At 69.1% G+C, this 52,846-nt stretch carries 53 protein-coding genes; 41 read left to right on the top strand and 12 right to left on the bottom strand.

Annotation, left to right across the window (positions count from 1 at the left end; all coding sequences use genetic code 11):
• The 3 genes from ABSF49_RS02080 to ABSF49_RS02070 all read left to right on the top strand — a co-directional run.
• A partial coding sequence (locus tag ABSF49_RS02080; protein ID WP_424110970.1) for a glycosyltransferase occupies positions 1–1,356 on the top strand: 1,356 nt, incomplete at its 5' end.
• 148 nt (positions 1,357–1,504) lie between these two features.
• On the top strand, positions 1,505–2,284 hold the full coding sequence (locus ABSF49_RS02075) for a succinate dehydrogenase iron-sulfur subunit (RefSeq protein ID WP_424110969.1): 780 nt from the start codon (positions 1,505–1,507) through the stop codon (positions 2,282–2,284).
• Positions 2,285–2,376: 92 nt separating this feature from the next.
• Complete coding sequence (locus ABSF49_RS02070) at positions 2,377–2,919, top strand: hypothetical protein (RefSeq protein WP_424110968.1); 543 nt, start codon at positions 2,377–2,379, stop codon at positions 2,917–2,919.
• Positions 2,920–2,937: 18 nt separating this feature from the next.
• On the opposite strand, the gene ABSF49_RS02065 is transcribed toward ABSF49_RS02070, so the two are convergent.
• Positions 2,938–3,543, bottom strand: a complete 606-nt coding sequence (locus tag ABSF49_RS02065) for a GNAT family N-acetyltransferase (protein WP_424110967.1) — start codon at positions 3,541–3,543, stop codon at positions 2,938–2,940.
• A gap of 369 nt (positions 3,544–3,912) precedes the next feature.
• Here ABSF49_RS02065 and ABSF49_RS02060 point away from each other — a divergent pair, with 369 nt between their 5' ends.
• The 3 genes from ABSF49_RS02060 to ABSF49_RS02050 all read left to right on the top strand — a co-directional run bounded on the left by ABSF49_RS02060 (position 3,913) and on the right by ABSF49_RS02050 (position 5,424).
• Positions 3,913–4,557, top strand: a complete 645-nt coding sequence (locus ABSF49_RS02060) for an invasion associated locus B family protein (RefSeq protein ID WP_424110966.1) — start codon at positions 3,913–3,915, stop codon at positions 4,555–4,557.
• Between the two features lie 220 nt (positions 4,558–4,777).
• A complete protein-coding gene (locus ABSF49_RS02055) occupies positions 4,778–5,017 on the top strand; it encodes a type II toxin-antitoxin system VapB family antitoxin (RefSeq protein WP_424110965.1) in 240 nt (79 codons plus the stop codon).
• Positions 5,017–5,424, top strand: coding sequence for a type II toxin-antitoxin system VapC family toxin (locus tag ABSF49_RS02050; RefSeq protein ID WP_424110964.1), 408 nt, complete (start codon positions 5,017–5,019; stop codon positions 5,422–5,424). Before ABSF49_RS02055 ends, ABSF49_RS02050 begins: the two co-directional genes overlap by 1 nt.
• Before the next feature lie 31 nt (positions 5,425–5,455).
• Here the strand turns inward: ABSF49_RS02050 and ubiG are convergent, their stop codons facing one another.
• Positions 5,456–6,196 (bottom strand): bifunctional 2-polyprenyl-6-hydroxyphenol methylase/3-demethylubiquinol 3-O-methyltransferase UbiG, encoded by a 741-nt coding sequence (ubiG, locus tag ABSF49_RS02045; RefSeq protein ID WP_424110963.1) that lies wholly within the window; start codon positions 6,194–6,196, stop codon positions 5,456–5,458.
• A gap of 112 nt (positions 6,197–6,308) precedes the next feature.
• Between ubiG and ABSF49_RS02040 the strand changes: the two genes are divergently transcribed.
• From ABSF49_RS02040 to ABSF49_RS02030, 3 genes are all read left to right on the top strand, one after another.
• Complete coding sequence (locus ABSF49_RS02040; RefSeq protein WP_424110962.1) at positions 6,309–7,547, top strand: aspartate kinase; 1,239 nt, start codon at positions 6,309–6,311, stop codon at positions 7,545–7,547.
• An 81-nt stretch (positions 7,548–7,628) separates the two neighbouring features.
• Positions 7,629–7,994: a hypothetical protein gene (locus tag ABSF49_RS02035; RefSeq protein ID WP_424110961.1), complete on the top strand. Its 366-nt coding sequence runs from the start codon at positions 7,629–7,631 to the stop codon at positions 7,992–7,994.
• A 352-nt stretch (positions 7,995–8,346) separates the two neighbouring features.
• Positions 8,347–9,645, top strand: coding sequence for a glutamate-5-semialdehyde dehydrogenase (locus tag ABSF49_RS02030; RefSeq protein WP_424110960.1), 1,299 nt, complete (start codon positions 8,347–8,349; stop codon positions 9,643–9,645).
• Positions 9,646–9,658: 13 nt separating this feature from the next.
• On the opposite strand, the gene ABSF49_RS02025 is transcribed toward ABSF49_RS02030, so the two are convergent.
• The gene (locus ABSF49_RS02025) at positions 9,659–10,810 is read right to left on the bottom strand and encodes a glycosyltransferase family 2 protein (protein ID WP_424110959.1); all 1,152 of its coding nucleotides are present in this window, start codon (positions 10,808–10,810) and stop codon (positions 9,659–9,661) included.
• A 287-nt stretch (positions 10,811–11,097) separates the two neighbouring features.
• Here ABSF49_RS02025 and ABSF49_RS02020 point away from each other — a divergent pair, with 287 nt between their 5' ends.
• Positions 11,098–11,571, top strand: a complete 474-nt coding sequence (locus ABSF49_RS02020) for a VOC family protein (RefSeq protein ID WP_424110958.1) — start codon at positions 11,098–11,100, stop codon at positions 11,569–11,571.
• Between the two features lie 119 nt (positions 11,572–11,690).
• Positions 11,691–12,926 carry a flavin monoamine oxidase family protein gene (locus ABSF49_RS02015; RefSeq protein WP_424110957.1) on the top strand — a complete coding sequence of 412 codons (1,236 nt, stop codon included), beginning with the start codon at positions 11,691–11,693 and terminating at the stop codon, positions 12,924–12,926.
• Positions 12,927–13,118: 192 nt separating this feature from the next.
• Here ABSF49_RS02015 and ABSF49_RS02010 read toward each other — a convergent pair whose 3' ends face one another.
• Positions 13,119–14,954 (bottom strand): AMP-dependent synthetase/ligase, encoded by a 1,836-nt coding sequence (locus tag ABSF49_RS02010; RefSeq protein ID WP_424110956.1) that lies wholly within the window; start codon positions 14,952–14,954, stop codon positions 13,119–13,121.
• Between the two features lie 181 nt (positions 14,955–15,135).
• Between ABSF49_RS02010 and ABSF49_RS02005 the strand changes: the two genes are divergently transcribed.
• Positions 15,136–17,388, top strand: a complete 2,253-nt coding sequence (locus ABSF49_RS02005; RefSeq protein WP_424110955.1) for a methyl-accepting chemotaxis protein — start codon at positions 15,136–15,138, stop codon at positions 17,386–17,388.
• Between the two features lie 83 nt (positions 17,389–17,471).
• Here the strand turns inward: ABSF49_RS02005 and ABSF49_RS02000 are convergent, their stop codons facing one another.
• Both ABSF49_RS02000 and ABSF49_RS01995 read right to left on the bottom strand, forming a co-directional pair.
• Complete coding sequence (locus tag ABSF49_RS02000) at positions 17,472–18,227, bottom strand: DUF2019 domain-containing protein (RefSeq protein WP_424110954.1); 756 nt, start codon at positions 18,225–18,227, stop codon at positions 17,472–17,474.
• Positions 18,224–19,225, bottom strand: a complete 1,002-nt coding sequence (locus tag ABSF49_RS01995; RefSeq protein ID WP_424110953.1) for a hypothetical protein — start codon at positions 19,223–19,225, stop codon at positions 18,224–18,226. The genes ABSF49_RS02000 and ABSF49_RS01995 overlap by 4 nt, the downstream gene beginning before the upstream one ends.
• Positions 19,226–19,454: 229 nt before the next feature.
• On the opposite strand from ABSF49_RS01995, the gene purL reads away from it, so the two are divergent.
• From purL to ABSF49_RS01980, 3 genes are read left to right on the top strand one after another with little or no spacing between them, the layout of a single operon-like run.
• A complete protein-coding gene (gene purL, locus ABSF49_RS01990) occupies positions 19,455–21,677 on the top strand; it encodes a phosphoribosylformylglycinamidine synthase subunit PurL (protein WP_424110952.1) in 2,223 nt (740 codons plus the stop codon).
• Positions 21,674–21,880: a hypothetical protein gene (locus ABSF49_RS01985; protein ID WP_424110951.1), complete on the top strand. Its 207-nt coding sequence runs from the start codon at positions 21,674–21,676 to the stop codon at positions 21,878–21,880. The genes purL and ABSF49_RS01985 overlap by 4 nt, the downstream gene beginning before the upstream one ends.
• Complete coding sequence (locus ABSF49_RS01980; protein WP_424110950.1) at positions 21,880–22,110, top strand: BolA family protein; 231 nt, start codon at positions 21,880–21,882, stop codon at positions 22,108–22,110. Before ABSF49_RS01985 ends, ABSF49_RS01980 begins: the two co-directional genes overlap by 1 nt.
• Before the next feature lie 296 nt (positions 22,111–22,406).
• On the opposite strand, the gene aroB is transcribed toward ABSF49_RS01980, so the two are convergent.
• Entirely contained in the window at positions 22,407–24,098 is a 1,692-nt protein-coding gene (aroB, locus tag ABSF49_RS01975) for a 3-dehydroquinate synthase (RefSeq protein ID WP_424110949.1), read from the bottom strand.
• A gap of 182 nt (positions 24,099–24,280) precedes the next feature.
• On the opposite strand from aroB, the gene ABSF49_RS01970 reads away from it, so the two are divergent.
• The gene (locus ABSF49_RS01970) at positions 24,281–26,344 is read left to right on the top strand and encodes an elongation factor G (protein ID WP_424110948.1); all 2,064 of its coding nucleotides are present in this window, start codon (positions 24,281–24,283) and stop codon (positions 26,342–26,344) included.
• Positions 26,345–26,351: 7 nt separating this feature from the next.
• Here ABSF49_RS01970 and ABSF49_RS01965 read toward each other — a convergent pair whose 3' ends face one another.
• Complete coding sequence (locus tag ABSF49_RS01965) at positions 26,352–27,080, bottom strand: TraX family protein (RefSeq protein WP_424110947.1); 729 nt, start codon at positions 27,078–27,080, stop codon at positions 26,352–26,354.
• 465 nt (positions 27,081–27,545) lie between these two features.
• Here ABSF49_RS01965 and ABSF49_RS01960 point away from each other — a divergent pair, with 465 nt between their 5' ends.
• Entirely contained in the window at positions 27,546–27,677 is a 132-nt protein-coding gene (locus tag ABSF49_RS01960) for a hypothetical protein (RefSeq protein ID WP_424110946.1), read from the top strand.
• Between the two features lie 21 nt (positions 27,678–27,698).
• On the opposite strand, the gene ABSF49_RS01955 is transcribed toward ABSF49_RS01960, so the two are convergent.
• On the bottom strand, positions 27,699–31,277 hold the full coding sequence (locus ABSF49_RS01955; RefSeq protein ID WP_424110945.1) for an nSTAND1 domain-containing NTPase: 3,579 nt from the start codon (positions 31,275–31,277) through the stop codon (positions 27,699–27,701).
• 171 nt (positions 31,278–31,448) lie between these two features.
• Here ABSF49_RS01955 and ABSF49_RS01950 point away from each other — a divergent pair, with 171 nt between their 5' ends.
• From ABSF49_RS01950 to ABSF49_RS01900, 11 genes are all read left to right on the top strand, one after another.
• Positions 31,449–32,456, top strand: coding sequence for a complex I NDUFA9 subunit family protein (locus ABSF49_RS01950; protein ID WP_424110944.1), 1,008 nt, complete (start codon positions 31,449–31,451; stop codon positions 32,454–32,456).
• Between the two features lie 318 nt (positions 32,457–32,774).
• Complete coding sequence (locus ABSF49_RS01945; RefSeq protein ID WP_424110943.1) at positions 32,775–33,080, top strand: hypothetical protein; 306 nt, start codon at positions 32,775–32,777, stop codon at positions 33,078–33,080.
• 178 nt (positions 33,081–33,258) lie between these two features.
• A complete protein-coding gene (gene sppA, locus ABSF49_RS01940; RefSeq protein WP_424110942.1) occupies positions 33,259–34,218 on the top strand; it encodes a signal peptide peptidase SppA in 960 nt (319 codons plus the stop codon).
• A 42-nt stretch (positions 34,219–34,260) separates the two neighbouring features.
• Positions 34,261–34,548, top strand: coding sequence for an integration host factor subunit beta (locus ABSF49_RS01935; protein WP_424110941.1), 288 nt, complete (start codon positions 34,261–34,263; stop codon positions 34,546–34,548).
• A gap of 93 nt (positions 34,549–34,641) precedes the next feature.
• Positions 34,642–34,962, top strand: coding sequence for a lipopolysaccharide assembly protein LapA domain-containing protein (locus ABSF49_RS01930; RefSeq protein ID WP_424110940.1), 321 nt, complete (start codon positions 34,642–34,644; stop codon positions 34,960–34,962).
• A 17-nt stretch (positions 34,963–34,979) separates the two neighbouring features.
• Positions 34,980–35,930 carry a bifunctional Delta(1)-pyrroline-2-carboxylate/Delta(1)-piperideine-2-carboxylate reductase gene (gene lhpI, locus ABSF49_RS01925; RefSeq protein ID WP_424110939.1) on the top strand — a complete coding sequence of 317 codons (951 nt, stop codon included), beginning with the start codon at positions 34,980–34,982 and terminating at the stop codon, positions 35,928–35,930.
• Positions 35,931–36,026: 96 nt separating this feature from the next.
• Positions 36,027–36,593, top strand: a complete 567-nt coding sequence (locus ABSF49_RS01920) for a DUF1003 domain-containing protein (RefSeq protein WP_424110938.1) — start codon at positions 36,027–36,029, stop codon at positions 36,591–36,593.
• Between the two features lie 65 nt (positions 36,594–36,658).
• Positions 36,659–37,333: a phosphoribosylanthranilate isomerase gene (locus ABSF49_RS01915; protein WP_424110937.1), complete on the top strand. Its 675-nt coding sequence runs from the start codon at positions 36,659–36,661 to the stop codon at positions 37,331–37,333.
• The gene (gene trpB / locus ABSF49_RS01910; RefSeq protein WP_424110936.1) at positions 37,330–38,550 is read left to right on the top strand and encodes a tryptophan synthase subunit beta; all 1,221 of its coding nucleotides are present in this window, start codon (positions 37,330–37,332) and stop codon (positions 38,548–38,550) included. Before ABSF49_RS01915 ends, trpB begins: the two co-directional genes overlap by 4 nt.
• 40 nt (positions 38,551–38,590) lie before the next feature.
• Positions 38,591–38,911 carry a YbjQ family protein gene (locus ABSF49_RS01905; protein ID WP_424110935.1) on the top strand — a complete coding sequence of 107 codons (321 nt, stop codon included), beginning with the start codon at positions 38,591–38,593 and terminating at the stop codon, positions 38,909–38,911.
• Positions 38,908–39,120, top strand: coding sequence for a hypothetical protein (locus ABSF49_RS01900; RefSeq protein WP_424110934.1), 213 nt, complete (start codon positions 38,908–38,910; stop codon positions 39,118–39,120). The genes ABSF49_RS01905 and ABSF49_RS01900 overlap by 4 nt, the downstream gene beginning before the upstream one ends.
• 67 nt (positions 39,121–39,187) lie before the next feature.
• On the opposite strand, the gene cobT is transcribed toward ABSF49_RS01900, so the two are convergent.
• Positions 39,188–40,207, bottom strand: coding sequence for a nicotinate-nucleotide--dimethylbenzimidazole phosphoribosyltransferase (gene cobT, locus ABSF49_RS01895; RefSeq protein ID WP_424110933.1), 1,020 nt, complete (start codon positions 40,205–40,207; stop codon positions 39,188–39,190).
• Between the two features lie 2 nt (positions 40,208–40,209).
• Positions 40,210–41,139 (bottom strand): DMT family transporter, encoded by a 930-nt coding sequence (locus tag ABSF49_RS01890; RefSeq protein ID WP_424110932.1) that lies wholly within the window; start codon positions 41,137–41,139, stop codon positions 40,210–40,212.
• Between the two features lie 335 nt (positions 41,140–41,474).
• Between ABSF49_RS01890 and ABSF49_RS01885 the strand changes: the two genes are divergently transcribed.
• The 7 genes from ABSF49_RS01885 to ABSF49_RS01855 all read left to right on the top strand — a co-directional run bounded on the left by ABSF49_RS01885 (position 41,475) and on the right by ABSF49_RS01855 (position 49,316).
• Positions 41,475–42,284 (top strand): FadR/GntR family transcriptional regulator, encoded by an 810-nt coding sequence (locus tag ABSF49_RS01885; RefSeq protein ID WP_424110931.1) that lies wholly within the window; start codon positions 41,475–41,477, stop codon positions 42,282–42,284.
• A gap of 49 nt (positions 42,285–42,333) precedes the next feature.
• Positions 42,334–43,653, top strand: coding sequence for an HlyC/CorC family transporter (locus ABSF49_RS01880; RefSeq protein WP_424110930.1), 1,320 nt, complete (start codon positions 42,334–42,336; stop codon positions 43,651–43,653).
• Positions 43,654–43,750: 97 nt separating this feature from the next.
• Positions 43,751–44,854 carry an FtsH protease activity modulator HflK gene (hflK, locus tag ABSF49_RS01875; RefSeq protein ID WP_424110929.1) on the top strand — a complete coding sequence of 368 codons (1,104 nt, stop codon included), beginning with the start codon at positions 43,751–43,753 and terminating at the stop codon, positions 44,852–44,854.
• Positions 44,851–45,753 carry a protease modulator HflC gene (hflC, locus tag ABSF49_RS01870; protein WP_424110928.1) on the top strand — a complete coding sequence of 301 codons (903 nt, stop codon included), beginning with the start codon at positions 44,851–44,853 and terminating at the stop codon, positions 45,751–45,753. Before hflK ends, hflC begins: the two co-directional genes overlap by 4 nt.
• Before the next feature lie 108 nt (positions 45,754–45,861).
• The gene (locus tag ABSF49_RS01865; RefSeq protein ID WP_424110927.1) at positions 45,862–47,358 is read left to right on the top strand and encodes a Do family serine endopeptidase; all 1,497 of its coding nucleotides are present in this window, start codon (positions 45,862–45,864) and stop codon (positions 47,356–47,358) included.
• A 119-nt stretch (positions 47,359–47,477) separates the two neighbouring features.
• A complete protein-coding gene (locus ABSF49_RS01860) occupies positions 47,478–48,227 on the top strand; it encodes a hypothetical protein (protein WP_424110926.1) in 750 nt (249 codons plus the stop codon).
• A gap of 204 nt (positions 48,228–48,431) precedes the next feature.
• Positions 48,432–49,316: a lipase family protein gene (locus ABSF49_RS01855; protein WP_424110925.1), complete on the top strand. Its 885-nt coding sequence runs from the start codon at positions 48,432–48,434 to the stop codon at positions 49,314–49,316.
• Positions 49,317–49,496: 180 nt separating this feature from the next.
• On the opposite strand, the gene ABSF49_RS01850 is transcribed toward ABSF49_RS01855, so the two are convergent.
• Complete coding sequence (locus ABSF49_RS01850; RefSeq protein ID WP_424110924.1) at positions 49,497–49,751, bottom strand: DUF1344 domain-containing protein; 255 nt, start codon at positions 49,749–49,751, stop codon at positions 49,497–49,499.
• Between the two features lie 284 nt (positions 49,752–50,035).
• Here ABSF49_RS01850 and ABSF49_RS01845 point away from each other — a divergent pair, with 284 nt between their 5' ends.
• From ABSF49_RS01845 to ABSF49_RS01820, 6 genes are all read left to right on the top strand, one after another.
• Positions 50,036–50,335 carry a BrnT family toxin gene (locus ABSF49_RS01845; protein ID WP_424110923.1) on the top strand — a complete coding sequence of 100 codons (300 nt, stop codon included), beginning with the start codon at positions 50,036–50,038 and terminating at the stop codon, positions 50,333–50,335.
• Positions 50,316–50,726, top strand: a complete 411-nt coding sequence (locus ABSF49_RS01840; protein ID WP_490363314.1) for a BrnA antitoxin family protein — start codon at positions 50,316–50,318, stop codon at positions 50,724–50,726. The genes ABSF49_RS01845 and ABSF49_RS01840 overlap by 20 nt, the downstream gene beginning before the upstream one ends.
• A gap of 62 nt (positions 50,727–50,788) precedes the next feature.
• Complete coding sequence (locus ABSF49_RS01835; RefSeq protein ID WP_424110971.1) at positions 50,789–51,259, top strand: hypothetical protein; 471 nt, start codon at positions 50,789–50,791, stop codon at positions 51,257–51,259.
• Between the two features lie 50 nt (positions 51,260–51,309).
• Positions 51,310–51,540 (top strand): hypothetical protein, encoded by a 231-nt coding sequence (locus ABSF49_RS01830; protein WP_424110922.1) that lies wholly within the window; start codon positions 51,310–51,312, stop codon positions 51,538–51,540.
• Positions 51,541–51,654: 114 nt separating this feature from the next.
• Positions 51,655–51,945 carry a BrnT family toxin gene (locus ABSF49_RS01825; RefSeq protein ID WP_424110921.1) on the top strand — a complete coding sequence of 97 codons (291 nt, stop codon included), beginning with the start codon at positions 51,655–51,657 and terminating at the stop codon, positions 51,943–51,945.
• Positions 51,911–52,234 (top strand): CopG family antitoxin, encoded by a 324-nt coding sequence (locus tag ABSF49_RS01820; protein WP_424110920.1) that lies wholly within the window; start codon positions 51,911–51,913, stop codon positions 52,232–52,234. The genes ABSF49_RS01825 and ABSF49_RS01820 overlap by 35 nt, the downstream gene beginning before the upstream one ends.
• Positions 52,235–52,846 lie beyond the last annotated feature (612 nt).

Below are 52,846 nucleotides of genomic sequence, written 5' to 3'. Positions count from 1 at the left end.
TTTCCCGGCCCGCTGATCGTCGCCGATCCTGCCACGCCGACGCTCGCCAAGCTCGCCGCGTTCCGCGATCTCGCCAGCGCCGACGGCGACGATTCGCTGATCGTCGCGCCCGCCGCCGAATGGCGCGCGGCGGAGGAATGGGCGACCTGCGGTCTCGTCGTCGTCGTCGAGTTCGCGCCCGGCGCAGCGCTGTCGATCGAGGCGCTCGATTTCGCGCGCGATCAGGCGACGATCGCCGCGGCGCTGCAGACGACTTTCCCCGGCGCGACGCCGCTTCCGCCCTCGGCGCTCGCCTTTCTCGCGCGAACGCCGATCGTCCGGCTGCGTTTCGGCGACACCGACGCGTTCGACGGAATCCTCGACCATCTCGTCCGCTCGACGCTCGAAGCCGGGATCGACGCGCAGGCCTTCGCCCGTTTCGCCGGCGCTTTCGCCGGACAGGCGGCGGCCGAGCGCGCGGCGCCGGCGCAGCGGTTCGAAATTCCCAAGCCGACCGCGCGGCGGTTCGATCGGTTCCTCACCATCGGCATGGCGACCTACGACGACTACGACGGCGTCTATTTCAGCCTGCAGGCGCTGCGCCTGTATCACCCGGAGATCGTCGGAGAGGTCGAGTTCGTGCTGGTCGACAATCATCCCGACGGCCCCTGCGCCGAGCCGCTGAAGCAGCTCGAGCATCATATTCCCAACTATCGCTACGTCCCGGCCGGCGCCTTCGCCGGCACGGCGATCCGCGACGCGGTGTTCGCAGAAGCAGGCGGCGAGTTCGTCCTGTGCATGGACTCGCACGTGTTCTTCGTCCCCGGCGCGCTTCGCCGCCTGATCGCCTACATGCGCGCGCGACCGCAGACGCGCGATCTCCTGCAAGGGCCGCTCGTTTACGACGATCTCACGACCATCTCGACCCATTTCGATCCGGAATGGCGCGCCGGCATGTACGGGACCTGGGCGACCGATCCGCGCGGCCAGGACCCTGACGGCGAGCCGTTCGAGATCCCGATGCAGGGCCTCGGCGTCTTCGCCTGCCGCCGCGCCGCCTGGCCGGGCTTCAATCCGCGCTTCCGCGGCTTCGGCGGCGAAGAAGGCTACATTCACGAGAAAGTGCGTCAGCGCGGCGCCCGCGCGTTGTGCCTGCCGTTCCTGCGCTGGATGCACCGCTTCAACCGGCCGCTGGGCACGCCCTACCGCAACATCTGGGAGGATCGCTTCCGCAATTATATGATCGGCTTCAGCGAGCTCGGCCTGCCGCTCGACGGCGTGAAGCGTGAGATCGTCGCCGTGCTCGGGGAGGAGTCGGGCCGCCGGCTGATCGCGACGCTCGAGCGCGAAGGCGCCGAGGCGGATCGCGCCGGTTAGGCCGATCGCGCCGCCCGGCCCTCTCCCTTTTGCCGAGGCGGCGGCGGTTGACGGGGGCGGCGTCTATGCCGCAGAAAGCAGCGCCCCCGACGCCGCCCGAACGGCGTCGGCATGGGCGCGTCGACGACCGGCCCGGCAGGATGAATCGATGGTCGAGATCAGCCTTCCCAAGAATTCCCGCCCGCAGCCGGGCAAGCAATGGCCGAAGCCTGAGGGCGCCAAGCGCCTCAGCGAATTCCGCATCTATCGCTGGAACCCGGACGATTCCGCCAACCCGCGCATCGACGTCTATTGGGTCGACCGCGACGATTGCGGACCGATGGTGCTCGACGCGCTCATCTGGATCAAATCGAAGGTCGACTCGACGTTGACCTTCCGCCGCTCCTGCCGCGAGGGCGTGTGCGGCTCGTGCGCGATGAATATCGACGGCGTCAACACGCTCGCCTGCACCAAGGGCATGGACGACATCGCCGGCGCGGTGAAGATCTATCCGCTGCCGCACCAGCCGGTGGTCAAGGACCTGGTGCCCGACCTCACCCACTTCTACGCCCAGCACGCGCTGATCGAGCCGTGGCTGAAGACCTCGACGCCGACGCCGGAAAAGGAATGGCGGCAGACGCCGGAGGACCGCGCCAAGCTTGACGGCCTCTACGAGTGCATCCTGTGCGCCTCGTGCACGACCTCGTGCCCGAGCTACTGGTGGACCGGCGAGCGCTATCTCGGCCCCGCGGCGCTGCTGCAGGCCTATCGCTGGCTGATCGATTCGCGCGACGAGGCGACCGGCGAACGGCTCGACGAGCTCGAAGACCCGTTCCGCCTCTACCGCTGCCACACGATCATGAATTGCGCCAAGACCTGCCCGAAGGGCCTCAACCCGGCCAAGGCGATCGCCCACATCAAGGGCATGATGAACGACCGGCGGCTATAGCGCGAACTGTGATGCGATCGGCGCCCGGTGTCCCTTCTCCCCGCTTGCCGGGAGATGGGATCGGCGATTCTACAAAATGGGGGAGAGTTTTCATGCTCGAACTCGGCAGATGGGTCGCACCGCCCGTCGTTGCGGCGATTGCGCTGCTGGCCCCCGCCGTCGCTCACAGCCAGCAAGACAACAACGTGGTGGTCATCACCATGCACTACACCCTCGTCGAGAATCAGCTTTCGCCAAAGTCGGGCCTGGTGGTGACCGATTGGACGCGCGAGTACAGGCTTTCCGGCAATAACGTCGTCGACCACAAAATTTCGATGAACGGCACGGTGCTGGAGGCGGGAAAAACCAGTCTTGGCCGAACCGGCGCGGGCGTCAGCCCGATCAACGGCCTTGCCTACAGCACTCACGCGGGCGTGGTCGGCGGCGCCCTTACGATGACCGAGCAGACCGAAACGTTCCACGTCACGACCACGATCCGCACCGACGGCAAGTCAACTTGCTTCGCTTCGCGGGTGTACCAACTGAACCCAGGTCAGACCCAGTTTCACCCAGCGACCGTGCATGGACACGTGCCGGAGGTCGATACGGACATGCATGTCGAGAACATGACGTGTTCGATTTCGGTCGGGCCTTAGACGCCGTTGCCGGCGCGATCACGCCGCGCCGAGGTCGGCGTCGCGCGTGCGCGCGTCGAACACCGACGCGGTCATATCCATCACGTCGCGCGACGCCTCGCGCAGCAGCGAGAAGGCGGTCGGCAGGCGCGCGGTCAGGCGGCCAGTGATCTGGTTCTCTTCGAACGAGAACTTGGTCTTGAACTTGCCGGCCAGCCGCATCATCGGGACGTTGTCGGGCGCGCAGACGATCTCGATCGTCTCGACGCCGTGGTTGCTGGCGGCCTGCTCGACGCGGCGGAACAGCGTCTCGCCGACGCCGCGGCGGCGATAGGGCTCTTCGACGCTGAACGCGGCTTCGGCGTGGATATGGCTTTGGAACGGCGCCTGCTCGCTCCAGATCGCTTCGCTCGAACGCAGCTCGGCGGCGCCGCGCATGACGCCCTCGATGAAGGCGCCGAACACGAGGTCGCCCTCGCCGAAGCAGTTCTGGGCGTAGCGGACGAGAAAATCGTCGGACATGCCGCCGGAGAAGCGCTCGTGGCGGCTGCGCGAATCCAGGCGGAGGAGATGATCGCGAAACAGCGGCATGTCGGCCGGCCACAACCGCCGGACGTCCGTCGCCGAATGGGTCGAACTCGCCATGGTTCCTCGCGAATCTGTCCCTGACGTTTCGTCCCGATCGCGTTATGTTGCATTGCAACATGAAACGCAAGCGACAGCGATGCGCCAAACTGCCGCGGACTTTCGACGGCCGACCATCGCGCCGACCACGCCAGCGCGCCTTGATACGCCGCAAGCGTGTGAATGGCGTGACGGCCCCCGCGCGGGCGTCACGCGGGCGCCGGCGGCCGATCGCCGCGAATTTTACTCATTTTTCATTAACCACTGCCAAGGATAGAAATCCGGCGGAAGGAACGCCCACGGATCCGAATTTCGCCGGGATCGCGGCGCAATGAGCCCCGCCCGGCGAGGCGAATCGCCGTTGAGAGAGTGACGAAGGACTGCTTTTCCATGCCAATAGCCGCGCCCCTCGCCGCCCGTGCGATCGCCCTCGCGCTCAGCGCTTCGCTCACTCTCGCCGCCGGCGCCGCCCTCGCCGAGACCAAACCCGTCGACAAATCGAAGAGCGACGAGTCCGCCGCCAAGCCTGAGTTGGTCGGCTCCTACGGCGACTGGAGCGTCTTCCACAGCCAGTCGGGCAAGAACAAGGTCTGCTACACGCTCGCCCAGCCCAAGCAGCGCGACCCGGACGATCTCAAGCGCGACCCCGGCTATGCGTTCATTTCCGAGCGCCCGGGCGAAGGCGTTCGCAACGAGGTGTCGCTGATCATGGGCTTCGACGTCGGCGCGCCGGGCGCCGACAGCGACGCCAAGGACAGCGGCGACAGCAAGGACAAGAAGAAGGACAAGAAGCATGAGCTCGTCGCCCCGACCGTCGAGGTCGGCGACTCGAGCTTCGATCTCCTGCCCAAGGGCGCCAATCTGTGGGTGAAGAACGCCGCCCAGGAGAGCGCGCTGGTCGCCGAAATGCGCAAGGGCAAGACGCTCGTCGTCAAGGCGACCTCCAAGAAGGGCAATCTGACGACCGACACCTATTCGCTCAGCGGTTTCGCCCAGGCGATCGACCGCGCGCTGAAGGATTGCCCCGGCGGCTGAGCTATAGACGCGACCGCTGGTCGCCTCCGGCGCAAAGCGCCTCGTCTTGAGCTGGCCTTGGCCGCGGTAAGCGCGCGACCGGCGGTCGCGCCTACAAGGGCGCCGATTCCCTTGTCCCGTGCGTGAGTGTGAAGGCGGCGGCGCGGCGGCGTAACTTGCCATATATTCGTATTGACGATAACGTATGTACGTATAGATCACGTCCTCTGTGAGGTCGGCCATGGCTCTCAGCATCCGCGACGCGGCCACGGAGCGGCTGGTTCGCGCGCTCGCCAAGCGTAAGGGGGTCGGCCTGACCGAGGCGGTGCGCCTCGCCGTCGGGACGGAACTGCAGCGTCTCGACCGCGAACCGCCGCTGCGCGACCGCGTCGCCGCGATCCGGCAGTCGATCGTCGCGCGCGGGCCAACCGGCAAGCGCGCCGACAAGGCGTTCTTCGACGACCTCAACGGCGAACGCTGATGTTTCTCGACGCCTCGGCGATCATCGCCATGCTCGGCGACGAGGCCGAGGGCGACGCCTTCGCCGACGCGCTCTCCGCCGCCGCCGTCCGTCTGACGTCGCCGATCGCCGTTTGGGAGAGCGTCGCCGGGCTCGCCCACGAATACGCGCTGTCGATCCCCGAAGCGCGCCGCAAACTCGCCGAATTCCTCGCCGCGACCGAGACGCGCGTCGTCGCCCTCGGCGAGATCGAAATGGAGCTGGCGCTCGACGCCTACGACCAGTTCGGCAAGGGCCGCCACCCCGCCCGCCTCAACCTCGGCGACTGCTTCGCCTACGCCGCCGCCAAGGCGCATGACGCGCCGCTGCTGCACAAAGACGAAGGCTTCTGGCTGACGGACGCAAAGCAGGCGCGGACGAAAGAATAAGAGCGCAGCCGACGCGCCTACAAGGGCGCCGCTACGCTTTCCTCGCCGCCATGCAGTAGTTGACGCTGACGTCGGACGACAGCCGCCAGTCGCGGCGCAGAGGATCGTAGACCATCCCGCGGCGTTCGCTCTCGCGGCAGCCGGCGGCTTCGAGCGCGGCGGCGAGCTCTGCGGGGGTGACGAACTGCTCCCAGCGGTGGGTGCCCTGCTCGACCCAGCCGAGTACGTATTCGGCGCCGACGATCGCCAGGGCGAAGCTCTTCAGGGTGCGGTTGAGGGTCGACAGCACGATCAGCCCGCCGGGCTTGGCCGCCGCCGCCGCCGCCGCGACGAAAGCGCGCAGGTCGGCGACGTGCTCGACCACTTCCAGCGCCGTCACCACGTCGAAGCGCGCGCCCTCGGCGACGAGGTCCTCGACCAGCCCGGCGCGATAGGTCAGCCGCGCGCCGGTCGCCGCGGCGTGGGCGCGCGCGACCGCGATCGATTCCGGCGCCGGATCGAGCCCGACGACCTCGGCGCCCATTCGCGCCAGCGGTTCGGCGACGAGACCGCCGCCGCAGCCGACGTCGAGCAGCGTCAGGCCGGCGAGCGGCGGCGCGGCGCCCTTCAGGTCGCGGTCGAAATGACGGGCGATGACGTCGCGCAGCCACGCCATGCGGGTCGGGTTCAAGCCGTGCAGCGCCGCCATCGGCCCGGCCGGATTCCACCACTCGTCGCCGAGCGCGGCGAAGCGCCGAACCTCCTCGTCGATCAATCCGGCGACCGCGGCCATGCCTGAAACCCCAGGTTCGAGGCGTTGACCGCCCCCGGAAGCGCCTTTATACGCGCGCCTCGGCGGCCGCGCGAGCCGCTTTGGCGAGACTTTCTCGGGTTTTGGATTCGTCATGGCGCGTCTGGTGATGAAGTTCGGCGGCACCTCGGTCGCCAATGTCGAGCGCATTCGCAACGTCGCGCGCCACGTCATACGCGAGGTCGACGCCGGCGCCGAGGTCGCGGTGGTCGTCTCGGCGATGTCGGGCAAGACCAACGAACTCGTCGCTTTATGCCGCGAGGCGGCGCCGGTCTACGACCCGGCCGAATATGACGCGGTCGTCGCCTCGGGCGAACTGGTCACCGCCGGCCTGCTGGCGATCGTGCTCAAGGAGATGGGCTACGCGGCGCGCTCGTGGCAGGGCTGGCAGATCCCGCTCACCACCGACGAGGCGCATGGCGCGGCGCGCATCGCCGACGTCGACGGGGCCAAGATCGTCGACGGCTTCAAGCGCGGCGAGGTCGCCGTCGTCGCCGGCTTCCAGGGGATTCATGCCGACAGCGGCCGGGTGACGACGCTCGGCCGCGGCGGATCCGACACCTCGGCGGTGGCGCTCGCCGCCGCGCTCAAAGCCGACCGCTGCGACATCTACACCGACGTCGACGGCGTCTACACCACCGACCCGCGAGTCGTGCCGAGGGCGCGCCGGCTCGACAAGGTGTCGTTCGAAGAAATGCTCGAAATGGCTTCGCTGGGCGCCAAGGTGTTGCAGGTGCGCTCGGTCGAAGTCGCAATGGTGCATAACGTGAAGACCTACGTGCGGAGTTCGTTCGACGACCCCGCCGAGCCCAAGCAGGGCACGTTGATTTGCGACGAGGAGGACATCGTGGAAAAGCAGGTGGTGACCGGCATCGCCTTCTCGCGCGACGAGGCGCAGATCACCCTGCGCAAGGTCGCCGACAAGCCCGGCGTCGCGGCGGCGATCTTCGTTCCTCTCGCCGAGGCCAACATCAACGTCGACATGATCATCCAGGTCGTCTCCGACGACGCGGCGACGACCGACATCACCTTCACCGTGCCGGGCGCGGAATTCGACCGCGCCAAGGCGATCCTCGAGCAGCGGCGGCCCGAGATCGGCTACACGGCGCTGCAGGGCGCGCCGGACGTGGTCAAGATTTCGGCGATCGGCATCGGCATGCGCAGCCATTCCGGCGTCGCCTCGCGCGCCTTCAAGGCGCTCGCCGAAAAGGGGATCAACATCCGCGCGATCACCACCTCCGAAATCAAGTTCTCGATGCTGATCGACGAAGCCTACACCGAGCTCGCGGTGCGCACCTTGCACGCGCTTTACGGCCTCGACGCGAAGGCCTGAACCTCGCGCCTTGACGCATGTCAACGCCGAGGGCGGCTTCGCGGCGTAGCCATGGCGCGCCCCGCTGGCGAAGGAGATGCGATGAGCGCGAGCGACGAAGGCGGTTCTTCCGCGAACGCGATTGTTTACGGCGCCGAGGCCGTGGAGGGAATCGCAAGGTCGCTCACGCTGCCGCGCGCGCTTATCGACGCCAACCTGCGCGCCGGCTCGGCGCTGCTGGGCTTCGCCGGCCAGTGCGTCCACGCCGAGGCCGAGTTCCTCGAACAATTGTTCCGATGCCGCGGCCTCGAACAGGCTTCGACCCTTCATGCCCGCTTTGTCGCGACGATGATCGGCGAGGGCGGCCGCGAACTGGCCGAGTTGATGGCGGTGGCGCGCGAAAACGTCGCCCTCATCGCCGATGCGGCCCAAACCGCCCAGCTCCCCGGTCGGCCCAGCGCAGTTTGAACGGGGTGAACCCGTGGTTTCAACGATCGCCAACGCAATTGCCGCGCCGCGCGCTGAGCCCGCCGCGCCGCTAAGAAATGCGCAGCGCATCGGCGCTGCGCCGGCCGCCGTCGCGCCTTGAGCGGCCGCGCCGGGCGAAGGCGACAGGCCTCGCCCCGCGGCGAAACGCTCGAAGGCGGCGTATCGCTGGCGGCGCTCGAAAGAGCGCCGAGGGAGGCGTAGCGACGCGCCAGTTCGCCGGCGCGGCGGCGGCCGTCAATTCGGACCTGGAGGGCCGGGCGCGGGGTTTTGCGGTTCAAGTCGCGGGGCCCGCGTGCTATTTGGGGCCCCCCGCTCGCGAGATTGGCCGCCGATGTCCAAGCCCGTCAAACTCGAATCCGTCGCCCCCGCCGCCGACCTGCGCGCGGCGATGCGGGCGCTCGGCGCCGAGGCCAGGGCCGCGGCGCGCGCGCTCGCCAACGCCCCGGCGGAGACCAAGACCCTTGCGCTGACCGCCGCCGCCGAGGCGCTGCGCGCGCGCGCCGGCGAAATCCTCGCCGCCAACGCGCGCGACCTCGAGGCGGCGCGCGCCAAGGGCCTCGCCGGGTCGTTCATCGACCGCTTGACGCTCGATCCCGGCCGGATCGAGGCGATGGCGCGCGGGCTCGAGGAAGTCGCCGCCCTGCCCGATCCCGTCGGCCGGGTGCTGGCGACGTTCACGCGGCCGAACGGGCTGACAATCGAGCGCGTCGCGACGCCGCTCGGCGTCATTGGCGTCATCTACGAGAGCCGGCCCAACGTCACCGCCGACGCCGGCGCGCTCTGCCTCAAGGCCGGCGACGCGGCGATCCTGCGCGGCGGCTCGGACAGCTTCCATTCCTCGGCGGCGATCCACGCCTGCCTCACCGCCGGCCTCAAAGCGGCCGGCCTGCCCGAGGCGGCGATCGCGCGCGTGCCCTTCGCCTCGCGCGAGGCGGTCGGCGAAATGCTCGAAGGCCTTGGCGGCGCGCTCGACGTGATCGTGCCGCGGGGCGGCAAAAGCCTGGTCGAGCGGGTGCAACGCGAGGCGCGCGTGCCGGTGTTCGCCCATCTCGAGGGCGTCGTCCACGTCTACGTCGACGCCACCGCCGACCTCGACAAGGCGAAGCGGCTGCTGATCAATTCGAAGATGCGCCGCACCGGCGTCTGCGGCGCCGCCGAGACGCTGCTGGTCGAGCGCGCCGCCGCGCCGCGGCTGCTGAGGCCGCTGATCGAGGCGCTGCTCGAAGCGGGTTGTGCGGTGCGCGGCGACGAAGCGACACGCGCGGTCGACAAGCGGGTGACCGCGGCGAGCGAAGCCGACTGGCGCGCCGAATATCTCGACGCGATCATTTCAGCGAAGGTGGTCGAGAACCTCGACGCGGCGATCGCCCATATCGAGACCTACGGCTCGCACCACACCGACTGCATCGTCACCGAAGACAAGGCGGCGGCGGAAAAGTTCCTCAAGCAAGTCGATTCGGCGATCGTCCTGCACAACGCCTCGACCCAGTTCGCCGACGGCGGCGAATTCGGCTTCGGCGGCGAGATCGGCATCGCCACCGGCCGCATGCACGCGCGCGGCCCCGTCGGCGTCGAGCAGCTCTGCACCTTCAAGTACCGCGTGCGCGGCGACGGGCAGACAAGGGCGTAACGGGACGCGAAGGTCACGGCGCCGGCCTCCCGGTTTCCGCCGCTGACGCCGCCCCCGCGCCGTAGGCGTCCGAGTCCCGCCGGACCAGCATGAGCAACGCCAGGTTCTGCCGCACCACCCCGATGGGCGACAGGAAACCGACCGCGTCCCTGATCATTTCCAGCTCCCCGACCACGCCCTGCCATGCGCCGCGCTTGCTGACCTTGGGGGTGTTGAACACCGTCGGCCAGTCGACCACCGCCACCGACAGGCCCTCCTCGATGATCAAGTCGTTGATGAACGCCTCGCAGCCCCAGCGGGGCAGATGCTCCATCTCCTTGACCGCCTGGTCGAGCAACTGGGCGGGGATGACCCGTTCACCGGAAACGAAGTCGAGGCCGATCCAGCGATAGGGAGCCAGACTGTTGCGGCGCAGGCTGATGCTCACCTCGGCGCGGCCGCCGATCACCGGCTCCGCCAGCGCCTGGATGTCGGCGGCGTTCACGCCGGCCAAGTCGGCGTCGAGAAACATCAGATAGTCGCCCGTCGCCGCGGCGATGCCCCGCGTCAACGCATAGGTCTTACCGCGGTTGGGCGTATAGGAGATCGCGCGGATGGCGGGGTAGTCGTTCAGAATGGCTTCCGTGTCGTCGGTCGAACCGTCATTGACCACGATCACCTCCGCCAACGCCGGATGGTCGTGAACGGCCTCGAGAATGCGCCGGATCCTGTCGGCCTCGTTGTAGGCGCACACCACGCACGAAATGCGCGCCGTCCTTGCCGCAGAGCCGTTGACCGTCGATGCGAATTTGGACGGTTCGCCCCGGCCCCGAGATTGGGCGACGCCAGCGAGCGCCTTTCTCACGGCGGTCGTTTGGCCGGCCGCGGCCGCGAAAAACTCTCGCAGCGCGACTCGGGCTTCCGTCCAATCCGCCGCGATGTCGGCGAACGCGTTCTCGCTGACGGTCTTGGCGGGCGCCGAGTCGGGCAGCATGGCGCTGATCTTGGCCTCGAAGTCTGCGCGGACGGTGCGGATGCGGGCGATCGCAAGATCCGCCTGCTGACGAGCTTCCGCGTTCAAACTGTCGGCCTGATCGCCCAGCCCGGCCAGCGCGGCCTTGATCTCCTCGAGCCGTTGCTTGGACCAGTCGAGAAACTCATCGGCCGGGGTTCGTTTCGGCGTCATCTCGCTTCTCGGGTTGGAAATTGCGGCGCGATCTCCGGCAGCGCGCCGACGCGTCGGCTCGTCGCGGCAATCCGCCGCCTACGCGAAGATTATCATAACATCGTCGTACAACGGCAAGAGGCGTCGCCTTGAGCGCGACTTGCCCAGCCACGCTTGCGACAAATTGCTTGCTCTTGATGGGACACGGGAGAACCGGACGCCTCTGGAAAACGGCGCTCGGGCGCTGGTTTCCGACGAGGACCGTGAGGAAACGCGCCCGTTCGACCTCAAAGCGGAAAGGACTGGCAATGGCCAAGAATATCGTTTGTCTTTGGTATGAAAAAGACGCCGAAGCCGCAGCCCGCTTCTACGCCGAGACCTTTCCCGACAGCGCCGTGGGCGCCATCCTTCGAGCGCCCGGCGACTATCCGGCCGGCAAAGAAGGGGATGTGCTGACGGTCGAATTCACCGTCGCCGGAATCCCGTGCATGGGCCTCAACGGCGGCCCCGTTTTCAAACACAACGAGGCCTTCTCGTTCCAGATCGCCACCGACGATCAGCAAGAGACCGACCGGTACTGGAACGCAATCGTCGGCAATGGCGGCGAGGAGAGCGCGTGCGGTTGGTGCAAAGACAAATGGGGCGTCTCCTGGCAAATCACGCCGCGCGTGCTGATCGTGGCGCTGTCCGTCGGTGGCGATGAAGCCAGGCGCGTATTCCACGCCATGATGGACATGAAGAAAATCGACGTCGCGGCCATCGAGGCGGCGCGGCGCGGCTGACGCTCCCCTTGTGGGGAAGAGCCGCCAGGTCGGCGCCGCTTCAAGCGTCAGATCTCGATCACTAGGAGAGGGCGGCACGGCGAGGATTGCCGTATGTTTGTCGCGGACAAGGAGGGCGCATGACGGGCGCAGACGTCGAGGTTGCGATAGTCGGCGGCGGGGCGGCGGGGATTGGCGCGGCGCGGCGGCTGCGCGAGGCCGGCGTCAGGGCGCTCATCCTCGAAGCGCGCGACCGGCTCGGCGGCCGCGCCTGGACGGTCGAGGCGGGCGGTTACGCGATCGACCTCGGTTGCGGCTGGCTGCATTCGGCCGAGCGAAATCCGTGGACGAAGATCGCCGCGGCGCAAGGCCGGACGATCGACCGCACCCCGCCGCCGTGGGCGCGCGCGGCGTCGCAGCCGGGACTGACGGCCGACGAGTCGAGCGCATTTCGCGCCGCGCTGTGGGCGCTGCACGACCGCGCCGACGCCCTGCCGGAGCGCGAGCCCGACCGCTCCCTGGCCGACTTGCTCGAGCCGGGCGGGCGGTGGCGGGAGCTGCTCGACGCCGTCAGCGGCTTTTACAGCGGCGCCGAACTCGCGTGCGTCTCGGCGCGCGACCTCGGCCGCTACGCCGACGACGGCGTCAACTGGCGCATTGTCGAAGGCTACGGCGCGGCCGTCGCCGAGCACGGCGCCGACCTCGACGTCGCCCTCGATTGCGCCGTCACGCGCGTCGACCATCGCGGGCGGCGCATTCGCCTCGAGACGACGCGCGGAATCTTCGCAGCCGACGCGGCGATCGTCGCCCTGCCGAGCGCGCTGATCGCCGCCGACGAAGGCCTGTTCGCGCCGGCGCTGCCCGACAAGACCCGCGCTGCGGCCGGGCTGCCGCTCGGCCATGACGACAAGCTGTTCCTGTCGCTTGCCGACGCGGAGGGGTTCGAGCCCGAGACGCGCGCGTTCGGCGACCCGCGCTGCGTCGACACCGCCTCCTATCAGTTGCGTCCGTTCGGCCGGCCGATGATCGAATGCTATTTCGGCGGCGACCTCGCGGCCGAACTCGAACGGAGCGGCGCGGCGGCGTTCTTCGACTTCGCCCGCGCCGAGCTGGTCGGCCTCTACGGCGGCGAATTCGCCCGCCGCATCGCGCCGCTGGCGCTGCACGGCTGGAGCGCCGATCCGTTCGCCCGCGGCGCCTATTCCTACGCCCTGCCCGGCCGCGCCGACGATCGCGCCACGCTCGCCGCGCCGATCGACGGACGGCTGTTCTTCGCCGGCGAAGCCTGCTCGCGCGAAGATTTCTCGACCGCGCACGGCGCGTATCTGACGGGGATCGCCGCCGCTGAGGAGGCGATCAGGGCAGTCAGGGGATAGAGGCGGTGCGACTGGACGAGGCCGAAGGCTACACTTTCACTCGCCTCACCACGTCATGGCCGGGCTTGTTCCAGCCATCCACGTCGGGCCATTGCGCTAGCGAGCGAGCGTTCGAACATGCGGCGCTGCGTCGATGGCCGGGACAAGCCCGGCCATGACGAATTCTTGTGCGCGCAGTCAGGCCTCGCGCGCTCACCCCTTGGCGTAGAGCGCCGCAATCTGATCGGCGAAGGCGGTTTCGATATTGAGGCGCTTCAGCTTCAGCGTCGGCGTCATCAAGGCGCCGGAGACGGTCCAGGGCTCGAGCGTCAGGCACACTTTGCGCGGGGTCGCGTAGTCGGGAAAATGGGCGACGGCGCGGCGGATGTGGTTGAGCGCGACCTCGCGCATCGGCGGCGCGGCGACCAGCGCTTCCGGCGCGCCGGAAAGCCCGATTGTCTTCGCCGCCTCGACCAGCGCGTCGCGGTTGACGACCGCCAGCGCGGCGATGAACGGGCGCTGCTCGCCGACGATCATCGTCTGCTCGAACAGCGGATCGCTTTCGATCGCCTGCTCGATGTCGACCGGCGAAACTTTCTCGCCAGTCGAGGTGACGATGATGTCCTTGATGCGGCCCTTGATGAAGACGCGGCCGTCGACCAGGCGCGCCTGGTCGCCGGTGTGCAGCCAGCCGTTCGGCTCGAGCGCCTTGGCGCTTTCCTCCGGCCGCCGCCAATAGCCCTGCATGACGCTCGGACCCTTGACCATCAGTTCGTCGTTGTCGCCAACTCGCACCGAGACGCCGGCGAGCGTCTCGCCGACGCTGCGGGGATCGTTGCTGCCGAGGCGGTTGACGCTGACGACCGGCGACGACTCGGTCATGCCGTAGCCCTGCAGCACCTCGACCCCCATGGCGAGGAAGAAATGCGCGACGACGAACGGCATCGGCGCGCCGCCCGCGACCGCGAGGCGCAGTCGGCCGCCGAACGCGGCGCGAACCTTGCGCGCGACGAGACGGTCGAGCGCCGGCCAGACCAGCCGCTCGAGCGGCGACGGCCCGGTCCCCGTCCCTTGCGCCTGTTCGAACCGGCGCCAACCGATGCGCTCGGCGAGCCCGCTCAAACTGCGCGCCAGCGTCCCGCCCTTGGCGAGGCGCTCGTGAATGGCGAGGTATGCGCGCTCGTAGATGCGCGGCACCGAGATCAGGATCGTCGGCTGGACATTGCGCATGTCTTCGACCAGATGCGCCACCGATCGCGCATAGGCGACCGTCGCGCCGACGGCGATCGGCAGGTAGTAGCCGGCGGTGCGCTCAAACGTGTGCGACAGCGGCAGGAACGAGAGAAAGAGGTCGCCGGGGACGGCGGCGACGCATTGGCGCGCCGCCATCACATTGGCGACGACGTTGGCGTGCGACAGCATCACGCCTTTCGGCCGGCCGGTCGTGCCCGAAGTGTAGACGATCGCCGCCAAAGCGTCGGGCGAGACCGGCCGCTCGGGCGCCGTTTTCCCTTCCGCTGCGGCGAGCCAGGCCGACGCGCGCACGACCCGCTTGTCGTCGCCGATCGCCTCGTCCGGCTTGGCGAGCACGACGACGCGCTTCAGCTCCGGGCAGTCGGCGAGCTCGGGCGCGAGACGCCGCCAATAGTCGGCGTTGTCGAGGATCACCACCGCGGCGCCGCAGTCGCCGATGATGAAGCCGACGTTGCCGGGATTGTCGGTGACGTGCAACGGCGCGATCGCCAGTCCGAGCGCCAGCGCCGCCTGGTCGACGCAGACGTAGTCGACGCCGTTGACCATCAGGGTCGCGACGCGGGCGCCCGCCTCCAGCCCCTCGGCGGCCAAAGCGGCGCGCCAGCGGGCGCTTTCGGACGCTGTCCGCCGCCAGCTCCAGTCGACCCAGCGGCCGGCGGCGGGATCGTGGCAGCGATAGGCGACCGCGTCCGGAGTCAGCGCCGCGCGGGCGCGGAAAAGCTCTGAAAGCGTTCGCGATTCGCCGATCGGATCGGCGGCGGAGGGGAGCGGCGGCAGGGCGGCGGCATTGTCCATCGGGGCTTCCGGAGCGGAGAGCGGGCCTTATACGCTATCGCCGCGACGGGCGCCGTACCCCCTTCGTCGACCCCCGACAGGCGCAAGCGCGTCGACGCCGGGCGTTCGTTAACGTTGACGTAACGTTAACGCAAACCCCGCATAGTCGCGGCGAAATGGCCGCGGCGGCGGAGGGGAACCCATGGCTGGATCGGGCAAATCGTCGAACATTACGTTTCGTGTCGCACTGGTCAGCGTCGGCTTCATCGCCGGACTGGCGGCGGTCGCGCTCGTCAATCGCGACGAAGCGGGCAAAGTCGCCGCCGCCTTCGCCGACGCGCGCGCCGACGCTGGGCTGCAACGCCCGTCCGACGACATCGACGTCGCGGCGATGGCGTTGCGCGGCAAGGCGATCGAGCTTCGCTCCACCCGCGCCGGCGACAGCCTGAAGGCCTTCGCCGACGGCGCCAAGGCCCTCTTCGGCAAAATCGACACGCTCGCCTCCTCGTCGCGCGCCGACCCCCTCGCCAAGCCGATCAGCGACTTGAAGGCGCAGGTCGCCGCGATCGGCAAGGCGTTCGATGCGGTGCAGCAGGCGCAGCAGACAGCCGGCGATTCGCCGACCATCGGCGTCGTCGGCAAGGCCGTCACCGACGCCCAGACGCTGATCGACGACACCACCAGCGCGTTCAAGGACAGTCCGACGCTCGAAGGCGAACAGATGCGCCGCGCCGCCATGGCGATGGCGCGCGCGCAATTGCAATACGAAGCGACCCTCGACGACCACGTAAAGAGCGACTTCGACGCCGCCGCCGCCGATTTCAACGCCGTCTTCGCTGCGGCCAGCGTGGCGCAGGACGCGAAGGACACGCTCAACCTCGACGTCAACAACTTCGTCGACGCCTTCAAGGAGGCGTCCGCCGCCGAGCTCGCCTATTCCCAGGCGACCGACGCGCTGGTCAAGGCGTTCGACCCGTTGGTTGCGTCGATCAAGGATCTCGGCGACGCGGTCGCCGCGACGGGCGCCGCCGACGGGGGGCTCGCCGCCGCCCAGGCTGACGCCGAGGCCATGATCGACCTCGCCGCCCTGATCGCGATCGTCATCGGCCTGATTTCGATCGTCCTCGTCGCGCACAGCCTCGCCAAGCCGCTGCGCAAGCTCGACGCGGCGATGTCCCGCCTCGCCGGCGGCGACCTCGCGGTCGAGCCTCCGGCGCTCGGCCGCAGCGGCCTCTATGCTTCGATCGCCCGCGCATTCGAACGGATCAAGCAGGCCATGGTCGAGGACGACGAGCAGGCCCGCGCCGCGACGGCGCGACGCGAGACGCGCCTGGCGGACGAAGCCGTCCGCCGCGAAACCGAAGCCGAACGCGAGGCCGCCGCGCGCGAACAGGAGCGAACCGTCAGCGCGCTGGCGGAAGCGTGCGAACGCCTGTTCGAAGGCAACCTGACCTTCCGCATCTCTGCGGAGTTCCCGCCCGCCTATCAGAAGGTGAAAGACGACTTCAACGGCGCCATCGCCCAGATGCAGCGCGCCGTCGCCGTCATTTCCGACTCCGTGCGCGGCATCCGCGTCAACGCCGAGGCTGTCGCGCACGCCTCCGGCGACCTGTCGCGCCGCACCGAGGAGCAGGCGGCGACGCTGGAAGAAACCGCCTCCGCGCTCGGCGAGATCACCCAGACGGTGAAGAAGGCGGCGGATTCGGCGCTGCACGCGCGCGAGGTCGTCGTCGCCGCCGACGGCGACGCCCAGAAGGGCGCGGTCGTCGTCAAGCAGGCGGTCGACGCGATGGACGGCATCGCCAAATCGGCGCAGCAGATCACCCACATCATCGGCGTGATCGACGAGATCGCCTTCCAGACCAACCTGCTCGCGCTCAACGCCGGCGTCGAAGCGGCGCGCGCCGGCGACGCGGGACGCGGTTTCGCCGTCGTCGCGTCGGAAGTGCGCGCGCTGGCGCAACGCTCGGCCGAGGCGGCCAAGGAGATCAAGGGGCTCATCTCGGCCTCGACCGCCCAGGTCGGCCACGGCGTCGAATTGGTCGCCGAGACCGGCGCGGCGCTCGAGCGCATCATGGCCCAGGTCGCCGAAGTCAACGCGGTCATCGCCGCGATTGCGGCCGGCGCGCGAGAACAGTCGACCGGTCTCGACGAGGTCAACGTCGCGCTCGGCCGCATGGATCAGGTGACGCAGCAGAACGCGGCGATGGTCCAGCAATCGACCGCCACCAGCCGCTCGCTGTCGCACGAGACGATGGAGCTGTCGCGGCTCGTCGACCAGTTCGAGATCGACGACGGCGCCGCCGGCTACGACGATACGGCGGAGACTGAGGCCGAGGAGACGGCCGCGGAGGCCGACGACCCGATCCGCAGCGCCTTGCGCGAGACCGCGCCGCACGCCTTCGCCCCGCCGTCGCGCGGGCCGGCGGCCCGGCTCGCCTCCGCGGGGCGATAGCGGGAATTCAATTGTAGAATTTCGCGCTCGTCACAGGATTCGTTCTTCGCGCGCGGTCGCGGCAGTCCACACAGCGGCGTGAACTAGGACTGCGGCGCCTCTGCGTCCTTCTTCTTGTTCTTGTTCCAGCGATCGAGCGTCGCCGACGCCCTGGGCGCTTCAATCGAGTCCCGGCTCGCACTCACGGATTCGAGCACGGGCAGAGTGCGATCGGGCGCTACGGAAATGGCGAATGTCGCCGCCGTGCGGCGAACCGAAATGTTCGGATGGTCGAGCAGCGGCAGCAGCCTGCTCAACGCGTCACGGGCCTTCAACTCGTCGACGATCTCGCGGGTTTCCTTCGCAATTCGATTGTTCAACTCGACGTCGAACGGCTCGAATTCGCCGCCGAGAAACCGCGTCGCGTAGCGGCGAACGCCAGCGTCCTCGAACCGCGCCACCAGTTGGTCCGTCGACATGTCCCTAACGGTTGGGCGCGCGGGCGGTCGCTTCTTCGCCCGCGCGCCAAGCGCGATGACGTCCTTGGTCGACAGGTCCGCCGTGTGCGCCGAGATCGCCGCGATCGCCCAATCCGGATCGACGGGAAGAAACCTCATGGCGGCGTAAAACCGCACGTCGACGTTTTCGTGATCGAACAACGGGCGCAGTTTCTCGATCGGCTTGCGCGCGCAGAGCTCCGCGCCAATCGCCCTGAGTTGCTGATCCATCGCTTGGCGTTCCGGAGTGTTTTCCGGAATTTTGGCCCAAAACGTCCAAACGCTGCCAAGGGCTTGGGCCAAGCGGACGAACTCGTCGATCAATTGATCGGCGCTCATTTGAGCATACGCGTCGGCGCTCATTGCAGGACTCCAAATTTTCGTAAGGCTGCTAACCCCTCTTCGCGCTGGGTCTCGAAATCATCTTCGCCAATCACGTCTCTTCGGTTGCGTTCTTGAGGATCGTCGTCGTCGGTCCCGTTATAGTAACCGGTGATCAATTCATGTTTTAGCCTAGGAACCCAGACCAAATTGCCAGGGTCGTCGATTGCGTCGCGCCCGAATTTCACCACCACGTCTTTCTCGACGTTATCGTCGTTCTGCTCGACGATGTGATGCCGCTCATAGCCGAGAGCGTTTTGCTTCGGCGGCGTCTGAAGCGCCTCCAACGTCTTGGGCGGATCGAAAAAGGCGTTGGTCTGCTCGATCGCCCTCTGCTCGCCGTCGTTGAGTTCCGAGGGCCCGAGTTTCTGCACGAGCTCCAAGATGATCGCCGCCGCATCGCCGTACGGCCCAAGCTCTGAGAGTCCGCCCTTTTCCGCGATGTCCTTCACCAATATCCGCAACGCTTTGTTGAATCGCGGCGAGGGCCATGCGCGCATCCGCGCCGTCACTTCCCGAACCTCGCGTGCAACTTCCGCGAACCATCCTGGATTCGGTTTTGCGCCAACGCGCGGATGCCTGGCGGGGTTCCACTCGCCCTTCAGGAGCCCGCTTGCCGCGAGTTCGACGGCTAACCCCACCCAATCGTTCGCCGCCGAGGCGCCTTTTTCGAGCGGCGGCGGATCGGGAAACTGCAGCAGCACGGCGCCGATCCCCGCCAGCGCCAGATCGCCGCGGTCGAGTGCGCGCGCGACCGATGCGAGCCTGCCGGCCTTTGCAGCCGCGCTGATCGGCAGGCCGTAACGCGCCGTGAGTTGGTGATCGAGTTCGCTCGCCGGACGGAGCGACCAATGCTCCCGGCCGTAGGCGTCTCGCGCCCGACGCAGCAGCGCAACGGAACCCACGAAGAGGCCGTCGGCGCCGCAACGAACGCCCTCCGGACGTAGTGCAAACACGCGCATCGCGGGCATCTGCGCCATCCGGCTCTCGCTCTGACTTCGTGGAATCCTGTTCTCTAGAACATATCATGAACACGCCGTGCGCTCAATTCATTGTCGCGCGGAATCGCGCCAACGCCGCTGCGACATTTAGGCGGCCGCCGGTCGCGCCTCTATTATCGGCGCCGCCGCGCCGATGCGGCCCATTGCCAGAAGCGGCCGGCGCGGCTATTCCCGCCCCCGATCCTTCCTCTGGCGGCGGGGCGCGCGGTTGGGCGACAAAGAACCGAAGGTCGACGAGGCGCTGGCGATCGCGCACGGGTTGAAACCCGAGGAATATCAGCGGTTCGTCGCTCTGATCGGCCGCACGCCGAGCTACACCGAACTCGGCATCGTCTCGGCGATGTGGAACGAGCACTGTTCCTACAAGTCGTCGCGCCTCCACCTGCGCAAGCTGCCGACCAAAGCGCCCTGGGTGATCCAGGGACCGGGCGAGAACGCCGGCGTCATCGACATCGGCGACGGCGACGCGGTCATCTTCAAGATGGAGAGCCACAACCACCCCTCGTTCATCGAGCCCTACCAGGGCGCGGCGACCGGGGTCGGCGGCATATTGCGCGACGTCTTCACCATGGGCGCGCGACCGGTGGCGAGCCTCGACTTCCTGCGCTTCGGCGCGCCCGACCATCCCAAGACCCGCCATCTCGTCGCCGGCGTGGTGGCGGGCATCGGCGGCTATGGCAACTCGTTCGGCGTGCCGACCGTCGGCGGCTCGGTCGGCTTCCACAAGCGCTACGACGGCAACATCCTGGTCAACGCGATGGCGGTCGGCGTCGCGCGCGCCGACGCGATTTTCTACGCCAAGGCGACCGGGATCGGGAATCCGATCGTCTATCTCGGCTCCAAGACCGGCCGCGACGGCATCCACGGCGCGTCGATGGCCTCGGCCGCGTTCGAGGCCGACGCGGAGGCGAAGCGCCCGACGGTGCAGGTCGGCGATCCGTTCGCCGAGAAGCTGCTGCTCGAAGCCTGCCTCGAATTGATGGCCTCGGGCGCGGTGGTCGCGATCCAGGACATGGGCGCGGCGGGGCTCACCTCCTCGGCGGTCGAGATGGGCGCGAAGGGCGACCTCGGCGTCGAGCTCGACCTCGACCGCCTGCCCTGTCGCGAAGACGGCATGACCGCCTACGAGATGATGCTCTCCGAGAGCCAGGAGCGCATGCTGATGGTGCTCAAGCCGGAGAAAGAGCCCGAGGCCGAGGCGATCTTCCGCAAATGGGGGCTCGATTTCGCCGTCATCGGCAAGACGACCGACAGCAAGCGCTTCGTCGTCAAACAGGGCGGAATCGTCAAGGCCGACCTGCCGATCCGCGAGCTCGGCGACCAGGCGCCGCTCTACGACCGGCCGTGGACGCCGACGCCGAAGCCGGCCGCGCTCGACCCGGCGAGCCTCACACCGCCGATCGCCAACGCGCAAGCGCTGCTCAAGCTGATCGGCTCGCCCGATCTGTGCTCCAAGCGCTGGGTCACCGAGCAATACGACACGCTGATCCTCGGCAACACCGTCGAGGGACCGGGCGGCGACGCGGCGGTGATCCGGCTCGGCGACGGGCCCAAGGGCCTCGCGTTGACGACCGACGCGACCGAACGCTATTGCGACGCCGACCCGGTCGAGGGCGGCAAGCAGGCGGTCGCCGAGGCGTGGCGCAATCTCATCGCCGTCGGCGCGCGGCCGCTGGCGCTGACCGACAACCTCAATTTCGGCAATCCCGAGAAGCCCGAGGCGATGGGCCAGTTGGTAGGCTGCATTCAAGGCGTCGGCGAGGCGGCGCGCGCGCTCGACTTCCCGATCGTCTCCGGCAATGTCTCGCTCTACAACGAGACCTCGGGCGTCGGCATCTTGCCGACCCCGACGATCGGCGGCGTCGGTCTCGTCGCCGACGTGACCGCGACCGCCTCGCTCGCCTTCAAGCGCGCCGGCGACGCCGTGCTGCTGATCGGCGGCGCGCCGTCGTGGCTCGGTCGCTCGGCGTATCTCGCGACAATCTGCGGCCGCGACGAGGGCGCGCCGCCGCCGGTCGACCTTGCCGCCGAGCGGCGCAACGGCGACTTCGTCGCTTCGCTGATCAAAGGCGGCAAGGCGAGCGCCGTCCACGACCTCTCCGACGGCGGCCTCGCCGTGGCGCTGGCGGAAATGGCGATCGCCGGCGGGGTCGGCGCGACGATCGACAAGGGCGTGGTCGTCGGCCTCGCCCACGCCTTCTTCTTCGGCGAAGATCAGGGCCGCTACGTCGTGACGGCCAAAGCTGAGGACGCGCTGGCGATCCTCGCCGCGGCGGCCAAGGCGGGCGTCGCGGCGACGCGGATCGGCGCGACCGGCGGCGAGTCGCTTACCCTGCCCGGCGAGGCGCCGGTCACGATCGCGGCGCTCAGACAGGCGCACGAAACCTGGCTGCCGCGTTACATGGACGGCCCAGGAGGAGAATTGGCATGATCGCATTCGTCGCCGTCAAATCGCTCGGCGGTTACAACTACGTTCGCCCCGACCAGGTGATCGCGATCTCCGGCGTCGAGGGGTCGAAGTGCAACATCTACATGGCCGGCGGAATCACCGTGCCATGTTCCGAGACGGTCAAAGAGGTGGTCGCCCGCATCGAGGCGGCGATGGCGGACGCCGCGCCGCTGGAGACCGTGTGATGGCGATGGCGATCGCAGACATCGAGGCGATGATCCGCGCCGCTCTGCCCGACGCCAAGGTCGAAGTGCGCGACCTCGCCGGCGACGGCGAACATTACGCCGCCAAGGTCGTCAGCCCCGCCTTCAAGGGCAAGAGCCGGGTGCAACAGCACCAGTTGGTCTATGCGGCGCTGAAAGGCCGCATGGGCGGCGAGCTGCATGCGCTGGCGCTGACGACAGCGGCGGAGTGAACGAAGGCGCGGACCTCCGTACCCGCTCCGCCGCCAGCGCCGCCGCGTTCTGCCGCGACAAAGCCTGTGCGGGCCATGAAACGAGTTGAGGACGGCAGAGTCGGCAGACCGTAAATCGTCGCCAGGCTGAAGAAGGCGACGACAATGGCGATCCGTCTGACCTTGTACTCGATCCTGACGCTGAGCTCGATGGTTTTCGGCCTGACGGCCGATCTCGTCTATTCCGGCGTCCTGATGATGTAGCGCCGGCCGGATTCGTTGGCCGAACGTCTCCAAGGAGACCGAGGCTGCGCCCCCTACCCCGCCGCCAGCTCGCGCTCGAGGAAATCCAGCGTCTGGGCCTCGCTGACGTCCTTGGCGATGAAGCTTGCGCCGATTGCGCGCGCGAGGATGAAGGTCAGGCGGCCGCGCTCGACCTTCTTGTCCTGGCGCATCGCGTCGAAGATGGCGTGCGCGTCGGCGTTGAGGCCGCGCACGGCGGAGATGCGGATCGGCAGGCCGACGCCGGCGAGATGGCTTTCGATCCGCCGGACATCGTCGGCGGCGCACAGGCCGAGGTCGTGCGAAAAGCGGAACGCGCAGGCCATGCCGATCGCCACGCCCTCGCCGTGGATCAGCGTTTCGCCGTCGTAATGGGCGAGGCGCTCGAGCGCGTGACCGAAGGTGTGGCCGAGGTTGAGCAGCGCGCGCTCGCCGCGCTCTTTCTCGTCGGCGGCGACGACGCGCGCCTTGGCGGCGCAGCTCGTCGCGATCGCCTCCAGCCGCGCCGGCCCGCCGGCGAACACCGCGCGCCAGTCGCGTTCGAGCCAAGCGAAGAAGTTGCGGTCGCCGATCAGGCCGTATTTGGCCACCTCGGCGTAGCCGGCGCGGAACTCGCGCGCGCTCAGCGTGTCGAGGACGCCGGTGTCGGCGAGCACCAGCGACGGCTGGTGGAACGCGCCGACGAGGTTCTTGCCGAGCGGCGAGTTGATCGCCGTCTTGCCGCCGACGCTGGAATCGACCTGGGCGAGCAGGGTCGTCGGGATCTGGACGAAGCGCACGCCGCGCCTCAAGCTCGCCGCGCAGAAGCCGGCGAGATCGCCGATGACGCCGCCGCCGAGCGCGACGACGAGGTCGCGCCGCTCGACCCGCGCCTCGATCAGCGCGTCGCTGACCCGCGCGAATTCGGCGTAGGACTTGGTCGCTTCGCCGGGCGGGCAGACGACGACCGAGGTCGTCAGCCCGGCCCCCTCGAGGCTCTTCAGCAGCGGGGCGAGATGCAGCTTCGCCACCGTCGCGTCGGTGACGACCGCGCAGCGCGCGCCGGGCGCGAGCGCCGCGACATGGGCGCCGGCGGATTCGATCAGGCCGGGTCCGATGAGGATGCGGTAGGCGCGCGAACCGAGCTCGACCGCGATCTCGCGCGTCGCCGGCGGCGTCGGATGGGCGAGTCGACGGCGCAGCGCGCCGAGCAGCGACTCGACCGCCGCGTCATGCGGGCCGTCGCGCGTTTCGATCGTCAGGTCGGCGAGCGCGTAGGTCGGGCTGCGCTCTTCGAGCAGCTTGCGCAGCGTCGCCTCGGGGTCCTCGGTGCGCAGCAGCGGCCGATTGGAGCGCTTGCGCACGCGGCGCAGCAGGGTCTCGAACTCGGGCCTCAGCCACACCGACACGCCGCGCTCGGCGACGCGCCGGCGCGTCTCTTCGTTGAGGAAGGCGCCGCCGCCGGTCGACAGCACCTTGGGGCCGTCCTCGAGCAAACGGGCGATCACCCGGCGCTCACCGTCGCGAAAATACGGTTCGCCGAACCGCTCGAAGATCTCGGGGATCGTCATCTGGGCGCCGGCCTCGATCTCGTCGTCGGCGTCGACGAAGGGAAGGCCGAGCTTCTGGGCGAGCCGTTTGCCGACCGAGGTCTTGCCCGCTCCCATCATGCCGATGAGCACGATCGACCGGCCGCCCAGCGCGGCGATCAGCCCTTCGGCCTCGGGTATCGGGGCGGCGTCGTTCATGGCCTTCTTTCGGCGCGGCGGCGGCGGCGCCCGCGCAAGGCCGCTCCTTAGCCCAACAGATGGGCCTTGGCCAATCCTGGCTTGACTCATGTCAATGGGCGGCTAGCGTCGCGCGCAGAGAGTTGCAATCCGACATCAAACGGACATTAAACCGTAAAAAGCAGGTCGTGGAGGAGGGTCCGATGGGCGCAGGCGGTCAAAATGGCGAGGGCAGAATTGCCGGACCGCGATTGATTGCGATCGTCGGTCCATTCCAGAGCGGCAAGACCAGCCTGCTCGAAAGCCTGCTGGTCAGGGCGGGCGGCGCGGCGCGGCAGGGCTCGGTGCGCGACGGCACCAGCGTCGGCGATTCCAGCCCCGAAGCGCGCTCGCACGCGATGAGCGTCGAGCCGAACGTCGCCAGCGTCGACTACATGGGCGACCGCTTCACCTTCGTCGATTGTCCCGGCTCGGTCGAGTTCATTCACGACATGCGCTACGTCCTGCCGGTCTGCGACGCGGCGGTGGTGGTGTGCGAAGCCGACGCGCGCAAGACGCCGGCGCTTCAGGTCATCCTGCGCGAGCTCGAAGAGCTCGGCGTGCCGCGCATCGTCTTCCTCAACAAGATCGATCTCGCCGGCGGCGGTGTGCGCGAGGCGCTCGAAATGCTGCAGCCCGCCTCGCGCGCGCCGCTGCTCCTGCGCCAACTGCCGACCTTCGAGAACGGCGTCGCCACCGGCTTCGTCGACCTCGCGCTCGAGCGCGCGTTCGTTTATCGCGAATCCGCGCCCTCCGAGGTGGTGGAGATGCCGGCCGGAATCGCCGGCGACGAGAAGCAGGCGCGCTACAACATGCTCGAGAAGCTCGCCGACTACGACGACGCGCTGATGGAGCAGCTCATCAGCGACATCGAGCCGCCGCGCGACCGGGTGTTCGACGATCTCGCCAAGGAATTGCGCGAAGGCCATGTCGTGCCGCTGATGATCGGCTCGGCCACCGCCGGCCACGGCGTGACCCGTCTGTTGAAGGCGCTGCGCCACGAGGCGCCGGGCGTCGCCCAGTCCCGAACCCGGCTCGGCATCGGGGATTCCGGCCCCGCGCTCGCCCAGGTGCTGCGCACCATCCACACCGCCCACGGCGGCAAGCTGTCGCTGGCGCGGGTGTTGCGCGGCGCGTTCCCCGACGGCGCCGCGGTGGTCGGCTCGCGCGGCAGCGAAGAGCGCATCGCCGGCGTCGCGCGGCTGACCGGCGCGGTGACCGCCAAGCTGGCCAAGGCGGAGGAGGGCGACACCGTCGCCTTCGCCCGGCTCGAAAGCTTCCTCACCGGCGACCGCTTCAGCGACAACAAGAAGCCGCCCGAGGCCGCGGTGCTCCCGCCGCCCCCGCCCCACACCCAGGCGTTCGCCATCGTCGCCAAGGACCGCAAGGACGAGGTCAGGCTCGCCGCGGCGCTGGCCAAGCTCACCGAGGAGGACCCCTCGCTCGCCTATGTCCAGGACCAGGAATCGGCCGAGCTCAAGCTGTTCGGCCAGGGCGAGATGCACCTCAGGGTGATCGTCGAGCGGCTCGCCGGCCGCTTCGACGTCGTCGTCGAGACCAAGAAGCCTTCGGTCGCCTATCGCGAGACGATCCGCGATCCGGTGACGGTGCGCGGCCGGCACAAGAAGCAGTCGGGCGGCCACGGCCAGTTCGGCGACGTGGTGGTCGAGGTGACGCCGCGCGGCCGCGGCGAAGGCTTCGCTTTCGCCGAGCGCGTCCACGGCGGCACGGTGCCGAGGCAATATTTCTCGTCGGTCGAGATGGGCGCGCGCGACGCGATGAACAGCGGGCCGCTCGGCTTTCCGGTGGTCGACGTCGGCGTGACGCTGACCGACGGCTCCTACCACACCGTCGATTCGTCCGACATGGCGTTCCGCGCCGCGACCAAGATCGCGCTCGCCGAGGCGTTGCCCAAGGCGCGCCCGGTGCTGCTCGAGCCGATCCTCGCGGTGACGATCTACGTCCCGTCCGACGCCCTAGCGCGCGCGAGCGCGCTGGTCAGCGCGCGGCGCGGCCAGATTCTCGGCTTCGAAGCGCGCGAAGGCTGGCGGGGCTGGGAGGCCTTGCGCGCGACGATTCCCGAGGCCGAGATCGGCGACCTGATCGTCGAATTGCGCTCGGCCACCGCGGGCGTCGGCGCGTTCGAGACCAAGTTCGACCATCTCGCCGAGATCAGCGGCCGCGTCGCCGACGCGATCATCGCCGCGCACAAGCGCGCGGCCGAGTGAGCCGCGCCTAGCCGAGCGCGCGCCAGCCGATCAGCGCGAGCAGGTGCAAGGGATAGAAGGCGTAGAGCGCATAGCGCGGCAGGAAGCGCGGGCGCCCGGCGAGCCGGCGCGTCAGCGCGAGCGTCGCCGCGACGACGGCGAGGACGAACAGCGGCGCGGCGAGGCTGTCGAACAGCTCGTCGCGCGGAAACCAGTTGAGTCCGAAATAAAGCAGCGCCGCCCACGGCGCGACGTCGCGCCGGCCGTCGAGCGTCAGCTTGAGCGCGGCGGGCAGCAGCAACCCGGCCATGCCGAAGCAGAGGCCGGTGCTGATCGAGGCCCACGGCGCGGCGAAGGCCGCCGCCGCGCCGATGGCGAAGACGGCGTGCTGGACGCGCTTCGGGCGCTCGTCGAGCAGGATCGCCACGATTCCCGCCAGCAGCAGCGTGATGAGGATGTTGTCGAGCCCGTCGTGGAAGGCGGCGCGGTAGACCGGCTGCGAGAGAATCGCGAATGGCGTCAGCCGCGCGACGTAGCCGGCAAGCGGCGCGCCGCGGCGCAAGTTGAGCGCGAAAACGAGGCAAAACAGCGGAAAGGCGATCCGGCCGACGTACCACATGGCGAGGTGGTCGTGGTCGAGCAGAATGTCGTTGACGTGGTCCGAGACCATCGCCGCCGCGGCGACGAGCTTGACCGCATCGAGCGGCGCGCCCTCGAGGGCGAAGAGGGAGGCGGCGGACGCACGCGAGGGGGTCATGCGCGTCTTCCCCTCTTCCGGCCGCGCCGTACCCCGTCGAGAGACGGGCGTCTTCGACGCCCTATGGCGCCACCACTCCCGGGTCTTCGCCCGGGGGCAGGCTCTTCTCCCGCTCGCGGGAGAGGGCTGGGGTGAGGGCAGGTCCCGGAGCAGAAGCCGCCTTTGACAGTCCCCCGCCCCAGGGATAACCCTTGTCGCCGCGGGGAAATCCCGGACGGGGAGACGGCCATGCGCATCCTGCTTGCAGCGATCATTCTCATCTTCGGCGTCAGCGCGGCGACCGCGCCGGCGTTCGCGACCAATGGCGGCGGCAACAAGACCTGCAGCGGCAATAACTGCTGAGGCTTGGGAACCCGGGCGGCGTTCGTGGAAGCGCCTCCGGCTGGCGTCGGGCGGCTGTGACGCGCCCGACGGCCGAGAATGCTTCGCGTCGTTGCCGGGAAAACTCCGGACGGGACAAAGGCCATGCGCATCCTGCTTGCGGCGATCGTTCTCATCTTCGGGGTCGGAGCGGCGACCGCGCCGGCATTGGCGGACGGCGGTGGGACCAACACCGGCGGCAACTACAGCAAGACTTGCAGCGGCAACAACTGCTGAGGCTCGGATAAGGCGCGGCGGTCACCGCGCGGCCTCGAGCGCGCGCCGGCAGTAGGCGGCAATGTCGCGGGGCCACAGGTCGCGCGGCGCCCAAGCTTCCGCGGGAACGTCGATAGCAAGGCAGGCGCGGAATTGTTCGGCGGCGTCGGCGCGGTCGCCCGCTTGCATCGACGCCTCGCCGAGCCGTTGGCGGCTGATCGCCAGGCTGCGGCGCCAGACGGCGTTGTGCGGATGGGCGGCGACGAGCGGCGCCAACGCCTCTTCATCAGCCTGATAGGCGGCGCGCGCTTCCTCCAGTCGACCCAGCGCGCGCAAAGCGTCGCCGACTTTCTCCTCGGAATTGGCGACGTCGTAATGGGCCGCGGCGTTGGCGGCGTCCTTGGCGACAAGCAACTGCGACTGGGAGCGATAGGTCTCGAAATCCGCCAGCGCCGCGGTCGGATCCTGGCGCGCGAGCCGCGCCGAGCCGAGGCGTTGCCAGGCGACCGCGACGAACTCGCGCCAGCGGAAATTCGCCGAGTCGAAGCCGATCAGCCGCTCGGCGTAGGTTTGCAGCGCGAGGTATTCGCGCTCGGCGGCCTCGGCGTCGCCGGCGGCGAGCGCGGCGTCGCCGAGGCGCTGGTGGGCGCCGGCGAGCGCCTCGACGCCGATCGCGTCGGCGGGCCTGGCCGCGGCGAACGCTTCGGCGCGCGAGAGATAGTCGGTGAACAGCGCCTTCGCCGGCGTCGTCGCTCCGCCCGACAGCGCGAGATCGCCAAGGCGCTGGATCGCGAACATCTCGTTGCGCAGCCACAGCGTTTCGTTCGGCTGAGCGGCGCGCAACGCGGCGGCGCGGTCGCGCCAGGCCTGGTACGCCACGCGCGCGTCGTCGAAGGCGCCGCGGGCGCGGTTGAGATCGCCGACCCGCTGATAGGCGACGGCGAGTTCATTCTCCGGGCTATCGACGCCGGCCGACGCCGCGGCGGGGGCCGCCGGGCTGGCGAGCGCGAGCGCCGTCGCTTGCGCTTCGTGCGCGTCGGCGAGCGCGGCGTCGAAATCGCCGGCCGCATTTTCCGCGTCGGCGCGGCGGCCGCGCGCCTCCAGCCGCAACAGCGCCCAGGCGGCGTTCGAACCGTCCTTGGCGACGAGCGCGTCGGCGAGCGCGTTCGCTTTGACCGCCATCTCCTGCGCCGCCGCCGCGCCGCTCAGCGACAGATAGGCGACGCTCAGCGCGTCGAGCAACTTGACCTGGGCCGCGGTCGCCGCGTCGCTCTGGCCGGGCAGGCCGGTCACCGTGTCGCGCGCCTGCTCGACCAGCCGGCGCATGAGATCGGTCGACAGCGCGCCATTGTCGGCGCCGTCGACCAACAGCGACACGCTGCCCGCCGCCTGCTTGAGCGCGGCCTGATACTCAACCTCGACCTCGCTGAGCGCCGTTGCGGCGACGCCGCGCAGACGCCACGCATAGGCGCCGGCGCCGATCGCCGCCAGCAGCAGCAGCGACACGATCGCCGCGACGCGGCGGCTGCGCGTAAGCTCGCGCCTCAGCGCCGCCTCCTTGGCGCGTTCGGCCGCTTGCGCCGCGGCGCGCGCCTTCTCGCTCGACGCTTCGGCGTAGGCGATCGACTCCGGCTCAAGCTCGGAGCGACGGCGCGCGACGAGCTCTTCCGCTTCGGCGAGCCGGCGCCCGGGCGTCAGGAGGAAATCGTCGTCGCGGCCGCTGCGTTCCCAGTTCACCGCGTCGCGATGCAGGCGACGGCGCGCGGCGAGGAAGTCGCGGTGCTCGACGATCAAGGCGGCGAGCGTCGGCCAGCGCGTCAGCAGCGCCTCGTGGGCGAGCCGCAAGGCGCCGCCGCTGACCGAATCGTCAGCGACGGCGAGACGCGCTGCGACCAGCCGGTCGGCGAGCTCGCGCTGGCGCGGATCGGCGAGCGACGCGCGCGCGGCGACGCGGGCGGCGACGGCGCCCTTGACGTCGTCGATCTCGACCAGGGCGAGCAGCAGCGGCGCCAGCGCCTCCTTGAGCTCGGGCGGACATTCGGCGACGAGCGTTTCGGCGTGGCGGGCGATGGCGCCCTCGAGCCGGCCGAGCGCCTCATAGCCGGCATAGCTGAGCATGTCGCCGCCGCCCTCGGCGACGTCGCGGCGGTAAAGCTCGTCGAGCACGAAGGAGAGCAGCGGCAGCGAAGCGGGATCGCGCGCCGCCGCCTCGCGGATCGTCGCGTCGAGGCCGACGCCGCTTCGCGCATCCACTTCGAAGGCGAGGCCGGCGCCTTCGGCCGGCCGGCGGACGATCAGCTCCAGCTCGGCGGCGGTCGGCGGCGCGAGCTGGTATTGCCCGTCGCCGCGCGACAAGGCGGCGAGTTCCGGCAGCTCGACCAGGCGCGGGTAGAAGTCGCTGCGCAGGGTCGCCAGAACCATCGCCGCGCCGCTTTTCGCCAGCGCCGCGATCAGTCGGTCGAAGCCGGCGCGCGCCGCCGCGTCGATCGCCGGCGAGGCGAACAGCGTCTCCATCTGGTCGACAATGAGGACGAGCCCGACCTGCGCGGTCTCGCTTTCCCCCGCCGCGCGCTTGAGCGCCTTGCGCGTCTGGGCGACGACCAGCGACGGATCGGCGCGCATCAGCGTCGCGACCTCTTCGGCGCTGTAGCCGAGCGCTGCGAATTCCGGCAACGCGCCGGGCCTCTGCAGCGCGGCGGCGAGACCGGCGAACGGATCGGCGGCGAGGTCGGCCGCCTCGACGACCGCAATGCGCCAACTCGCGACGCCGGCGACGACGCCGGGCGCGGTCAGGTCGGCGGCGACGCCGGCGCGCGCCAGTGACGATTTGCCGACGCCGCTCGCGCCCAGGACGACGACGAAACCCCGTCTGGCGGCGGCGCGGCGCGCCAAGGCTTCGGCGATGTCGCGCACCGCCCGCTCGCGGCCGAAGAACACCGCGCTGTGAGCGAGGTCGAACGCCTGCAGGCCGAGATAGGGCGAACCCGACCACCATTCGATCCGCCGCTCGGCCGACGGCGCGCGGGCCGAGCGCACCGGCAGGCGGCGGCGGATGATTTCGCGCAGGTGCGCTTCGAGCAGCGCCTCGAAGGCGTCGAGGTCGGCGAACGGATTGAAGGCGAGCTTGAAGCCGCCCTTCTCGTCCTCGAAATAGCGGGTCCAGAAGACCCGCAGCGCGTCCCATTGCCGGCGCGCGTCCTCGAGCTGCTCGGCGCGGCTGAAGCGCGCGACGTTTTCGGCCGTCTTGCGGTAGACGAGCAGGTCGGGAACCCCGGCGCGGGCCTCGCGCGCGCCGAGCGCCTGTTCGAACTCCCATTCGGTTCCGGTCACCGGCGCGCGGCCGTCGCGGCCGCGATATTCGCGCTTGGACGTGCGCTCGGGCAGCGGCGTGCCGAGCCGCGACCACAGGATCATGACCAGCGCGTCGGCTTCGCCCGGCGGGTCGATGACGTCCTGGAAATGCCCGGAGGCGAGCATCGGCTCGTATTCCCACAACACGGCGGAAATATCGAAGAAGCGCGCGAATTCGCGTTTCAGCCGGCCGACGACCAGGGCAGCGCGGCGCCGCTCCTCGGCGACGTCGCCGGGCGAGGAAACGAAAATCCGAAACCGCTGCCCCATCGCGCGCCCGCGCCCGCCGGCGCTCGCCCCATGTCGCGCGGCGGGCGAGCCAGTCATTCATAACAGCGCCGCTTCGTCAAACCGCGGCCCGCCGGGGGATTCCGGCGCGTCTGTACAGCCGCCGCCCCATACCTTATTCAGGGGCGGACCCCTGGCAGGAGCGACGCGAAGATGGCCGAATTCACGCCCAGCGCCGATCGTCTGGCGACCGTTTTCGGCGGCTCCGGCTTCGTCGGCCGGCACATCGTCCGGGCGCTGGCGCGCGAGGGCTGGCGCATCCGGGTCGCGGTCAGGCGGCCCGACCTCGCCGGCTTCCTCCGCCCGCTCGGCGTCGTCGGCCAGATCGAGCTGGTGCAGGCGAACCTGCGTTATCCGGAATCGATCGTCGCGGCTGTCGAGGACGCCGACGCCGTCGTCAACGCCGCCGGGATCCAGCGCCAGGGCGGCCGCCAGACCTACGAAGCGGTGCACGCGGTCGGCGCCGGCGCGATTGCGCGCGCGACAACCGCGGCGGGGATCGACAAACTCGTCCACGTCTCGGGCGTCGGCGCCGATGCGCGTTCGTCCAACCCCTATATCGCCAGCAAGGGCCGCGGCGAGAGCGCCGCGCGCGAGGCCGCGCCCGCCGCAATCATCCTGCGCCCGTCGGTCGTCTTCGGCCCGGAGGACGATTTTCTCAATCGCTTCGGCGCGCTGGCGCGCGCCTTGCCGGCGCTGCCGCTATTCGGCGGCGGCGCGACGAAGCTGCAGCCGGTTTTCGTCGGCGACGTCGCGCTGGCGGCGCTCGCCGTCATCGGCGACGCGAGCGCGGCCGGGCGCACGTACGAACTCGGCGGGCCGGAAGTTCTGACGCTGCGCGAAATCGCCGCGCTGACCCTGCGCATCGTCGAGCGCCGCCGCGCCCTGGTTCCGCTGCCGTTTGCGCTGGCGCGGATCGTCGCCTGGTCGACCGAGGTCGCCTCGACCCTGTCGCTCGGCGCCTTCCCCGCGATGCTGACGACGACGCGCGACCAGGTCGAGCTGCTGCGCCACGACAACGTCGTCTCGGCGGCGGCGATCGCCCAAGGGCGCACGCTGCGCGAACTCGCAATCAGCCCGCAGGGGATCGAGGCCGCAGCGCCGTCCTATCTCTATCGCTTCCGCAAGACCGGCCAATACGCCGCGCGCCGACTCGCCTGAGCGGCGCGACGCAACGTCGCGTATGCTTACTGTATCGTCATCGTCGCGACGCTCCGTTGTTACGATGAGGCGTGTTTTGTCACTCGACGCGCACTATCGGCGAAGCGTCGATGTTATCGTCTTCATGTCGTCGCTTTGATTCGATTTGAAAACGAATCCGCGAGGGCGACAGGTTTCGCCGCAATCGCACAATCGCCCCGGCCCGAGCAGAAAACGGCCTGAGGCGTCGATGTCGTCGCGCGTCGTCGTTCACGACGACGCGCCGAGATTGGATTCGCGGCGCGATCGTCGAAGACGAATGCAACGAGGGGAGCCGCCATGCACACGATTGAAGAGATCATCGCCGACGCGCAGAGCGCCGTCGCCGCGTCGCTGCGCCAGGCGTACGACGCCGGCAGACACCACCAGACGACCGAGATGCGGGAGAAATTCGTCGCCTTCTTCGACGGCGTGTTCGCGCCGCTCTCGGGCGCGCCGGCCGCCGAGGCGGCGGCTGAAGCGGCCCCCGAGACGCCGCCGACCGAAGCCGCGGCCGCCGACGCGCCGGCGGAAGCGCCCGTCGCGGCCGAGACGCCGGCCGAAATTCCGCCGGAAGCGACCGCCGAACCGGCCTCCGCCGCCTGACCGCCTGCCGCCGGCGCCTGCCGATCCGCAACGATTGAGCGCGCGCGTCACGGCGCGCGCGACTGTCGCCCTTGCGCCGATGCGGCGCGGCGACTAGTTTGCCGCCTCGCCCAGCCGAGCGTCGGCGTCGCCGCGCAAGCGGAGCGATGCGTCGCGTTGGACGCCGCGGGGAGCTTGCGTGTCCACATCCGCCGCCGATTACCTCGTCGATCGCCGCCGTCTGCGCCGCCAGCTCGGCTTCTGGCGCATCGTCGCCTTTGTCGTCGCGGCGCTGGCGATCATCGCCCTCGGCGCGCGCTTCTCCGGCGCGGCGGGCTTCGTCGGCGGCCCACATATCGCCCGCCTCACGGTCACCGGCTTCATCGCCGGCGACGAGGAGACGCTGAAGCTGATCCGCGAGGCGCGCGATTCGCCGGCGGTCGCCGCGGCGCTGGTCCGCATCGACAGCCCCGGCGGCGGCACCGAAGGCTCGGAAGAAATCTACGACGAATTGCGCCGATTGGCGGCGAAGAAGCCGGTGGCGGCGGTCGTCGGCGGCATGGCCGCCTCGGGCGCCTATATCGCCGCGCTCGGCGCCGACCGCATTTTCGTCCGCGGCAATTCGATCGTCGGTTCGATCGGCGTACTGGTCGAATATCCCAACGTGTCGGGGCTGATGGACAAGGTCGGGGTCAAGCTCGAGTCGATCAAGTCGTCGCCGTTGAAGGCGGCGCCGAACGGGTTCGAGCCGACCAGCGACGAAGCGCGCGCCGCCATGGCCGCGCTGATCGCCGATTCCTTCGACTGGTTCAAGGCGCTGGTCAAAGACCGGCGTGGCCTGACCGACGAGGAGCTGGCCAAAGTCGACGACGGACGGGTGTTCACCGGCCGCCAGGGCCTGCCGCTCAAGCTCGTCGACGCGATCGGCGACGAACGCGACGCGATCGCCTGGCTGGAGAAGGATCGCGGCGTGGCGAAGAACCTGCCGGTGCGCGACCATAAGCCGGGAACGGGGTGGACCGGCTTCAAGCTGACGAGCCTGGCCGCCGCCGCGGCCGACCTCGCCGGCCTGACGTCGATCGCCGAGGCTTTACGTTACGAAGATCGGCCGCCGGTTGACGGATTGGTCTCGGTTTGGCAACTGTCTGGCGGGGATTAGAGATGACGGCGGGATTTCTAATCGTTCCAGAGGGGGCGTCCGTTGATCAAGTCTGAACTCGTGCAGCGCATGTCGGCGCGCAATCCGCATCTCTACCAACGCGACATCGAGAACATCGTCGACGCCATTCTTGGCGAAATCGCCGACGCGCTCGCGCGCGGCGAGCGCGTCGAGTTGCGCGGCTTCGGCGCCTTCTCGACCAAGCAGCGCCTCGCCCGCACCGGTCGCAATCCGCGCACCGGCGACAAGGTCCCGGTGACCGAGAAGCTGGTGCCGTTCTTCAAGACCGGCAAGGAGATGCGCGAGCGGCTGAACACCAAGCCGCTTTAGCTGACGAAACGGCGCGGGCCAGCGGTCTGCGCCGCCGGCGCTTTGGCGGCATTGTCGCTGAGCGCCGCTTAAGCGTCGCCGCCGGATCGCTTCATGGTTCGCTTTCTCAAACTCGTCGTCATCGTTCCGATCGCGATCGCGCTGCTCGCCTTCGCCTTCGCCAATCGCCAATTCGTCACCGTGTCGTTCGACCCGTTTCCGTCGGGCGACGTCCCCGCTTTCGCGGTCAGCCTGCCGCTGTTCGTCGTGCTGATCCTGACGGCGATGCTCGGCGTCGTCGCTGGCGGCGTCGCGGTGTGGTTCGCGCAGGGGCGCCACCGCCGCGCAGCGCGGCGGTCTCGCGCCGAGGCCGACCGCTGGCGCGCCGAAGCCGAGGCGGGCCGCGTCCGGCTCGGCGCCGCGCCGCCGCCGTGACACGAGGCTGAAGCCGCATGCGCCATTTCGCCGCCGCCGAAATCGACGCCGCGCTCGATTTTCCCTCGTTGATCGACGCGCTCGCCGAAGCATTCCGCGGCGGCTTCCAAGCGCCCCAGCGCCATCACCATGCGATCGAGCGGCCGGGCGAGGCGACGGCGACGGCGCTGCTGATGCCCGCCTGGACCCGGTTCGGATCGGGCGAAGACTTTCTCGGGGCCAAGATCGTCAACGTCTTTCCTGGCAACGGCGCGCGCGGCCTGCCCGCGGTGCAGGGTCTCTACGTCCTGCAGTCGGGCGTCACCGGCGCGCCGATCGCCACCCTCGACGGAACGCGGCTAACGGTCTGGCGCACCGCCGCCGCCTCGGCTTTGGCGGCGCGCTATCTTGCGCGCGCCGGCGCCAGGCGGCTGCTGATCGTCGGCGCCGGCCAGCTCGCCCCGTTTCTCGCCCGCGCCCACGCCAGCGTGCGGCCGATCGAGACGATCGCGGTGTGGAACCACCGCCCTGTCGGCGCGCATCGGCTCGCCGCGGCGCTCGGCGGCGAGGGCTTCAACGCGCACGTCGTCAAGCGGCTCGAGAACGGCGTGCGCGACGCCGACATCATCTCCTGCGCGACGCTGTCCGAGGCGCCGCTCGTCGCCGGCGCCTGGCTCAGCGGCGGTCAGCATCTCGACCTCGTCGGCGCCTTCTCGATGCGCATGCGTGAGGCCGACGACGCGGCGCTGAAGCGCGCGCGCATCTTCGTCGACACCGAGGCGGCGATGAGCGAGGGCGGCGACGTCGCGCTGGGCCTGGAGAGCGGCGCGATCGCGCGCGCCGACGTCGCCGGCGACCTCGCCGCTTTGGTCCGCGGCGCGCCGGGACGCGGCGGCGAACGCGAGATCACCCTGTTCAAGTCGGTCGGCGCGGCGATCGAGGACCTGGCGGCGGCGATGCTGGTGTGGAAACGGGCGGGCGACCGCTGAGCCCGCCTCCGCAGCCGACAATCGATTTTCACAAAATTCCCTGTATCGTCCCGGCTTGCGGCGTTCGCCGCGGCGCAATCCAGCGACGGAGGGAACATGAGCGGGCAAGGACAGCCTTCAGGACCGGACTGGGCGCGGCGGTTTCATCTGCCGCACGCCCACCTCGAGACCGTGTTCGGCGGCGACTGGTTCGCGTTGAAGGCGGAGGCCTTCGCCCGCTTCTTCGGCACGCCGACCTTTCTTATCGGCCAGACGGTCGTGGTCGGCGTGTGGATCTGGATCAACGCGGCGGGTTTGACGACGTTCGACGTCTACCCCTTCATCCTGCTCAACCTCGCCTTTTCGCTGCAGGCGGCCTATGCGGCGCCGTTGATTCTGCTCGCCGAAACCCGCCAGGCCGATCGCGACAAGGCGCATTCGATCGCCGACGCCGAGCACCGCGAGGAGCTGCACCGCATCTCCGAGCAGCGCCAGCAGCAGATGGAGAAGCAAACCGCGCTGCTGGTCGACATGCTTGGCCAGAACACGACGCTGACCGAGAGGGTCCAGGAGCTTCTGCGCCAGAACACCGAGCTGACGGACAAGGTCATGGCGCTCGCCGAGCGGATCGAGGCGATGACCGCCAAGGTGAGCGAACACATCGGCCTGCCGGCTGGCGGCTGAGCCCCGCCCGGCAGGGCGCGCGCCGGATTCTTTGACTCGGCCGGCGTCTTGTCGGAAACAGGCGCATGGTTCCGACGGTCAAAATCTGCGGCCTGGCCACCGCGGCGACGCTCGAGGCGGCGCTCGACGCCGGCGCCGACATGGTCGGGCTGGTGTTCTTCGCCAAGAGCCCGCGCTTCGTCGGCCTCGACCACGCCCGCGAGCTCGCCGCCCAGGCGCGCGATCGCGCCAGGATCGTCGCGCTGACGGTCGACGCCGACGACGACCTGCTGGCGGCGATCGCCCGCGTCGTCGGCCCCGACATGCTGCAATTGCACGGCCGCGAGACGCCGCAGCGGGTGGCGGCGATCAAGCGGACGCTCGGCCTGCCGGCGATGAAGGCGATCGGCGTTTCGGAAGCGGCGGACTTCGCCCGCGCGCGCGACTACGCAAGCGTCGCCGACTGGCTGTTGATCGACGCCAAGCCGCCCAAGGACGCCGTGCTGCCGGGCGGCAACGGCCGGCCGTTCGACTGGCGGCTGGCGCGCGGTTTCGCGCCCAAGATCCCGTGGCTGCTGTCGGGCGGGCTCGACGCGGACAACGTCGGCGAGGCGGTGGCGCTTTCGGGCGCGCGCGGCGTCGACGTCTCGTCGGGCGTCGAACGCGCGCCGGGCGTCAAGGACGAGAACAAAATCGCGGCCTTCGCCGCCGCCGCGCGCGCCGCCTTCGCGCGCGAGCACGAGGCAAGGAGCCCCGCGTGACCAAAGTCGACAAGCCCAATTCGTTCCGCAACGGCCCCGACGAGCGCGGCCATTTCGGCATTTTCGGCGGCCGCTTCGTCGCCGAGACGCTGATGCCGCTGGTGCTGGCGCTGGAGCAGGCCTACGCCAAGGCCAAGGACGACCCCGAATTCCACCGCGAACTCGGCGGCCTGCTGACCCATTACGTCGGCCGGCCGAGCCCGCTCTATTTCGCCGAGCGGCTGACCGCGCATTTCGGCGGCGCGAAGATCTATTTCAAGCGCGAAGAGCTCAATCACACCGGCGCGCACAAGATCAACAACGTGCTCGGCCAGATCCTGCTGGCGCGCCGCATGGGCAAGACGCGCATCATCGCCGAGACCGGCGCCGGCCAGCACGGCGTCGCCACCGCCACCGCCTGCGCGCGCTTCGGCCTGAAATGCGTGGTCTACATGGGCGCGGTCGACATCGAGCGGCAGAAGCCCAATGTCTTTCGCATGAAGCTGCTCGGCGCCGAGGTGCGCGCCGTGCAGTCGGGCGCACGCACGCTCAAGGACGCGATGAACGAGGCGCTACGCGACTGGGTGACCAACGTCTCCGATACGTTCTACTGCATCGGCACCTGCGCCGGTCCGCACCCCTATCCCGCGATGGTGCGCGATTTCCAGTGCGTCATCGGCGAGGAGACGCGCAAGCAGATGCTGGAGATGGAAGGCCGCATTCCCGACAGCCTGGTCGCCTGCATCGGCGGCGGCTCCAACGCCATCGGCCTGTTCCATCCCTTCCTCGACGACGAGAGCGTCGAGATGTACGGCGTCGAGGCGGCGGGACACGGGCTCGACGTGCCCGACGGCCACGCCGCGTCGCTCGCCGGCGGCCGGCCCGGCGTGCTGCACGGCAACCGCACCTACTTGCTGATGAACGAAGACGGCCAGATCAACGAGGGCCACTCGATCTCGGCCGGCCTCGATTATCCCGGCATCGGCCCTGAGCATTCGTGGCTGAAGGAGAGCGGCCGCGTCACCTATCTCTCGGCGACCGACAAGGAGACGCTGGTCGCGTTCCAGCTCTGCTCGCAGCTCGAAGGGATCATCCCGGCGCTCGAGCCGGCCCACGCGCTCGCCAAGGTCGCCGAACTCGCGCCGAAGAAGCCGGGCGACCACCTGATGGTGGTCAATATCTCCGGCCGCGGCGACAAGGACATTTTCGCCGTCGCCGACCATCTCGGCGGGATGTAGCGGTCGGCGCAAACCACGGGGGACGCCGATGGCTGCGCAAATGGCGACGACCGCGCTCGAGTCGCCCGGCTGGCGCATCGTCCGCAACGTCGGGGCCGCGCGCGGCGTGGTCGTGCGCTCGCGTTCGCTGGTCGGCAATTTCGCCGCCGGGCTGCAGACCCTCTTCGGCGGCGCCATCTCGGTCTACGCCAGCCTGTGCGGGCGGACCGGCGCCGATTCCGACCGCATGATGTGCGAGCACGCCATGATCAACGGCGCCAACGCCATCGTCGCAATGCGTTACGACGCCAACGAAATCCTGAGCGGCGGCGCCGAGGCCATCCGCCAAGGCGCGGCGGTGGTCGCGGAGCCGGAGCGATGAGCGCCGCCGCGGCGATCGCCGTCGGTCTGTTCATCGTCGGCGTCGCCGGCGGCTTGGCGCAGCTGTGGCTCCAGATCTGGTCGCCCGACACGTTCATGAAGCTGGCGATCGCCGACGGCGCGCTGATCGTCGTCGCCCTGGCGTGGCATTTCGTCGCGGCCGAGCGGCGCGCCGGCGACCGGCTGAGCCGCGACAAGCGGCTCGACTGAGCGGGCGGCCGGGCGGCGCGCCGGCGACCGGCTGAACCGCGGCAAGCGGCTCGACTGAGCGGACGGTTCAGCGTTCCTTGCCGGCGACGCCGGCCTCGGCGAAGGTCGCCATGCCGTTGTGGCAGGCGACGGCCGCCTTGACGATTCCGACCGCCAGCGCGGCGCCGGAGCCTTCGCCCAGCCGCATGCCGAGATCGAGCAGCGGCCGTTTCCCCAGCCGGCGCAGCGCCTCCGCGTGAGCGCTTTCGGCCGAGACGTGCGCGGCCATGCAATGGTCGAGCGCGCGCTCGTCGAGCGCGGCGAGGACCGCCGCCGCGGCGCAGACGACGAAACCATCGAGCAGCACCGGAACGCGCTGGACGCGCGCGGCGAGGATCGCGCCGACGATCGCGGCGATCTCGCGCCCGCCGAGCCGGCGCAGGACTTCGAACGGGTCGTGAAGATGTTCGCGATGCAGCGCGATGGCGGCGCGCACCGCGTCGGCCTTGCGTTTCAACGCCGCGTCGTCGGCGCCGGCGCCGCGACCAACCCAGTCCTCCGGCGCGCCGCCGTAGAGCGCGTTGTAGATCGCCGCCGCCGCGGTGGTGTTGCCAATGCCCATTTCGCCCAAGCAGATGACGTCGGGGCCGGCGGCGAGCGCCTCCATGCCGAACGCCATCGTCGCGGCGCAGGCCCTTTCGTCGAGGGCCGGCTCACAAGTGATGTCGCCAGTTGGCCGCTCGAGCGCCAACTCGAACACGCGCAGCGAAATGTCGAAGGTCTTGCAGATCTGATTGATCGCCGCGCCGCCGCTGGCGAAATTGGCGACCATCGCCTGGGTCACTGAGGCTGGATAGGCCGAGACGCCGTGGGCGACGACGCCGTGATTGCCGGCGAAGACGGCGACCAGCGGCGCATCGATATGGGGCGCGCCGCGCTGCCAGCCGGCGAGCCATTTGGCGATGTCCTCCAGCCAGCCGAGCGAGCCGACGGGCTTGGTCAGCTCGGCCTGCCGCGCGCGCGCCGCGTCGACCGCGGCGACGTCGGCTTCCGGCATGGCCTCGATGAGCGCGCGAAAATCGTCAAACGGGCGCGGCTGCGCGTTCATCCTCACTCTCCGGGGGCGGCCTCCGCCTGAAACGGTGAAGGCTGATCGCGAACCATACCGCGCCCGAACTTGGGGAGGAAGATGACGACGTTGCCGACGAGGATCAGCGGCGCGCCGATCAGCGCCCAAGGACTCCACTGATAGCCTTCGAGCAGCCACGAGACCGCCAGCGCGATGACCGGCGACAGGACGGTCGTATAGGCGGCGCGCTCCGGACCGACGCGGGCGACCAGCGCGAGATAGACGAGGAAGCCGACGGCCGAGCCGATCGCCGCCAGATAGAGGAGCGCGCCGACATAGACCGGCTCGGTCGACGGCGCGAACGACAGGCCGCGCGCGGCGACGACGACGGCGAGCATCGCCGCGCCCCAGGTCATCGCCCGGGCGATCGCATTGGGCAGGTCGCCGGCGGCCTTCGCCGCGGGCCGCGAGGCGAGATTGCCGAGCGAGAAGCAATAGGTCCCGCCGATCGTCAGCAGCAGGCCGAGCGCCGAGCCGCCGCCCGCGGCGGTCGCGGCGAGCTGATCGGCGAACAGGAAGGCGACGCCGGCGACGCCGATCAGCGCCCCCAGGACCGTGCGCGCGGTCGGCCGCACGCCGTTAAACAGCCACTGGTTGAAGACGTTGAACGCCGACGCCATGGCGAACACGACCGACACTACGCCGCTCGCGACGAACTTTTCCGCGTTGTAGAAAAACAGAAAATTGCCGCAGAACAGCGCGAGGCCGAGCGCCGCAAACCACAGGTGAGCGCGCAGCGGGACGCGCTTCAGCCGCCCGGCGACCGCCAGGCCGATCCACATGATCGCCGAGGCGACGAGGAAGCGCCAGAAGATCGACGTCTCGGCCGGAACCGGACCGAGCTGCAGCTTGATGGCGTACCAGGTCAGGCCCCAGATGAAGACGACAACTGTGAATAACGACGCGTTCAAGTCTCACCTCGCAGGCGTTGCGGCGTTCCAGACCCTCGGGATCGGCGAACCCGGCGGCCGAGAAGTCCGGCCGCGGCGCTATTCACGACGGCGGCAGGCGCCCGCCGCCGCGACCCTTATCGCCATTTTCGCGTTTGCGCCCGCATTGCCTTGAATCCCAATAGTCAGATCGGCGGGGGCGGCCTGCGGCGGCCTATTGCGCAGCGCAATCACGCGTTCTACATGGATTCCAGCGATCCGTCGTCGGCGTTCTCGCCCTCGTCTCTTTTGGCTATGCGCCTATGGCCGGATGGACGAGGGGAACGGGCGGCCGACGACCCGCGGGGGAATCAGCCGTGGCCGATGCGACGGGACCCATGCCAAGGCGGGCGGCGAAGCGAGCGGTCGGGTCCGGGCGTGAGGAGACGAGTGACGGGGCTGTCTCGCCCAAGCGCAACGTCAACGACTCGCTCGCCGCCGCGCTCGGCTGCGAAATCATCGCCGGCCTCTACCCGCCAGGTTCGCGCCTGCCCAACGAGGCGAGCCTGCTGGTGCGCTTCGGCGTGTCGCGGCCGACGCTGCGCGAGGCGTTCCGGGCGCTCGAGGCCAAGGGCCTGATCGTCTCGCGGCAGAAGGTCGGCACGATGGTGCGGCCGAAGGCCGACTGGCATATGCTCGACGCCGATTTCCTCGCCTGGCACATGCAGGCCGCGCCGACCGAAGTGTTCGTCAGCGACGTGCTGCAGCTCAGGCGCATTTTCGAGCCGCAGGCGGCCGCGCTCGCAGCCGAATCGCGCGACGAAGCGTCGCTGGCGCGGATCGAGGCGGCCTACGCCGACATGGAGGCGCACAAATCGGGCGACGCCGAGCTGATCGCCGCCGACGTGCGCTTCCACAAGGAAATCCTCCAGGCGAGCGGCAACCGGCTGCTCGGCGCGCTCGGCAGCCTGATCGAGATGGCGCTGGTGGGCACGTTCAAGATGGGCTGGCGCAGCTTGGCGATCAAAGACGACCGCCTCCACCAGCACCGCGACGTGATGCAGGCGATCGCCGCCCGGCGTCCCGAGGCGGCGCGCGCGGCGATGGCCAGGCTGCTGCAGGAATCGGCCGACGACGTGCGCCGCGCGCTCGCCGAAGACCGCGCCAATGTCCCCACTCCCGCCTGAGTCGACCCGCGCCTAACTGCCCGCGCCGCCTCTGTGGTAGAAGGCGGCCATGCCCGCCTGGCTCGCTGTCGCCTGCATCGTCGCCGCCCTCGTCGCCGCCGCCTTCTTCGCCGGCGCGGAGACCGCGCTCACCGCCGCCTCGCGCGCCCGCCTGCGCGCGCTGGAGACCGCCGGCGACGCGCGCGCCGCCTTGGTTGCGCGGTTGGTCGCGACCCGCAGCCGGCTCATCAGCGCGATGCTGCTCGGCGGCCAGCTCGTCACCATCGCCGCCTCGGCGCTCGCCACCAACGAACTCGTTTCGACCGTCGGCGAGCGCGGCGTCGTCTACGCCACCGCGATCATGACAGCGCTGATCGTCGTCTTCGGCGAAGTGCTGCCGAAGACGATCGCCATCGCCTATCCCGACCGCGTCTCGCTGCTGATCGCGCCGGCGGTGTCGTTCTTCGTCACCGTGTTCGGTCCGATCGTCACCACGGTCGAGGCCCTGGTGCGCTTCATGCTGCGGCTGTGCGGCGTGAACCTCTCGCTGACGTCGAGCATCTCCGGCCACGACGAGCTGCGCGGCGCAGTCGACATCCTCCACAGCGAAGGCGGCGTCGCGCGCGACGAGCGCGACATGTTCGGCGGCCTGCTCGAGCTCTCCGAGGTGACTGTCTCCGACATCATGGTCCACCGCACCAAGATGCGCACCCTCGACGCCGACCTGCCGCCCGACGAGCTGGTGCGCGAGGTGCTCGCCTCGCCCTACACCCGCACGCCGCTTTGGCGCGGCGACCCCGACAACATCATCGGCATGCTGCACGCCAAGGACCTGTTCCGCGCCTATGCGGCGGCGGGCGGCGACGCCAGCCGCATCAACGCCGCCGACATCGCGCTCGAGGCATGGTTCGTGCCGGAGGCGACGACGCTGCGCGACCAGCTGCAGGCCTTCCTGCGCCGCAAGACCCACTCGGCGCTGGTGGTCGACGAATACGGCGTGGTGCTGGGCTTGCTGACGCTCGAGGACATCATCGAGGAGATCGTCGGCGACATCAAAGACGAGCACGACGTCGGCGCCCAGGGCGTGCGCAAGCAGCTCGACGGTTCGATCATCGTCGATGGGTCGGTGACGATCCGCGACCTCAATCGGGCGATGGACTGGAACCTGCCCGACGAGGAGGCGGCGACCGTCGCCGGCCTCGTCATCCACGAGGCGCGCGCGATCCCGGAGGCCAAACAGACGTTCAACTTCCACGGCATGCGATTCGAAGTGTTGCGCAAGCAGCGCAACCGCATCGCGGCGCTGCGCATCGCGCCGCTAGACCCGCGCGAAGGCGGGCCCGCCGAGGCCGGGTCGGCCGGCGCAGCCGCGCCGCCGGGCGAGGCGTAGCGGCCGAACGCCCTCGCGACGCGCGTTGCCGGCGCCGTCGGCAACGCCTATATAGACGCCCGAACGGCGCAGATTGACCGCGCTCGGACGAGGTTGCATGTCCTGGAACAATCAAGGCGGCGGACCCTGGCGTTCGCCGGGGCAAGGGCCGTGGGGCCAAGGGCCGACCGGGCCGCAGCCGCCAAGCGATCTCGAAGAATGGCTGCGCCGCCTGCAACAGGGATTGCGCGGCCTGACGCCGACCGGGGGCGGAGGCGGCGGCGGCGGCGCGGCGCGGCTCATCCTCGTCGTCGCGCTGATTGCGCTGGTGGCTTGGTTCGCGCTCGGCTCGTTCTACACCGTCCAGCCCAACGAGGTCGGCATCAACCTCGTCTTCGGCCGCTACACCGGCAAGACCGCGAACGGCCTCAACACCAATTGGCCATGGCCGATCGGCGAGGTGATCAAGGTTCCGGTGTGGGACCAGCAACTCACCGAGGTCGGCTACCGCAGCGACGCCGGCGGCGCCGACATTCTCGCCGAGAGCCAGATGCTGACCGGCGACCAGAACATCGTCAATGTGCGCTTCCGCGTCAGCTGGCAGATCGACCCGACTGATCCCGAAGACTTCGTCTTCAATATCTTGAACCCGCGCGAGACGGTCAAAGCCGTCGCCGAAAGCATCATGCGCGAGGTCGTCGGCCTGAAGACGATCGACGGCGTGTTGACCAGCGACCGCAAGTCGATCGAGCCCGACGTCCAGCAGCGGATGCAGACGGTGCTCAACGGCTACCACGCCGGCGTGCTGGTCAAGCAGGTGCAGTTGCAGTCGGTCGACGCGCCGGCGCAGGTGATCTCCGCCTATCGCGACGTCACCGCGGCGCAGCAGGACCAGCAGCGCGCCGTCAACGACGCCGAGACCTACGCCAACAGCGTCGTCCCCGAGGCTGAAGGCCGCGCCTCGCGCATCCTCGCCGAGGCCAACGCCTACAAGCAGCAGACCATCCTCGACGCCACCGGCCAGACCTCGCGCTACAGCCAGATCTACGCCCAGTACAAGAACGCGCCCGGCGTCACCCGCGAGCGCATGTATCTGGAGACGATGGAGCGGGTGCTCGGCGAGATGAGCAAGACCATCCTCGACGCGCCTTCGGCGAGCGCGCCGGTTCCTTATCTGGCGCTCGACCCGACGACCCAGAAGCCCGCGGGAGCGCCGAAATGAGAAACCCGTTCAGCGGCCTGGCGATTCTGATCGCAATCGTCGCGGCGATCATCGTCGCCGATTACACCTTCTTCACCGTCGATCCGACCGAGCAGGCCCTGGTGCTGCGCTTCGGCAAGCCGGTGAGCGACATCATCGGCGCGCCGGGGCTCCACGCGCGCGTGCCGTTCATCGATTCGGTCGTCTACATCGACAAGCGCATCCTCGCCCTCGATAACGAGCGGCAGGAGGTGCTGGTCGCCGAGAACCAGCGGCTCGAGGTCGACGCCTTCGTGCGCTACCGCATCGCCGACCCGCTGCTGTTCTACCAATCGGTGTTCAACGTCAAAGGCGCCGACTCGCAGCTTGGCGGCATGCTGAATTCGGCGCTGCGCCGCACGCTGTCGGAGGCCTCGATCGTCGACATCGTCCGCAACCGCCGCGACGCGCTGATGGCCGACATCCGCGATCAGGTGAAGGCCGGCGCGGAGCGCTTCGGCCTCGACATCGTCGACGTGCGCATCAAGCGCGCCGACCTGCCCCCGGAGAATTCCGAAGCCGTGTTCCGCCGCATGCAGGCCGAGCGCCAGCGGCTCGCCGCCACGTTCCGCGCCCAGGGGTCGCAGCAGAGTCAGAAGATCAAGGCCGACGCCGACGCCACGGTGACGGTGACGGTCGCGCAGGCGCAGCAGCAGTCGGAGCAGATCCGCGGCGAAGGCGACGCCGAGCGCAACCGCATCTTCGCCCAGGCCTACGGCTCCGACCCCGAATTCTTCACGTTCTACCGCTCGATGCAGGCATATGAAGCGGCCTTCAAGGGCGACACGCGGGCGATCCTGAGCCCGAAGTCGGATTTCTTCCGCTATTTCAGCAACCCGATCCCGGCCCCAACCCCTGCCGCTACGCCCGCCGCCCCATAAGCCTGCGCCGCCGCCCCCGCTGCGGCGCCTTTGCCGCTTTGCCGACACGATTGCCGGTCAGGCTCGGTTTCGCCGCGGCAAGCCCGGCCTTTGAGGAGAGAGGACGCCATGCGATTCGACCTAGCGAGGAAGCTCAAGAGCCGCGCGCGCCGCGCCGCCTTCGCCGCTGCGGCGGCGATCGCGCTCGGCGCCCCGGCCCTCGTCGCTTCGAGCGCGCCCGCCCTCGCCCAGGCCAAGCCGACCAACCTCGCCGACCTGGTCGACAGCGTCGCCGCCGCGGTGGTCAACATCTCGGCGACCCAGACCGTCGACGACAAGAGCGCGCAGGATATTCCCGACCTGCCCAAGGGCACGCCGTTCGACGACATGTTCGACCAGTTCTTCAAGAACCACGGCTTCAACGCCGTGCCGCGGCCGCACAAGATGTCGTCGCTCGGCTCGGGCTTCGTCATCGACCCGAGCGGCATCGTCATCACCAATAATCACGTCATCGGCGACGCCAACGACATCGTCGTCATCTTCACCGACGGCCGCAAGCTGAAGGCGACGATCGTCGGCAAGGATCCCAAGGTCGACGTCGCGGTGCTGAAGGTCGAGAGCGACAAGCCGTTCAAGACGGTGAAGTTCGGCGACAGCGACAAGGCGCGGGTCGGCGACGGCGTGATGGCGGTCGGCAATCCGTTCGGCCTCGGCGAGACGGTCACCGCCGGCATTCTCTCGGCGCGCAACCGCAACATCGATTCCGGCCCCTACGACGACTTCCTGCAGACCGACGCGTCGATCAACAAGGGCAATTCCGGCGGGCCGCTGTTCAACCTGCAGGGCGAGGTGATCGGCATCAACACCGCGATCCTGTCGCCCTCCGGCGGTTCGATCGGCATCGGCTTCGCCACCCCTTCGGCGAGCGTGGCGCCGGTGATCGACCAGTTGGAGAAGTTTCACGAGACGCGGCGCGGGTGGCTCGGCGTGCGCATCCAGCCGGTCGACGACGCGATCGCCGACAGCCTCGGCCTCGGCGCGGCGCGCGGCGCGCTGGTCGCCGGCGTCGACGACAAGGGCCCGGCCAAGCCGGCGGGCCTGCTGCCGGGCGACGTCATCGTCAAGTTCGACGGCAAGGACATCAAGGAATCGCGCGACCTGCCGCGCCTGGTCGCCTCGATGCCGGTCGGCCAGCAGGTCGACGTCGTCATCGTGCGCAAGGGCCAGGAGATCACCAAGACGGTGACGCTCGGCCGGCTCGAGGACGGCGAGAAAGCCGCGGTCGCGAGCGCCGAGGCGGCCGACGACGGCGCCGGCAAGTCGGCGACGCTGACCGCGCTCGGCCTCGAGCTCGCGCCGATCGACGACGCCGCGCGCAAGAGCTTCAAGCTCAAGGACAGCGTCAAGGGCGCGGTGATCGCTTCCGTCGCGCCCGGCTCGAGCGCGAGCGACAAGGGCCTCAAGCCCGGCGAGGTGATCGAGGAAGTGAACCAGCAGGCGGTCGAGACGCCCTCCGACGTCGCCAAGGCGATCGCCGCGCTGAAGGCTGCCGGCAAGAAGTCGGCGCTGTTGCTCGTCGCCACCGGAACCGGCGACGTCCGCTTCGTCGCGCTGTCGCTGGATTGAGGCGAAGCGCAGCCCCCTTCTCCCGTTCGGGAGAAGGGTCGGGGATGAGGGCGTGTAGACCGTAAGCGGGCCGGCGGCGTAGCCTCGGCGAACGCCGCCGCCCTGAGAGGCCTCCGCCCGTGCCCGCCTTGCTCCTCCGGCCGACCATCCTCGCGCTTGGCTTCGCCTTCGCGCTCGCCTCCGCCGCGGCCGCCGACGCGCCGCGCTATTGCCGTTCGGTGGCGGCGAAGCTGAAGGCGGACGGCGACCTCGCCGCCGCCGCGCGCGCGGCGTTCGGCGAGCCGCAGGCGACCGACGACGAGACCTGCCTCTATCCGCTGCAGCTCTTGCGCTACGCCGACGTCGACGTGCTGGTGAGCCAGATTGGCGAACCGGGCGAAGCGTGCCACGGCTGCGAAGCGACTTTAAGCGCGACCGTGCTGAAGCGCGTCCCCGGCGGCGCCAAGCGCCTGCGCGCGTTCTCGTCGTTCGCCAAGGGCGGAACCTTCGGCGCCGTCGCCTCGGTCACGCCGATCGCCATCGGCGGCGACGACGGGATCGCGATCGAATCCGGCGGCCTATTCCAGGGCTATGCGTCGTCGGCGCTCGACCTCTACGCCTTCCGCCAGCGCGGCCTCGTTCCTGTCGAAGCCGGCGCGCCGCTGATCATCGCCGGCGACAACAGCGGCGCCGAAACCGACGCGAGCAAGACGATCACGGTCGAAAGCGCATGGTCGCTCGCCGCTGGCGAGCTGACCATCGACTACCGCGTCACCGACGCCCGCGGCAAAAGCGACAGCCGCGCCGTGTGGAGCGTCGGCGACGCCGCCCTGACCCTCAAATCCGGCGCCCCGCCCAAAGCGCTCGCCCGCGCGACCGGGCAGGAGTGAGGCGGGCGTTCGCGCTTCGCTATCCCTTTGACAGGATTGCAGTCCCGACGCGTCGAGGGGTTCGGCGTCGGCGACGGCGTTACACGCGGCGGCGCGCCGTTTGAGTGTAACGGATGCGCCGGCTTAGGTGTTGGGCAAAAGGCCGCCGCGTATAACGCGCCGAGGCCAACGCGGGGGAAATCCCGCATCGCGGAGGAACGTCCCATGAGCAGTTTGCCCATCGTCGCGAGATTGCTGCTGGCCGCCCGTCAGGCGTACGAGATCACGGCGTCGGGGTCGGTTCAATCCGGCCCGCCCTACGACAAGATCGGTTGGGTTTCAGGCCCGGCCGGATTCGCCACCGGAACGGATCGCATCGACGCGGCGCTGATCGGCCAGACCGCCAGCGAGACCATCGTCGCCTTTCGCGGAACGCTGCCGCCGACGCCGGACAGCCCCGACAAGAAACAGGTGCTGCTCGACTGGCTCAGCGATTTCGACGCGATCCTGGTTCAGGGCGACCAGTTGCCGGGGCTCGTCCATCAGGGGTTTCTCGGCGCGCTCAATGCGTTGTGGAGCGACCTTTCGCGCAGCGTCCCCGCCGGCAAGCCGGTTTACTTCGCCGGGCACAGCAAGGGCGGCGCGCTCGCCAACCTCGCCGCCGCGCGCTGGGCGAGCGAAAACGCCGGCAAGACGCCGCCGATCGTGACGACCTTCGCCGCCGCCAAGCCGGGAGACGCCAATTTCCAGACCGCCTACGACAAGCTCGTTCCGCACAGCTTGCGCTATGAGTATCAGGACGACATCGTTCCGCATCTTCCGCCCGGCGCCGAATTCCGAGCGATGTTCGCCAAGGTTCCGCTCTTCAACGATTTCATTGCCAATTCCAACGCCAAGCTGCCGGAAGGCGCGGTCGGGTTCGTCGGCGTCGGCGACTTGAAATTCATCGACTGGAGCGGCGCGATGGTCGACGACTCTTTGCAGTTGCGCTTTCAGCGTTACGCGCATCTCATTGGCCTCGTCGTCGAACTGAATTTTGGACGGATCATCGCCGACCATTCGCTCGACGACGGCGGCGGCTACGCGACGGCGATCCTGCCGACGGCGTGAGCGCCGCCTTTGGGCGAAACGCCGAGCGCCGTCCCGGCGGCGCGTCTTCGGTCGGCTTGCCCAGAAGGAAAGAGCGGGACAGCGCTCGCCGTCGCGCTCTCGGCGGCGAGGCCTGTTCCGCGAGCGCGCGCGCCGCAAACGCCGCCGGCGGGAACCGGCGGCGCAGGCGCGCGCCCGCGATCAGGCGGCGGGCGTGATCGCCGAAGCGTCCATCATCTTGCCCGACTGGGTGTAGGTCAGCTTGACCTTCTCGCCGACCTTGAACCCGGACAGGCTGACGCCCTTGGCGATGTCGTAGGTGGCGCCGTTGTCGAGCGTCACCATGCTCTTGGCGGCGTCCAGGGTCTTGATCGTCCCGGTCGCGTCGGCCGCATAGGCCGAGCCGGCGAGGCCGATGAGCGAAGCCGCGACGAGGGCGCCAAAAATCATGCGCATAGTTTCTCTCCGTCTTTCGAGTTGCGGGCCGCATCGCGCAATGCCGCAAGCGGCGCCAGGGGCTGCGCATCATCAACGCCGCCGTGGCGCGCCGATGGCGCGGAGATGAAGAGCGGGATTAAACTTCGGCAACGATGGTCCGCCACGGCGGCGCGCCTCGCGGCGGGAGCGCCGGCAGGTGGGTCGATCAATCGGCGTCTCCGCTGGGATGCTCGCAGCGCTCACGCCGCGCCGCAAAAAAGACGCCGTTGCCTGCGACTACAATTTTGTAGTAACATTTCTGCATGGCGACTCGGTTCGCGTGGGACCCGGTCAAGGCGGCCGCCAATCTGCGCAAGCATGGGGTGAGCTTCGAGATCGCCATGCGGGCGTTCGCCGACCCATTCGCGCTCACCGAGCAAGATCGCATCGAGGGCGGCGAGGCGCGCTGGCGAACCCTCGGCATGGTCGAAGGGCGCGTGTTGTTGCTCGTCGCCCACACGTTCAGGGACGAGGACGGCGAGGCGATCGAAGTCATCCGCATCATTTCCGCCAGGGCGGCCGACAGGACGGAGAGGAGACGCTATGAGCAAGAAACGCGTTAGACGCGAAGTCGATCTCGCCCATCTCCCTCCCCTGACCGAGAAGCAGAAGGCCGAGCTGGCGACGCTCGCCGCACGACCCGACGCGGACATCGATACCAGCGAAATTCCGCCGCTGACGGCGAAATTCTGGACCGACGCCGCGCGCGGCCGCTTCTACAAGCCAATCAAGACCTCGACCACCGTGCGCATCGACGCCGACGTGCTGGCCTGGCTGCGCGCGCAAGGCAAAGGCTACCAATCCCGTATCAACGCCATCCTGCGACGCGAGATGCTGGCGGCGACCGGAACGGAGGGCGACGGCGGATTTCGCGAGGACGATCGGCGCGACAAGAATGGCGAGATCGGCCGCAAGCGCGGCGCGGCGCTCGTCGGCGCTTTGCGCAAGCGCTGACGACCCGGCTTCGCGGCGGCCGAGCGCTGGCTTGCCAATGCGGCGCCTCCGGAGACAATTTGGTGGCTAGCGTGCCTCGTGAAGGCGCAACGAAAGAGAGGGGGCGCGGTTCGGCCATGCCTATCGCCTGGGACGACATTCTCACAGCTTTCGAGTTCGTCAGTGTGGGAGACTCGGACAATTCGGCTTATCTCTGCCGGGAAACCGGTGAGATGCTTTGGCATTCCGCGTTCGGCGGCGAGTTCGATGAGCTGCCCGACGATATCGACGACGGAGCGAAATACCTCGCCTTGCCCGACCCGCGCGACCTCGATCTCGGCAAGCCGCTGGTCATGCGCTTCGCCGACGAAGAACTCGCTGATCGTTACGACGAAGTCGCGCAAATCTTCTCGCGCCGCGGCGCCTATCGACGATTCAGGGACCTGCTGACGCGCGAGGGCGTGCTCGACAAGTGGTACGCGTTCGAAGCCGCCGCGAAGGAGAAGGCGCTGCGGGAGTGGTGCGCGGAGAACGGGGTGGCGGTGGAAGGGTGAGAGGCGAAGCGGCTCGCCCCGCATGCACGGCGTGTGCTATAAACGTCTCCATGATCAACGCTCTCAAGCAACTGCTTCCCAGGATCGAGGGGTGGCCGGCGGAAGATCAGCAGACGCTGTTCGAGGCTGCGCGCAGCATCGAAGCGGAGCGCTCCGGTGTCTATCACGCTTCGCCGCAAGAGCTGGCCGCCATCGACCGCGGACTGGACGACGCGCGCAACGGCCGCTTCGCCAGTGAGCAGGCGGTCGACGCGGTTCGCGCGAGGTTTCGCATGAGATGAGAATTCGCTACGCCGATAGCGCGCTCGCGGACCTCGATGCGATCCACGAATATCAGGCGGTCCACTGGCCAGCGGCGCTATTGCAATTGCATATGCAAACGCGTATGAACCGTCATGAAGTTCGGCGGCTTCGACTGGGATAGCGGCAATCTTCCGAAATGCCTCGGGCATGGCGTTTCGGTAAGGGAGATCGAGGCGCTATTCGCCGGCGACGTCTACATCGTCCGCGACGCGATCGTCGCCGGAGAGCGACGGGCGCTCGGTTTCGGCGAGGCCTCGGGCCGCTGGATATTTTGCGTGTTCACTTGGCGTGGCGACAGAATTCGCCCCGTGAGCGTGCGCTATATGCACGACAAGGAGATCAGGCGCTATGGCGAAGAAATTTCCCGATCTGAAAACCGATGAGGAAGCCGACGATTGGCTGCAAAACGCCGACCTTACGGACTACGACCTCTCGGAGATGAAAAAGGTGCGCTTCGAACTGGCGCCCAAGGACGCGTCCATCAGCCTGCGCCTGCCCGCCGCCCTGCTCGCGACGCTCAAAGCGCGCGCCGCCAAGGCCAAGATGCCGACCCAGCGATTCATCCGCGTTCTGATCGAGGCGCAACTGAGCGAGGGCGGCGCGAAGGCGAAAAGCAAGCCGGCGGGCAAGGCGACGCGGGCGGTGACGCGAGCGCGGAAGCGGGCGGCGTAGGCTGCTGGCGACGGAGCGGATGAGGCGCCGGACCAGCAAACCGCTGCGGCAACGCCCGTGCGCGACAGGCGGCGCAAGTTCGGCAGGGAGCGCCGTGACCTCATAGAAGCCTCTTTTTTCCGAAGCGACGAGGCTGTCAAGGGCGCGCCGAAAGGCGCGCCGCCGCAGGCGGGCTACGCCCCTCGACAGCCTCGTCGCTTCGGAAGTCTTCGCTTCCATGAAGTCGACGGCGCGGTGGGTCGGCGGGGAGGGCGCGACCAGCGCGACGCGCCGAGGGGCGATTATGTGCATTTAGTAAGCTGTCACCGTAATCCGTAATCCTGTCAATGGCGCGCGTTCGCGCGTCGCCTCTGGCGGTCGAAGACCATTGACAGCCTCGAGACTTCGGAAGTTCTTGCATCCATGAGGTCGACGGCGCAGTGAGTCAGCGGGAAGAGGCGAGGCTGCGTTAGGGGAGAAAATCTGGCACCGGCAAAGGATCGCGAAATTGCGCAATTCGTATCCTGTCCCCGTGACCCCAGAGGACCGGCCAATCGCCAATTCGCGGAACGTACTTCGAATCGTCTCGCAGGGGACGGGGTATCAGGGGACAGCGCAATGTGCTGCGCCCCT

Source organism: Roseiarcus sp., from assembly GCF_049514155.1.
Taxonomy (GTDB): Bacteria; Pseudomonadota; Alphaproteobacteria; order Rhizobiales; family Beijerinckiaceae; genus Roseiarcus.
Note: the sequence above shows the minus strand (reverse complement) of the source record. Positions and strands in the feature narration are given on the sequence as shown.

Excerpts from the sequence above, each read along its gene's own strand:
- ABSF49_RS02075 (WP_424110969.1), top strand. The coding sequence starts at position 1,505 with ATGGTCGAGATCAGCCTTCCCAAGAATTCCCGCCCGCAGCCGGGCAAG.
- ABSF49_RS02070 (WP_424110968.1), top strand. The coding sequence starts at position 2,377 with ATGCTCGAACTCGGCAGATGGGTCGCACCGCCCGTCGTTGCGGCGATT.
- ABSF49_RS02065 (WP_424110967.1), bottom strand. The coding sequence starts at position 3,543 with ATGGCGAGTTCGACCCATTCGGCGACGGACGTCCGGCGGTTGTGGCCG.
- ABSF49_RS02060 (WP_424110966.1), top strand. The coding sequence starts at position 3,913 with ATGCCAATAGCCGCGCCCCTCGCCGCCCGTGCGATCGCCCTCGCGCTC.
- ABSF49_RS02055 (WP_424110965.1), top strand. The coding sequence starts at position 4,778 with ATGGCTCTCAGCATCCGCGACGCGGCCACGGAGCGGCTGGTTCGCGCG.
- ABSF49_RS02050 (WP_424110964.1), top strand. The coding sequence starts at position 5,017 with ATGTTTCTCGACGCCTCGGCGATCATCGCCATGCTCGGCGACGAGGCC.
- ubiG (WP_424110963.1), bottom strand. The coding sequence starts at position 6,196 with ATGGCCGCGGTCGCCGGATTGATCGACGAGGAGGTTCGGCGCTTCGCC.
- ABSF49_RS02040 (WP_424110962.1), top strand. The coding sequence starts at position 6,309 with ATGGCGCGTCTGGTGATGAAGTTCGGCGGCACCTCGGTCGCCAATGTC.
- ABSF49_RS02035 (WP_424110961.1), top strand. The coding sequence starts at position 7,629 with ATGAGCGCGAGCGACGAAGGCGGTTCTTCCGCGAACGCGATTGTTTAC.
- ABSF49_RS02030 (WP_424110960.1), top strand. The coding sequence starts at position 8,347 with ATGTCCAAGCCCGTCAAACTCGAATCCGTCGCCCCCGCCGCCGACCTG.
- ABSF49_RS02025 (WP_424110959.1), bottom strand. The coding sequence starts at position 10,810 with ATGACGCCGAAACGAACCCCGGCCGATGAGTTTCTCGACTGGTCCAAG.
- ABSF49_RS02020 (WP_424110958.1), top strand. The coding sequence starts at position 11,098 with ATGGCCAAGAATATCGTTTGTCTTTGGTATGAAAAAGACGCCGAAGCC.
- ABSF49_RS02015 (WP_424110957.1), top strand. The coding sequence starts at position 11,691 with ATGACGGGCGCAGACGTCGAGGTTGCGATAGTCGGCGGCGGGGCGGCG.
- ABSF49_RS02010 (WP_424110956.1), bottom strand. The coding sequence starts at position 14,954 with ATGGACAATGCCGCCGCCCTGCCGCCGCTCCCCTCCGCCGCCGATCCG.
- ABSF49_RS02005 (WP_424110955.1), top strand. The coding sequence starts at position 15,136 with ATGGCTGGATCGGGCAAATCGTCGAACATTACGTTTCGTGTCGCACTG.
- ABSF49_RS02000 (WP_424110954.1), bottom strand. The coding sequence starts at position 18,227 with ATGAGCGCCGACGCGTATGCTCAAATGAGCGCCGATCAATTGATCGAC.
- ABSF49_RS01995 (WP_424110953.1), bottom strand. The coding sequence starts at position 19,225 with ATGGCGCAGATGCCCGCGATGCGCGTGTTTGCACTACGTCCGGAGGGC.
- ABSF49_RS01985 (WP_424110951.1), top strand. The coding sequence starts at position 21,674 with ATGATCGCATTCGTCGCCGTCAAATCGCTCGGCGGTTACAACTACGTT.
- ABSF49_RS01980 (WP_424110950.1), top strand. The coding sequence starts at position 21,880 with ATGGCGATGGCGATCGCAGACATCGAGGCGATGATCCGCGCCGCTCTG.
- aroB (WP_424110949.1), bottom strand. The coding sequence starts at position 24,098 with ATGAACGACGCCGCCCCGATACCCGAGGCCGAAGGGCTGATCGCCGCG.
- ABSF49_RS01970 (WP_424110948.1), top strand. The coding sequence starts at position 24,281 with ATGGGCGCAGGCGGTCAAAATGGCGAGGGCAGAATTGCCGGACCGCGA.
- ABSF49_RS01965 (WP_424110947.1), bottom strand. The coding sequence starts at position 27,080 with ATGACCCCCTCGCGTGCGTCCGCCGCCTCCCTCTTCGCCCTCGAGGGC.
- ABSF49_RS01960 (WP_424110946.1), top strand. The coding sequence starts at position 27,546 with ATGCGCATCCTGCTTGCGGCGATCGTTCTCATCTTCGGGGTCGGAGCG.
- ABSF49_RS01955 (WP_424110945.1), bottom strand. The coding sequence starts at position 31,277 with ATGGGGCAGCGGTTTCGGATTTTCGTTTCCTCGCCCGGCGACGTCGCC.
- ABSF49_RS01950 (WP_424110944.1), top strand. The coding sequence starts at position 31,449 with ATGGCCGAATTCACGCCCAGCGCCGATCGTCTGGCGACCGTTTTCGGC.
- ABSF49_RS01945 (WP_424110943.1), top strand. The coding sequence starts at position 32,775 with ATGCACACGATTGAAGAGATCATCGCCGACGCGCAGAGCGCCGTCGCC.
- ABSF49_RS01930 (WP_424110940.1), top strand. The coding sequence starts at position 34,642 with ATGGTTCGCTTTCTCAAACTCGTCGTCATCGTTCCGATCGCGATCGCG.
- lhpI (WP_424110939.1), top strand. The coding sequence starts at position 34,980 with ATGCGCCATTTCGCCGCCGCCGAAATCGACGCCGCGCTCGATTTTCCC.
- ABSF49_RS01920 (WP_424110938.1), top strand. The coding sequence starts at position 36,027 with ATGAGCGGGCAAGGACAGCCTTCAGGACCGGACTGGGCGCGGCGGTTT.
- ABSF49_RS01915 (WP_424110937.1), top strand. The coding sequence starts at position 36,659 with ATGGTTCCGACGGTCAAAATCTGCGGCCTGGCCACCGCGGCGACGCTC.
- ABSF49_RS01905 (WP_424110935.1), top strand. The coding sequence starts at position 38,591 with ATGGCGACGACCGCGCTCGAGTCGCCCGGCTGGCGCATCGTCCGCAAC.
- ABSF49_RS01900 (WP_424110934.1), top strand. The coding sequence starts at position 38,908 with ATGAGCGCCGCCGCGGCGATCGCCGTCGGTCTGTTCATCGTCGGCGTC.
- cobT (WP_424110933.1), bottom strand. The coding sequence starts at position 40,207 with ATGAACGCGCAGCCGCGCCCGTTTGACGATTTTCGCGCGCTCATCGAG.
- ABSF49_RS01880 (WP_424110930.1), top strand. The coding sequence starts at position 42,334 with ATGCCCGCCTGGCTCGCTGTCGCCTGCATCGTCGCCGCCCTCGTCGCC.
- hflK (WP_424110929.1), top strand. The coding sequence starts at position 43,751 with ATGTCCTGGAACAATCAAGGCGGCGGACCCTGGCGTTCGCCGGGGCAA.
- hflC (WP_424110928.1), top strand. The coding sequence starts at position 44,851 with ATGAGAAACCCGTTCAGCGGCCTGGCGATTCTGATCGCAATCGTCGCG.
- ABSF49_RS01865 (WP_424110927.1), top strand. The coding sequence starts at position 45,862 with ATGCGATTCGACCTAGCGAGGAAGCTCAAGAGCCGCGCGCGCCGCGCC.
- ABSF49_RS01855 (WP_424110925.1), top strand. The coding sequence starts at position 48,432 with ATGAGCAGTTTGCCCATCGTCGCGAGATTGCTGCTGGCCGCCCGTCAG.
- ABSF49_RS01850 (WP_424110924.1), bottom strand. The coding sequence starts at position 49,751 with ATGCGCATGATTTTTGGCGCCCTCGTCGCGGCTTCGCTCATCGGCCTC.
- ABSF49_RS01845 (WP_424110923.1), top strand. The coding sequence starts at position 50,036 with ATGGCGACTCGGTTCGCGTGGGACCCGGTCAAGGCGGCCGCCAATCTG.
- ABSF49_RS01840 (WP_490363314.1), top strand. The coding sequence starts at position 50,316 with ATGAGCAAGAAACGCGTTAGACGCGAAGTCGATCTCGCCCATCTCCCT.
- ABSF49_RS01830 (WP_424110922.1), top strand. The coding sequence starts at position 51,310 with ATGATCAACGCTCTCAAGCAACTGCTTCCCAGGATCGAGGGGTGGCCG.
- ABSF49_RS01825 (WP_424110921.1), top strand. The coding sequence starts at position 51,655 with ATGAAGTTCGGCGGCTTCGACTGGGATAGCGGCAATCTTCCGAAATGC.
- ABSF49_RS01820 (WP_424110920.1), top strand. The coding sequence starts at position 51,911 with ATGGCGAAGAAATTTCCCGATCTGAAAACCGATGAGGAAGCCGACGAT.